Origin of the sequence: Klebsiella sp. X13 (assembly GCF_003323835.1) — a bacterium.
GTDB lineage: Bacteria > Pseudomonadota > Gammaproteobacteria > Enterobacterales > Enterobacteriaceae > Klebsiella > Klebsiella ornithinolytica.
On sequence record NZ_CP030874.1, the window covers coordinates 3,668,995 to 3,726,364 of the forward strand.

At 57.9% G+C, this 57,370-nt stretch carries 55 protein-coding genes and 1 riboswitch (2 of these 56 running past the window's edge); of the genes, 33 read left to right on the forward strand and 22 right to left on the reverse strand.

The window, feature by feature from the left end:
- From rhtA to ybiO, 6 genes are all read left to right on the forward strand, one after another.
- Positions 1 to 266, forward strand: partial view of a threonine/homoserine exporter RhtA gene (gene rhtA / locus DSD31_RS17410; protein WP_069476119.1) — the final stretch only. 622 nt of this gene lie to the left of the window's left edge; only the last 266 of its 888 coding nucleotides appear in the window; the start codon falls outside the window, past its left edge; the stop codon is at positions 264 to 266.
- A gap of 249 nt (positions 267 to 515) precedes the next feature.
- Positions 516 to 1,019, forward strand: coding sequence for a DNA starvation/stationary phase protection protein Dps (dps, locus tag DSD31_RS17415; RefSeq protein ID WP_004859819.1), 504 nt, complete (start codon positions 516 to 518; stop codon positions 1,017 to 1,019).
- Between the two features lie 405 nt (positions 1,020 to 1,424).
- Positions 1,425 to 2,171, forward strand: a complete 747-nt coding sequence (gene glnH / locus DSD31_RS17420; RefSeq protein WP_004859818.1) for a glutamine ABC transporter substrate-binding protein GlnH — start codon at positions 1,425 to 1,427, stop codon at positions 2,169 to 2,171.
- 150 nt (positions 2,172 to 2,321) lie between these two features.
- Positions 2,322 to 2,981 carry a glutamine ABC transporter permease GlnP gene (gene glnP, locus DSD31_RS17425; RefSeq protein WP_004859816.1) on the forward strand — a complete coding sequence of 220 codons (660 nt, stop codon included), beginning with the start codon at positions 2,322 to 2,324 and terminating at the stop codon, positions 2,979 to 2,981.
- Entirely contained in the window at positions 2,978 to 3,700 is a 723-nt protein-coding gene (gene glnQ, locus DSD31_RS17430) for a glutamine ABC transporter ATP-binding protein GlnQ (protein WP_004859814.1), read from the forward strand. Before glnP ends, glnQ begins: the two co-directional genes overlap by 4 nt.
- A 117-nt stretch (positions 3,701 to 3,817) precedes the next feature.
- The gene (gene ybiO, locus DSD31_RS17435) at positions 3,818 to 6,031 is read left to right on the forward strand and encodes a mechanosensitive channel protein (RefSeq protein WP_099144839.1); all 2,214 of its coding nucleotides are present in this window, start codon (positions 3,818 to 3,820) and stop codon (positions 6,029 to 6,031) included.
- Positions 6,032 to 6,083: 52 nt separating this feature from the next.
- Here ybiO and rlmF read toward each other — a convergent pair whose 3' ends face one another.
- Entirely contained in the window at positions 6,084 to 7,004 is a 921-nt protein-coding gene (gene rlmF, locus DSD31_RS17440) for a 23S rRNA (adenine(1618)-N(6))-methyltransferase RlmF (RefSeq protein WP_113991212.1), read from the reverse strand.
- Positions 7,005 to 7,099: 95 nt separating this feature from the next.
- Here rlmF and DSD31_RS17445 point away from each other — a divergent pair, with 95 nt between their 5' ends.
- From DSD31_RS17445 to ybiJ, 6 genes are all read left to right on the forward strand, one after another.
- The gene (locus DSD31_RS17445) at positions 7,100 to 7,714 is read left to right on the forward strand and encodes a flavin reductase family protein (protein WP_004859806.1); all 615 of its coding nucleotides are present in this window, start codon (positions 7,100 to 7,102) and stop codon (positions 7,712 to 7,714) included.
- 155 nt (positions 7,715 to 7,869) lie between these two features.
- A complete protein-coding gene (locus tag DSD31_RS17450; protein ID WP_065906048.1) occupies positions 7,870 to 8,136 on the forward strand; it encodes a YdgH/BhsA/McbA-like domain containing protein in 267 nt (88 codons plus the stop codon).
- A gap of 271 nt (positions 8,137 to 8,407) precedes the next feature.
- Entirely contained in the window at positions 8,408 to 10,696 is a 2,289-nt protein-coding gene (locus tag DSD31_RS17455) for a catecholate siderophore receptor Fiu (protein WP_004859802.1), read from the forward strand.
- A gap of 45 nt (positions 10,697 to 10,741) precedes the next feature.
- A complete protein-coding gene (gene ybiX / locus DSD31_RS17460) occupies positions 10,742 to 11,419 on the forward strand; it encodes a PKHD-type hydroxylase YbiX (protein WP_004859801.1) in 678 nt (225 codons plus the stop codon).
- A 266-nt stretch (positions 11,420 to 11,685) separates the two neighbouring features.
- Positions 11,686 to 11,952 (forward strand): DksA/TraR family C4-type zinc finger protein, encoded by a 267-nt coding sequence (locus tag DSD31_RS17470; protein ID WP_004859799.1) that lies wholly within the window; start codon positions 11,686 to 11,688, stop codon positions 11,950 to 11,952.
- A 285-nt stretch (positions 11,953 to 12,237) separates the two neighbouring features.
- On the forward strand, positions 12,238 to 12,498 hold the full coding sequence (gene ybiJ / locus DSD31_RS17475; protein WP_004859796.1) for a DUF1471 family protein YbiJ: 261 nt from the start codon (positions 12,238 to 12,240) through the stop codon (positions 12,496 to 12,498).
- A gap of 128 nt (positions 12,499 to 12,626) precedes the next feature.
- Here the strand turns inward: ybiJ and ybiB are convergent, their stop codons facing one another.
- From ybiB to rhlE, 3 genes are all read right to left on the reverse strand, one after another.
- The gene (gene ybiB, locus DSD31_RS17480; protein WP_004859793.1) at positions 12,627 to 13,595 is read right to left on the reverse strand and encodes a DNA-binding protein YbiB; all 969 of its coding nucleotides are present in this window, start codon (positions 13,593 to 13,595) and stop codon (positions 12,627 to 12,629) included.
- 42 nt (positions 13,596 to 13,637) lie between these two features.
- Positions 13,638 to 15,782 (reverse strand): ATP-dependent DNA helicase DinG, encoded by a 2,145-nt coding sequence (gene dinG, locus DSD31_RS17485; RefSeq protein ID WP_099842950.1) that lies wholly within the window; start codon positions 15,780 to 15,782, stop codon positions 13,638 to 13,640.
- A 233-nt stretch (positions 15,783 to 16,015) separates the two neighbouring features.
- A complete protein-coding gene (rhlE, locus tag DSD31_RS17490) occupies positions 16,016 to 17,416 on the reverse strand; it encodes an ATP-dependent RNA helicase RhlE (RefSeq protein ID WP_015584846.1) in 1,401 nt (466 codons plus the stop codon).
- A gap of 283 nt (positions 17,417 to 17,699) precedes the next feature.
- Here rhlE and cecR point away from each other — a divergent pair, with 283 nt between their 5' ends.
- From cecR to DSD31_RS17515, 5 genes are all read left to right on the forward strand, one after another.
- Entirely contained in the window at positions 17,700 to 18,377 is a 678-nt protein-coding gene (cecR, locus tag DSD31_RS17495) for a transcriptional regulator CecR (protein WP_113991213.1), read from the forward strand.
- Positions 18,374 to 19,369 (forward strand): secretion protein HlyD, encoded by a 996-nt coding sequence (gene hlyD / locus DSD31_RS17500; protein ID WP_004859785.1) that lies wholly within the window; start codon positions 18,374 to 18,376, stop codon positions 19,367 to 19,369. Before cecR ends, hlyD begins: the two co-directional genes overlap by 4 nt.
- On the forward strand, positions 19,362 to 21,101 hold the full coding sequence (locus DSD31_RS17505; RefSeq protein WP_069476121.1) for an ATP-binding cassette domain-containing protein: 1,740 nt from the start codon (positions 19,362 to 19,364) through the stop codon (positions 21,099 to 21,101). Before hlyD ends, DSD31_RS17505 begins: the two co-directional genes overlap by 8 nt.
- Positions 21,091 to 22,224, forward strand: coding sequence for an ABC transporter permease (locus DSD31_RS17510; RefSeq protein ID WP_004859782.1), 1,134 nt, complete (start codon positions 21,091 to 21,093; stop codon positions 22,222 to 22,224). The genes DSD31_RS17505 and DSD31_RS17510 overlap by 11 nt, the downstream gene beginning before the upstream one ends.
- A 99-nt stretch (positions 22,225 to 22,323) precedes the next feature.
- Positions 22,324 to 23,430: an ABC transporter permease gene (locus tag DSD31_RS17515; RefSeq protein ID WP_100663084.1), complete on the forward strand. Its 1,107-nt coding sequence runs from the start codon at positions 22,324 to 22,326 to the stop codon at positions 23,428 to 23,430.
- Between the two features lie 206 nt (positions 23,431 to 23,636).
- Here the strand turns inward: DSD31_RS17515 and DSD31_RS17520 are convergent, their stop codons facing one another.
- Complete coding sequence (locus tag DSD31_RS17520; RefSeq protein WP_015584848.1) at positions 23,637 to 24,074, reverse strand: YbhQ family protein; 438 nt, start codon at positions 24,072 to 24,074, stop codon at positions 23,637 to 23,639.
- A 131-nt stretch (positions 24,075 to 24,205) separates the two neighbouring features.
- Between DSD31_RS17520 and DSD31_RS17525 the strand changes: the two genes are divergently transcribed.
- Genes DSD31_RS17525 through DSD31_RS17535 form a run of 3 tightly spaced genes read left to right on the forward strand, consistent with a single transcriptional unit; the run spans position 24,206 to position 27,170 of the window.
- Positions 24,206 to 24,964: an endonuclease/exonuclease/phosphatase family protein gene (locus DSD31_RS17525; RefSeq protein ID WP_113991214.1), complete on the forward strand. Its 759-nt coding sequence runs from the start codon at positions 24,206 to 24,208 to the stop codon at positions 24,962 to 24,964.
- A complete protein-coding gene (gene clsB, locus DSD31_RS17530; protein WP_004859778.1) occupies positions 24,961 to 26,205 on the forward strand; it encodes a cardiolipin synthase ClsB in 1,245 nt (414 codons plus the stop codon). The genes DSD31_RS17525 and clsB overlap by 4 nt, the downstream gene beginning before the upstream one ends.
- Positions 26,205 to 27,170, forward strand: a complete 966-nt coding sequence (locus DSD31_RS17535; protein ID WP_004859777.1) for a lysylphosphatidylglycerol synthase domain-containing protein — start codon at positions 26,205 to 26,207, stop codon at positions 27,168 to 27,170. Before clsB ends, DSD31_RS17535 begins: the two co-directional genes overlap by 1 nt.
- A 59-nt stretch (positions 27,171 to 27,229) precedes the next feature.
- Here DSD31_RS17535 and DSD31_RS17540 read toward each other — a convergent pair whose 3' ends face one another.
- From DSD31_RS17540 to moaA, 6 genes are all read right to left on the reverse strand, one after another.
- Positions 27,230 to 27,934 carry a Bax inhibitor-1/YccA family protein gene (locus tag DSD31_RS17540; RefSeq protein WP_004859776.1) on the reverse strand — a complete coding sequence of 235 codons (705 nt, stop codon included), beginning with the start codon at positions 27,932 to 27,934 and terminating at the stop codon, positions 27,230 to 27,232.
- 45 nt (positions 27,935 to 27,979) lie between these two features.
- Positions 27,980 to 28,432, reverse strand: a complete 453-nt coding sequence (moaE, locus tag DSD31_RS17545; protein ID WP_004859775.1) for a molybdopterin synthase catalytic subunit MoaE — start codon at positions 28,430 to 28,432, stop codon at positions 27,980 to 27,982.
- Entirely contained in the window at positions 28,433 to 28,681 is a 249-nt protein-coding gene (moaD, locus tag DSD31_RS17550; RefSeq protein ID WP_044348188.1) for a molybdopterin synthase sulfur carrier subunit, read from the reverse strand. It lies immediately after the preceding gene.
- Entirely contained in the window at positions 28,674 to 29,162 is a 489-nt protein-coding gene (gene moaC, locus DSD31_RS17555) for a cyclic pyranopterin monophosphate synthase MoaC (protein WP_015584850.1), read from the reverse strand. The genes moaD and moaC overlap by 8 nt, the downstream gene beginning before the upstream one ends.
- A 3-nt stretch (positions 29,163 to 29,165) precedes the next feature.
- Complete coding sequence (moaB, locus tag DSD31_RS17560) at positions 29,166 to 29,678, reverse strand: molybdenum cofactor biosynthesis protein B (protein WP_004859772.1); 513 nt, start codon at positions 29,676 to 29,678, stop codon at positions 29,166 to 29,168.
- 22 nt (positions 29,679 to 29,700) lie between these two features.
- Positions 29,701 to 30,690, reverse strand: a complete 990-nt coding sequence (moaA, locus tag DSD31_RS17565) for a GTP 3',8-cyclase MoaA (protein ID WP_113991215.1) — start codon at positions 30,688 to 30,690, stop codon at positions 29,701 to 29,703.
- Positions 30,678 to 30,816, reverse strand: a riboswitch (molybdenum cofactor riboswitch). Its footprint overlaps the gene before it by 13 nt.
- A 209-nt stretch (positions 30,817 to 31,025) precedes the next feature.
- Between moaA and yvcK the strand changes: the two genes are divergently transcribed.
- The 4 genes from yvcK (at position 31,026) to pmrB (ending at position 35,460) form a co-directional block, all read left to right on the forward strand.
- A complete protein-coding gene (yvcK, locus tag DSD31_RS17575; protein WP_004859770.1) occupies positions 31,026 to 31,931 on the forward strand; it encodes a uridine diphosphate-N-acetylglucosamine-binding protein YvcK in 906 nt (301 codons plus the stop codon).
- Between the two features lie 118 nt (positions 31,932 to 32,049).
- The gene (gene eptA, locus DSD31_RS17580) at positions 32,050 to 33,696 is read left to right on the forward strand and encodes a phosphoethanolamine transferase EptA (RefSeq protein ID WP_113991216.1); all 1,647 of its coding nucleotides are present in this window, start codon (positions 32,050 to 32,052) and stop codon (positions 33,694 to 33,696) included.
- Positions 33,693 to 34,364 carry a two-component system response regulator PmrA gene (pmrA, locus tag DSD31_RS17585; RefSeq protein ID WP_004859768.1) on the forward strand — a complete coding sequence of 224 codons (672 nt, stop codon included), beginning with the start codon at positions 33,693 to 33,695 and terminating at the stop codon, positions 34,362 to 34,364. The genes eptA and pmrA overlap by 4 nt, the downstream gene beginning before the upstream one ends.
- Before the next feature lie 4 nt (positions 34,365 to 34,368).
- On the forward strand, positions 34,369 to 35,460 hold the full coding sequence (gene pmrB / locus DSD31_RS17590) for a two-component system sensor histidine kinase PmrB (protein ID WP_004859767.1): 1,092 nt from the start codon (positions 34,369 to 34,371) through the stop codon (positions 35,458 to 35,460).
- Between the two features lie 235 nt (positions 35,461 to 35,695).
- On the opposite strand, the gene uvrB is transcribed toward pmrB, so the two are convergent.
- Positions 35,696 to 37,717: an excinuclease ABC subunit UvrB gene (gene uvrB / locus DSD31_RS17600; protein ID WP_004859765.1), complete on the reverse strand. Its 2,022-nt coding sequence runs from the start codon at positions 37,715 to 37,717 to the stop codon at positions 35,696 to 35,698.
- A gap of 737 nt (positions 37,718 to 38,454) precedes the next feature.
- Between uvrB and DSD31_RS17605 the strand changes: the two genes are divergently transcribed.
- A complete protein-coding gene (locus DSD31_RS17605) occupies positions 38,455 to 39,177 on the forward strand; it encodes an ABC transporter ATP-binding protein (RefSeq protein ID WP_004859764.1) in 723 nt (240 codons plus the stop codon).
- Here DSD31_RS17605 and bioD read toward each other — a convergent pair.
- Genes bioD through bioB form a run of 4 tightly spaced genes read right to left on the reverse strand, consistent with a single transcriptional unit; the run spans position 39,119 to position 42,767 of the window.
- On the reverse strand, positions 39,119 to 39,841 hold the full coding sequence (gene bioD, locus DSD31_RS17610; protein WP_004859763.1) for a dethiobiotin synthase: 723 nt from the start codon (positions 39,839 to 39,841) through the stop codon (positions 39,119 to 39,121). The genes DSD31_RS17605 and bioD overlap by 59 nt on opposite strands.
- Positions 39,834 to 40,589 carry a malonyl-ACP O-methyltransferase BioC gene (bioC, locus tag DSD31_RS17615; protein ID WP_004859762.1) on the reverse strand — a complete coding sequence of 252 codons (756 nt, stop codon included), beginning with the start codon at positions 40,587 to 40,589 and terminating at the stop codon, positions 39,834 to 39,836. Before bioC ends, bioD begins: the two co-directional genes overlap by 8 nt.
- Positions 40,573 to 41,730: an 8-amino-7-oxononanoate synthase gene (gene bioF, locus DSD31_RS17620; RefSeq protein ID WP_015584852.1), complete on the reverse strand. Its 1,158-nt coding sequence runs from the start codon at positions 41,728 to 41,730 to the stop codon at positions 40,573 to 40,575. Before bioF ends, bioC begins: the two co-directional genes overlap by 17 nt.
- A complete protein-coding gene (bioB, locus tag DSD31_RS17625) occupies positions 41,727 to 42,767 on the reverse strand; it encodes a biotin synthase BioB (RefSeq protein WP_004859760.1) in 1,041 nt (346 codons plus the stop codon). Before bioB ends, bioF begins: the two co-directional genes overlap by 4 nt.
- 85 nt (positions 42,768 to 42,852) lie before the next feature.
- Here bioB and bioA point away from each other — a divergent pair, with 85 nt between their 5' ends.
- Entirely contained in the window at positions 42,853 to 44,142 is a 1,290-nt protein-coding gene (bioA, locus tag DSD31_RS17630; protein ID WP_004859759.1) for an adenosylmethionine--8-amino-7-oxononanoate transaminase, read from the forward strand.
- Positions 44,143 to 44,217: 75 nt separating this feature from the next.
- Positions 44,218 to 44,694 carry a kinase inhibitor gene (locus tag DSD31_RS17635; RefSeq protein ID WP_004859758.1) on the forward strand — a complete coding sequence of 159 codons (477 nt, stop codon included), beginning with the start codon at positions 44,218 to 44,220 and terminating at the stop codon, positions 44,692 to 44,694.
- 166 nt (positions 44,695 to 44,860) lie between these two features.
- On the opposite strand, the gene DSD31_RS17640 is transcribed toward DSD31_RS17635, so the two are convergent.
- The 6 genes from DSD31_RS17640 to hutI form a co-directional block, all read right to left on the reverse strand.
- The gene (locus DSD31_RS17640; protein WP_113991217.1) at positions 44,861 to 46,267 is read right to left on the reverse strand and encodes an amino acid permease; all 1,407 of its coding nucleotides are present in this window, start codon (positions 46,265 to 46,267) and stop codon (positions 44,861 to 44,863) included.
- A gap of 99 nt (positions 46,268 to 46,366) precedes the next feature.
- Entirely contained in the window at positions 46,367 to 47,899 is a 1,533-nt protein-coding gene (gene hutH / locus DSD31_RS17645) for a histidine ammonia-lyase (RefSeq protein WP_113991218.1), read from the reverse strand.
- Position 47,900: 1 nt separating this feature from the next.
- Entirely contained in the window at positions 47,901 to 49,586 is a 1,686-nt protein-coding gene (gene hutU / locus DSD31_RS17650) for a urocanate hydratase (protein WP_032716926.1), read from the reverse strand.
- A gap of 143 nt (positions 49,587 to 49,729) precedes the next feature.
- Entirely contained in the window at positions 49,730 to 50,455 is a 726-nt protein-coding gene (locus tag DSD31_RS17655) for a histidine utilization repressor (protein ID WP_004859754.1), read from the reverse strand.
- A gap of 56 nt (positions 50,456 to 50,511) precedes the next feature.
- Complete coding sequence (hutG, locus tag DSD31_RS17660; protein WP_044351686.1) at positions 50,512 to 51,468, reverse strand: formimidoylglutamase; 957 nt, start codon at positions 51,466 to 51,468, stop codon at positions 50,512 to 50,514.
- Positions 51,465 to 52,799 carry an imidazolonepropionase gene (gene hutI / locus DSD31_RS17665; RefSeq protein WP_164489297.1) on the reverse strand — a complete coding sequence of 445 codons (1,335 nt, stop codon included), beginning with the start codon at positions 52,797 to 52,799 and terminating at the stop codon, positions 51,465 to 51,467. The genes hutG and hutI overlap by 4 nt, the downstream gene beginning before the upstream one ends.
- Positions 52,800 to 53,049: 250 nt before the next feature.
- Here hutI and DSD31_RS17670 point away from each other — a divergent pair, with 250 nt between their 5' ends.
- From DSD31_RS17670 to DSD31_RS17695, 6 genes are all read left to right on the forward strand, one after another.
- A complete protein-coding gene (locus DSD31_RS17670; RefSeq protein WP_071359248.1) occupies positions 53,050 to 54,333 on the forward strand; it encodes a putative acyl-CoA thioester hydrolase in 1,284 nt (427 codons plus the stop codon).
- Between the two features lie 293 nt (positions 54,334 to 54,626).
- A complete protein-coding gene (locus DSD31_RS17675; RefSeq protein ID WP_048024136.1) occupies positions 54,627 to 55,178 on the forward strand; it encodes a tetratricopeptide repeat protein in 552 nt (183 codons plus the stop codon).
- Positions 55,165 to 55,716 carry a sigma-70 family RNA polymerase sigma factor gene (locus DSD31_RS17680; RefSeq protein WP_072071430.1) on the forward strand — a complete coding sequence of 184 codons (552 nt, stop codon included), beginning with the start codon at positions 55,165 to 55,167 and terminating at the stop codon, positions 55,714 to 55,716. The genes DSD31_RS17675 and DSD31_RS17680 overlap by 14 nt, the downstream gene beginning before the upstream one ends.
- Complete coding sequence (locus tag DSD31_RS17685) at positions 55,713 to 56,516, forward strand: anti-sigma factor family protein (protein ID WP_113991219.1); 804 nt, start codon at positions 55,713 to 55,715, stop codon at positions 56,514 to 56,516. Before DSD31_RS17680 ends, DSD31_RS17685 begins: the two co-directional genes overlap by 4 nt.
- Positions 56,517 to 56,686: 170 nt before the next feature.
- Complete coding sequence (locus tag DSD31_RS17690) at positions 56,687 to 57,259, forward strand: peroxiredoxin (RefSeq protein ID WP_032716916.1); 573 nt, start codon at positions 56,687 to 56,689, stop codon at positions 57,257 to 57,259.
- 15 nt (positions 57,260 to 57,274) lie between these two features.
- Positions 57,275 to 57,370: the 5' portion of a protein-disulfide reductase DsbD family protein gene (locus DSD31_RS17695; protein WP_113991220.1), read on the forward strand. Its footprint extends 1,143 nt past the window's final position; the window shows 96 of its 1,239 coding nt (coding positions 1-96); its start codon is at positions 57,275 to 57,277; its stop codon lies off the right edge, out of view.

Below are 57,370 nucleotides of genomic sequence, written 5' to 3' on the forward strand. Positions count from 1 at the left end.
TGCCGCTGGGACTGGCCATCGCCGTCCTCTCTACGGCGCTGCCGTACTCGCTGGAAATGATTGCCCTCACCCGTATGCCTACCCGCACATTCGGCACGCTGATGAGCATGGAGCCGGCGCTCGCCGCGCTATCGGGCATGATATTTCTGGGCGAGACGCTGACCTCTACGCAAACCCTGGCGCTCGGGGCGATTATCCTCGCCTCAATGGGCTCTACGCTGACGATGCGTCGGGAAAGTAAAATCGAAAAAGTGGATATCGGCTAGCCAACGTTACCCGTTCTGCACGAGGTTCTCGCATCGTGCAGAACCGCGCCACCCCGCTGACTTTTTACGCAATTTCACCCCTTTTTCAAAATAGCCAACCTCCCCGCACTATCGAACCGATAGGGACAACCGCCCTCCCCATATGGCAATCCGTTGCTATACTTAGTGCCATTAGTTACCGGGGACAAGCGCTCCATTTGATTCAAATTTGATGTATGACGAGTATAAATATCAAGAGGATATGAAACTATGAGTACCGCAAAACTGGTTAAAACGAAAGCATCCGATCTGCTCTATACCCGCAACGATGTTGCAGACAATGAGAAGAAAGCAACCGTCGAGCTGCTGAATCGTCAGGTGATCCAGTTCATTGACCTGTCGCTGATTACCAAGCAGGCTCACTGGAATATGCGCGGTGCCAATTTTATTGCCGTTCATGAAATGCTGGATGGCTTCCGCACCGCTCTGACCGACCACCTCGACACCATGGCTGAACGTGCCGTACAGCTGGGCGGCGTTGCGCTGGGCACCACTCAGGTGATCAACAGCAAAACCCCGCTGAAAAGCTACCCGCTGGATATTCACAACGTTCAGGATCACCTGAAAGAGCTGGCTGACCGCTACGCGATTGTGGCCAATGACGTGCGTAAAGCGATCGGCGAAGCAAAAGATGAAGACACCGCCGATATCTTTACCGCCGCCTCCCGCGACCTGGATAAATTCCTGTGGTTCATCGAAGCCAACATCGCATAAACCTGCACAATCACCGTCAGCCTCGCTGGCGGTTTTTTTTTCAGATTATCCTCACTTCTGCCACCTGATTTTTTCCTCGCGCCTCACTCGCACCATTTTAGTGCGCAACAATGGACAAAATACGTACAAAAGTAAAACAATTGTAATAATCACCTCACACAATCGTTACGGCGAGATTGTTTTACCATCAGTGTTTGCGTTAAAAATGCACTTGTTATGCGGCGTGTTTATGACGCACCAAAATGACGCCCCATTGCGGTGCATCTGCCGTGATCTATAACCGAAACCGTGCAACAGGATAGACTTCGTTTGTTATAAAACAACAAGTTGTAAAACTGGCACGATTTTTTCATATGGTTACGCGTTCTCGCAGGGGATCGTCCCGTGGATAAAAAAGGAAATGCTATGAAGTCTGTATTTAAAGTTTCACTGGCTGCACTGACCCTGGCTTTTGCGGTTTCTTCTCAGGCCGCTGAAAAACAACTGATTGTTGCGACCGATACGGCGTTTGTTCCGTTTGAATTTAAGCAAGGTGATAAGTATGTCGGTTTTGATGTCGACCTGTGGGACGCCATCGCGAAAGAGCTGAAACTGAACTATACCCTGAAGCCGATGGATTTCAGCGGCATCATTCCTGCGCTGCAAACCAAAAACATCGACCTCGCGCTGGCGGGGATTACCATTACTGAAGAACGCAAGAAAGCGATCGAGTTCTCCGATGGCTACTATAAGAGCGGTCTGCTGGTGATGGTGAAAGCCAATAACAACGACATCAAAGATGTGAAGGACCTGAACGGTAAAGTTGTGGCCGTGAAAGGCGGTACCGGCTCCGTTGACTACGCGAAAGCCAATATCAAAACCAAAGACCTGCGTCAGTTCCCGAATATCGATAACGCCTATATGGAGCTGGGTACCGGCCGCGCCGATGCCGTTCTGCACGACACGCCAAACATCCTGTACTTCATCAAAACGGCCGGCAACGGTCAGTTCAAAGCGGTAGGGGAATCGCTGGAAGCGCAAAACTACGGTATCGCCTTCCCGAAAGGCAGCGACGAGCTGCGCGAGAAAGTGAACGGCGCGCTGAAAACGCTGCGTGAAAACGGCACCTACAACGAAATTTATAAAAAATGGTTCGGTACTGAGCCAAAATAATAATCAGCATTGATCGCTTACAGGTCTGCTGAATTCCGATCACCCGGACAGGGCTACTGGCCACCGTCCGGGTATCGCTTTGCCGCAGGCCTGAGTCATTTTTTCTCAGAGGCACGCCTCTGTTTTTCGACACGGTAACAGGAACGAACTATGCAGTTTGACTGGAGTGCCATCTGGCCTGCCATTCCAATTTTGCTGGAAGGCGCCAAAATGACGCTGTGGATTTCCGTCCTCGGCCTGGCTGGCGGCCTGATAATCGGCCTCGTCGCCGGTTTCGCCCGCTGCTTTGGCGGCTGGATTGCTAACCACATTGCGTTAGTCTTTATCGAGATCATTCGCGGAACCCCGATTGTGGTTCAGGTCATGTTTATCTACTTCGCCCTACCGATGGCGTTCAATGATCTTCGCATTGACCCCTTCTCGGCGGCAGTCGTGACCATCATGATCAACTCCGGCGCCTATATCGCAGAAATTACCCGCGGGGCGGTACTCTCAATTCACAAGGGCTTCCGTGAAGCCGGCCTGGCGCTTGGCCTGTCCCGTCGCGAAACCATCCGCCACGTGATTCTGCCGCTGGCGCTGCGTCGCATGCTGCCGCCGCTGGGTAATCAGTGGATCATTAGCATCAAAGATACCTCGCTCTTTATCGTCATCGGCGTCGCCGAACTGACCCGTCAGGGTCAGGAGATTATTGCCGGTAACTTCCGCGCGCTGGAAATCTGGAGCGCCGTGGCCGTGATTTATCTGATCATCACCCTGGTGTTGAGCTTTGTTCTGCGTCGTCTTGAAAGAAGGATGAAAATCCTGTGATTGAATTTAAAAATGTTTCCAAGCACTTTGGCCCGACCAAGGTGCTGCACGATATCGATCTGAAGATCAATAAAGGCGAAGTTGTGGTGATTATCGGGCCGTCCGGCTCCGGGAAATCGACGTTGCTGCGCTGTATTAACAAACTGGAAGAGATCACCAGCGGCGAGCTGATCGTCGATGGCCTGAAGGTTAATGACCCGAAAGTCGACGAGCGCCTGATCCGTCAGGAAGCCGGGATGGTGTTCCAACAGTTCTATCTGTTCCCGCACCTGACGGCGCTGGAGAACGTCATGTTCGGGCCGCTACGCGTGCGTGGTGCTAAAAAAGAGGCTGCCGAAAAACTGGCTAAAGATCTGCTGGAAAAAGTGGGACTCGCCGAACGCGCGCACCACTACCCTTCCGAGCTCTCCGGCGGCCAGCAGCAGCGCGTCGCAATCGCTCGCGCCCTGGCGGTAAAACCCAAAATGATGCTGTTTGACGAACCGACCTCGGCACTGGATCCGGAACTGCGCCACGAAGTGCTGAAAGTGATGCAGGATCTGGCGGAAGAAGGGATGACGATGGTCATCGTTACTCACGAGATCGGCTTTGCTGAGAAAGTGGCATCGCGACTGATCTTTATCGATAAAGGGCGTATCGCCGAAGATGGCGATCCGCAGGTACTGGTGAAAAACCCACCGAGCCCGCGTCTGCGCGAATTCCTGCAGCACGTCGCCTGATATTCCCCTGGCTCCCCGTATGCGGGGAGCCGCTTTCGCTTTCCAGACACATCCCACGCCGCTTCTCCCGCTATCAACTTCTATACTTAATGGTTTTGGAATGAGATGGAGGCGCCCGTGCCGTGGATCCTGTTACTGCTTGCTACGCTGTTTACCGCCCCGCTTTCGGCAGCCACACTGCCCGGTGTCCCGGCCGCGAGCGCTGAACAACCCGCCAGCAGTGAACCAGACCTCGAGAAAAAAAAGGCCGCCTATGCGGCGCTGGCCGATGTGCTGGAAAACGATGCCGCCCGCAGAGAATTAATCGACCAGCTGCGCTCTGCCGCCGCCACGCCGCCGGCCAGCACGCCAAAGCTGACGCCGCCGGAAGAGAAAGATGAACGGACGGTACTGGAAAACGTCACCCAGGTGAGCCGCGAGTACGGTGAACGCTTTGCTTCACGTTTTTCTCAGCTGTGGCGCAATATCACTGCCTCTGCACATAAGCCGTTTCATGCCGAAACCTTTCGCAACGCCGCCGGCCATTTCCTGCTGCTGGCCGTGCTGGTATTCGCCTTCTGGTGGCTGGTCCGCCTCGCCGCGCTGCCGCTGTATCGCAAAATGGGTCAGTGGGGGCGACGCAAAAACCACGATCGCGGTAACTGGCTACAGCTCCCGGCCACCATCGCCGGCGCGTTTATCTTCGATCTCCTCCTGCTGGCGTTGACGCTGTTTGTTGGCCAGATGCTCAGCGATCGGTTTAATGGCGGCAACCGGACTATCGCCTTTCAGCAAAGCCTGTTTCTGAATGCCTTCGCCTTGATTGAGTTTTTTAAAGCGATTCTGCGGCTGATTTTCTGTCCGCGGGTGACGGAGCTGCGGCCGTTTAACCTCAGCGATGAGAGCGCGAAGTACTGGAACCTGCGCCTGAGCGCGCTGAGCAGCCTGATTGGCTACGGCCTGATCGTCGCGGTGCCGATTATCTCCAATCAGGTCAACGTTCAGGTCGGCGCGCTGGCGAATGTGGTCATTATGCTGTGTATCACCCTCTGGGCGCTGTATCTGATCTTCCGTAATAAAACGCGGATTACCCAGGGGCTGCTGCACCTGGCGGACCGCTCGCTGGCCTTCTTCAGTCTGTTTATCCGCGCCTTTGCGCTTATCTGGCACTGGCTGGCCTGCCTCTACTTTATCGTGCTGTTTTTCTTTTCACTTTTCGACCCCGGCAACAGCCTGAAATTTATGATGGGAGCCACGGTACGCAGCCTGGCGATTATCGGCGCCGCCGCGCTGCTCTCCGGCATCTTGTCACGCTGGATAGCGAAAACCATTACCCTGTCGCCGCAGACCCAGCGCAACTATCCCGAGCTGCAGAAGCGGCTGAACGGCTGGATCTCCGTCGCGCTCAAAGTGGCGCGAATTTTAGTGGTCTGCGTGGCGATTATGCTGCTGCTAAGCGCCTGGGGACTGTTTGATTTCTGGAACTGGATGCAACACGGCGCCGGGCAAAAAGCGGTGGATGTGCTGATTCGCATCGCGCTGATTCTGTTCTTCTCCGCCATCGGCTGGACGCTGCTCGCCAGCCTGATAGAAAACCGCCTGGCCTCAGATATTCACGGCCGCCCGCTACCGGGCGCTCGTGCCCGTACGCTGCTGACGTTATTCCGTAACGCGCTGGCGGTCATTATCAGCACCATCACGGCGATGATCCTGCTCTCCGAAGTGGGGGTGAATATCGCGCCGCTGCTGGCCGGCGCCGGTGCGCTGGGGCTGGCCATTTCGTTCGGTGCCCAGACGCTGGTAAAAGATATTATCACCGGCATTTTTATCCAGTTTGAGAACGGGATGAATACCGGTGACCTGGTAACCATCGGGCCGTTAACCGGCACAGTGGAACGGATGTCGATCCGTTCCGTCGGCGTGCGCCAGGATACCGGCGCTTACCATATTATCCCGTGGTCCTCGATTACCACCTTCGCGAACTTCGTGCGCGGCATCGGTTCAGTGGTTGCCAACTACGATGTCGACAGACAGGAAGATCTGGATAAAGCCGGCCAGGCGCTGAAAAACGCGGTTGCCGACGTGATGGATCAGGAGGAGATTCGCGGGCTGGTGATTGGCGAGCCGTCATTTGCCGGGCTTGTCGGCCTGAGCAATACGGCATTTACCCTGCGGGTCACCTTCACCACTCTGCCGCTGAAGCAGTGGACGGTACGCTTTGCGCTCGATACGCAGGTGAAGAAACATTTCGATCTCGCCGGAGTCCGGGCGCCTGTGCAAACCTACCAGGTTCTGCCGGCACCTGCGCCCATCTCCGCGCCACCTGCGGCGCCCGCAGAGCCGACGCTCTAGCCACGGAGCAGAGCACATTCCGGGCGAACCTGGCCGCCCGGAGGCATCATCCTTAACGTGCCAGCGGACGGCGGCGTTTAGCCTCATCCATGAAGGTCCAGGCGATAAAACGACTCTGCTTCTGCCCCTGAGCCATCTCTTTTTTCACCACCTTCACCGCGCCGGCTTCGGTCAGCGCACGGTAAAGCGGCGGCAGATTATCGCCGCGCGACACCAGCGAGGTGAACCATTTCACCTGGCGACTAAACTGCTGGCTTTCGCGGATCATCTGCGTAATGAACGCCACTTCACCGCCTTCGCACCACAGCTCCTGCTGTTGGCCGCCGAAGTTCATCACGCTGTCCGCCCCCAGCCCCAGATTGCGACGCTTACGCTCGCCGCCTGCCTGCGCGCTGGCAGCAGAATCGTGGAACGGCGGATTGCACAACGTCGCATCAAAACACTCATTTTTATGAATAATGCCGCTAAAGATAGCCCCGCTCTCTTTCTGTCGACGCAGACGAATCTGGCGACTGAGTCCCGGGTTAGCATTGATAATCGCCTGCGCGCTGGCGATCGCTTCCGCGCTAATTTCGCTGCCGGTAAAACGCCAGCCGTACTCATGCGCACCAATCAGCGGATAGATTAAGTTTGCCCCGGTGCCGACATCGAGGATGCTGGCATTTTCAGGAATGGTGCCGGTATCCAGCGCCAGCAGGTCGGCCAGGTGGTGAATATAATCCGCTCTTCCCGGTACCGGCGGGCATAAGAAGCCGTCTGGAATATCCCAGTGTTTCACCGCGTAAAAATGCGCCAGCAGCGCCTTATTCAGCGCCTTCACCGCCAGCGGGTTAGCAAAATCGATGGTCTGCTCGCCCACCGGATTAAGGGTGATAAAGCCTTGCAGCTCAGGGTGAGCCTGGCATAGCGCGGGCAAATCATAACGTTGATGATGACGGTTACGCGGGTGTAACCCCGGTTTCTGGGCTTTCATGGCAATCTCCTTTGAACAGCCGCGTAAGATACCCGTTGACGGCGGCGCGGTAAATAAGGGAGTCTGGATATCTCTTATTCGGTTACGGGTGCTCTATGTATTTCTATCAACCTTCACAGGGACATGGCCTGCCGCACGACCCGCTTAACGCGATTATCGGCCCACGCCCTATCGGCTGGATCGCCTCTCTGGACGCCGCAGGCCATCGCAATCTTGCCCCCTACAGCTTCTTTAACTGTTTTAACTATCGGCCCCCGATTATCGGTTTTGCCAGCAGCGGCTGGAAAGACAGTGTACAGAATATTGTCGAAACCAAAGAGTTTGTCTGGAATCTGGCCACCCGCCCTCTGGCTGAAGCGATGAACGAAACCTCCGCCAGCATTCCCCGCAACGAAGATGAATTTGCCCGTGCCGGGCTGACTCCCGCCGCCAGCCGTCTCGTTGCGGCCCCTCGGGTCGCGGAAAGCCCGGTGAACTTCGAGTGTCGGCTCTCCCAATGTATTCGCCTGACCCGTGCCGATGGTGAGCCTGTCGATAGCTGGCTGGTGCTCGGCGAAGTCGTCGCGGTACATATCGATGAGTCGTTACTGGAAAATGGCGTCTATCAGACCGCTAAGGCCAGGCCGATTCTCCGTGCCGGCGGGCCGAGCGCCTATTACACTATCGATGAAAATCTGCGTTTCGACCTGATCCGCCCGGACGCCCGTTAAGCCGTTTGTTCTTCCGCCCGACCCACGGCGCGCGCCCGGTCGGGCCGCCGTTTATGCAAAAAAGATGTTGTTTGTCTTCAATTTTTTACCCTGTCTATCCTGCCGTAAAGGCCTAAACTTATAGTATGTCCCATGCAGTTAATGAGGATATGCTCATGAAAAGAAATCTGCTGTTACTCACCGCAATCGCGATTGTCCTCACCTCTTTTATTGCCCAGGCCGGGATCTCACCTCCTCCGCCTACCGCCGAGAGCGGTCCGCTACGCCCTGCAGGCACCGTTTCTGCCTCCGGCGCCAGCAATCTGGATGATCTGCAGGCGAAACTGGCGGAAAAAGCCCATCAAAAAGGGGCAATCGCCTGGCGAATCAACTCCGCCAGCAGCGCGAATAAAATGTCCGGTACCGCCATTATCTATAAATAATCCGCCGGCCTGAACGGGTCTGAACCCATCGCGGTCCCGCCTCGCGTGGCCCGACCGCTGCCGTTTATGTAGAAAAAATGCAGTTCACGTAAAGAAATGTATTTATTTTTTTATCAACGAGTGATAAAAATTCGCCGTCATTTGATAATAGTTATCAAAATCATTATCAAACGCATTGCTATTTTAACAAATCACCTGCAGCGGTCGGGGCCGGCATCGCTGTGCCTGCGGTTGTGATGGCTTTAATTAAAACTATAAGTTGCTTATTGAAATGGACAAAAAACAAAACTTACCGTTCAGCAGTTTTAGCTCGCTGACGATCTTTACCGGCATGTGTCTGAGTCTGTCGCCGACAGGCCTGGCTCTGGCCGCAGACAACACCGAAAAAAATGGCGGTGAAACGCTGGTGGTGGAAGCGCAGGCTCCCTCTCTGTATGCCCCGACGCAATCCGCCGACCCCAAATTTTCCCGCCCGATTGCCGATACCACCCGTACGGTCACCGTGGTCTCCGAGCAGGTGATGAAAGATCAGGGCGTGACTAACCTGACCGATGCGCTGAAGAACGTTCCCGGCGTCGGAGCCTTCTACGCCGGTGAAAACGGCAGCTCGTCGACCGGCGACACCATTTATATGCGCGGAGCCGATACCTCTAACAGCATCTATGTCGATGGTGTCCGCGATATCGGTAGCGTGACCCGCGATACCTTTAACACCGAACAAGTGGAAGTGATTAAAGGCCCGTCTGGCTCTGACTACGGTCGTAGCGCTCCGACCGGCTCAATCAACATGATCAGCAAACAGCCGCGTCTGGATTCCGGTATCGATGCCTCCGTCAGTGCCGGCAGCGCCTGGTTCCGTCGCGGTACGCTCGATATCAATGAAGCCATCGGCGAAACCAGCGCCGTACGGCTGAACCTGATGGGCGAAAAAACCCATGATGCCGGCCGCGATAAGGTCAAAAATGAACGTTACGGCATCGCGCCATCGGCCGCGTTTGGTCTCGGCACTGAGAACCGTCTGTACCTGAATTATCTGCATGTCACCCAGCACAACACGCCGGACGGCGGTATTCCGACCATCGGTCTGCCGGGGTACTCCGCGCCAACCCCAGGCACCGCGGCGCTCAATCACTCGGGTAGGGTGGCTACCAGCAACTTCTACGGGACGGATTCCGACTACGACGACTCCACCACCGATACGGTGACCATGCGCTTCGAGCATGACCTGAGCGATAACACCACCATTCGCAACACCACCCGCTGGTCGCGCGTAAAACAGGATTATCTGCTAACTGCAGTCATGGGCGGCGCGACCAACATCACCCAGCCGGATCCGAACGATGTCGGCACCTGGACCTGGTCGCGTCTGGCGAACACCAAAGACGTCAGCAATAAAATTTTGACCAACCAGACCAACCTGACCTCAAAGTTCTATACCGGTTCGATCGGGCATGATATCAGCGCCGGTTTCGAGCTGACCCGGGAAACACAGACCAACTACGGCGTTTATCCCATTACGCCTCCGGCGGTCAATATTTACCATCCCAATAGCAACATCTCTATTGGCGGTCTGGACCGCAGCGGCGCCAACGCCAACGGGCAGACGGATACCTTCGGCGTTTATGCCTTCGATACCCTGCAGATTACCCGTGATTTCGAGCTGAACGGCGGCATCCGTCTGGATAACTACCAGACCAAATATGACAGCGCCAGCCTGTGCGGCGGCACCGGCCGCGGTGCGGTTGCCTGTCCGGCCGGCGTGGCGAAAAACAGCCCGGTCACCACGGTTGATACCTCCACCAGCGGCAATCTGGTGAACTGGAAAGCCGGTGCGCTGTACCACCTGACCGACAGCGGCAACATTTACGTCAACTATGCGATCTCCCAGCAGCCTCCGGGCGGCAATAACTTTGCCCTGGCCCAGAGCGGCACCGGGAACAGCGCCAACCGTACCGATTTTAAACCGCAGAAAGCGAAAACCAGCGAAGTCGGTACCAAGTGGGAGCTGATGGATAAACGTCTGCTGCTGACGGCAGCGCTTTTCCGTACCGATATTGAGAACGAAGTCGAGCAAAACGACGACGGCACCTATTCGCAGTACGGTAAAAAACGCGTTGAAGGTTATGAGCTGTCGTTGGCCGGGAATATCACCCCGGAGTGGCAGGTTATCGGCGGATATACCCAGCAGCACGCCAGCGTTCGTGAAGGCAACAACATCGCCCAGGACGGCACCAGCGCGCTGCCGTACACGCCGGAGCACGCCTTTACCCTCTGGAGCCAGTACCAGGCAACCGATGCCATCGCCCTTGGCGCAGGCGCTCGCTATATCGGCAGCATGCACCGCGGCAGCGACGGCGCCGTCGGTACGCCGTCCTACACCGAAGGCTACTGGGTGGCTGATGCGAAAGTGGGCTATCGTATCAACCGTAACGTCGATCTACAGCTGAACGTCTATAACCTGTTCGATACCCATTACGTCGCCTCAATCAACAAGAGCGGCTACCGTTATCATCCAGGCGAACCGCGTACTTTCCTGCTGACCGCCAACGTGCATTTCTAATCCACGACGGGGCGGCGACGCCCCGTTTCTTGAGGAGAAACAACGATGATGTACCATATCCCCGCCGTTCTCAGCCCACAGGAAGTTGATGATTTTCGCGCGCAGCTGCAGCAGGCCGACTGGGTTGACGGGCGAGCCACGACCGGCGATCAGGGCGCGCTGGTGAAAAAAAATCAGCAGGTCGATACCCGCAGCCCGCTGTACGGCGAACTGCAGAACCGGGTCCTCGCGGCGCTCAACCGCAGTTCGCTGTTCTTCGCCGCCGCCCTGCCCAAAACTCTCTCCAGCCCGCTGTTTAACCGCTATCAGCAGAGTGAAACCTACGGTTTTCACGTTGACGGCGCGGTGCGCAGTCAGGCTCAGGGCGGCTGGATGCGTACCGATCTTTCCGCCACCCTGTTCCTCAGCGCGCCGGAGAGTTATGACGGCGGTGAGCTGGTGGTAAACGACACCTATGGTCAGCATACGGTCAAGCTGCCGGCGGGCGACCTGGTGCTCTACCCGTCAAGCAGCCTGCACTGCGTGATGCCGGTGACCCAGGGCGTGCGCGTGGCTTCTTTTCTGTGGATCCAGTCGATGATCCGCGATGATAAACGCCGCAGCATGCTGTTCGAGCTGGATCGGAATATTCAGACTCTGAAGAGCCGCCACGGCGAGAGTGACGAGGTGCTATCGCTGCTTAATCTGTACCATAACCTGCTACGGGAGTGGTCGGAAATCTGAGCCCTTGCCTGACGCATTTTTGCCCCCATCTTCACGCTACCCGTCATACTCAAGTTGCCTGCACGTTGGCTTGGCTACTCGACTCCCAATGAGGCCTCACCCATACGGGCCGCCGCCGCGCAGCGTTCAAATCTGTTGCGCACAGATTGGCCGCTCCCCCCAGCCACTTACCGGAGTAAGCGCCCGGGGGGCCGGCGTCGTCGCCTTTCTGCAACGCGAATAAGTCAGGGTATATAATGACAGTAACAACAGTGAGGAGGTGCATCATGGCATCAGGTTGGGCAAATGATGGCGCAGTTCAGGATCAGATCGACAGCACCGTTGATGATGCGGTCGCACGGGCAAGAAACGCTTTACCCAGCGGAGAGAGCCACAAATTTTGTGATGAATGCGGAGAGCCGATTCCCGAGGCCCGGAGGAAGGCGATCCCGGGGGTCAGATACTGCGTGAAGTGCCAGCAGGAGAAAGATTTACATAACAATACATTTTCAGGATATAATCGCCGTGGCTCCAAGGACAGCCAGCTACGCTGACCTTCCTTTACCGTTCATTACCGCAGAAAGCATTATCTTTTCGCGCACGTTTTTTGGCTAAAAAAGTGGCAAAATGTGCCCTCAATGCGTTCTTCATCCCGCCGGCGTCTCTCCGGCCATCCCGCCACGAAATAATTTATTAATATTCAATAAATTAATAATCATTCAAAAAAATCGATGAAGACTGTTAATTTCCTTCGATTTTATCTCTCGCAAAAAAGCGTGATACTTATCACATCGACGGAACATCGTCCTCTTAACAAAATAACCTGCGAGAGATTAACTATGAAAACCATTAAATATGCTGCCGCTGCTATTGCCCTTACTACTCTGTCCTTTGGCGCTTTTGCCGCTCAGCCGGTTAGCCCGTCTCAGGCTGAAAGCATGAACAAAATTGGCGTAGTGTCTGCTGAAGGCGCAACGACTCTGGATGGTCTGGAAGCCAAACTGGCTGAAAAAGCGGAAGCCGCTGGCGCGACTGGTTACAGCATCACCTCCGCTAACACCAACAACAAAATTAGCGGTACCGCGGTTATCTATAAATAATCGCTGCCCGACCTGTATTAACCCTGAACGACCCTTTAATACCCTTGTTTTGCCCGTCCGTGCCACCGGACGGGCTTTTTTTTATGCGTTGCTTTCTGACGTGAGCTTTTTTCAGGGGAAACCGGCGGCTACCACTGTTCCGCCACCCGGCTCAGTCCCTGCTCGAGGGTCGCAACCTCGCCGGCTGCCACCAGGCAGCAGGCCAGCTGAATTCTCAATGAGGTCGGCAGCGGCTCACTTCCCACTACGCAGCGCTCAATCCAGCGAGCGGTGACCTGAGGATCTTTTGACTCCGGCAGTACAGCCCCCTCCTCCGGCAGCTCGCTCTGGCGTTCATGCACAACCCGCGTCCCTGAAGCATCAATCAGGCTAATTTGCGGGCATCGCTGTGGATTGGCATACACTTCACCTTCCGTCCCGTGCATTAACAGCGCCCGTCCGCCGATCTCAACAAAGAATTTCGCAACCTTGCCCACATATTCGGGGTGAGAAACGCTCGATAAACGTAGCGCCGCATCTTCAGCAAATGGCGTCGCCAGCTTTGCCAGCGTATGTGCGCTGTTGCGTACGCCCATACGCCAGCGCAGGGCAAGCTGTTTCTCCAGTGGCGGGCAGAGTACGCCAACCGGTATGTACACCGGCTCGTGGCCGTCGAGTCGCGCCTGAGCCTGGCCCGCATGTCGGGTGGCGGGGATCCCCATCAGCTCAAAAATCGTTTCCGTCAGCACCCGGGTCGGATCGTGGCTGACGCCATGCACCACCACCGGAAAGCCGAGCTTATGCAGCAAAACGGCCAGCAGAGGAGTCAAATTAGCCTGCTTGCGCGCGCCATTATAGCTAGGGATCACAATCGGCATTGGCCTGGCGACAGGCGGCGTCAGACGCAGGGTCTTCTGCTGCATGGCTTCATAGAAGCCTTTCATTTCCGCTTCACCTTCACCTTTAATACGCAGGGCAATTAAAATCCCGCCCAGCTCCAGCTCTGCCACCTCGCCGTCAAGCATCCGCGAGTAAAGCGCGCGGGCAGTATCCACATCCAGGTCACGCGCGTGATTTTTCCCGCGCCCGACTTCTTTAATGATCTTGCTGTAGTCCATCGAAGACTCCTGTTAGCTGCTCACATCGTCGACATTACACCGTTAACGCCGTTTGCGACGCGTCTGTTTTGCTTTTATTTTGACGATAACCTCTGGAACGGCAGGCTGTTCTATCGGAAAAACGGGCAATGCGTTCAGTAGACGCTTACCATAATTTTTGGTCAACAAACGCTTATCATAAATCACCACCTCGCCCCAGCAGCTGTGGCTGCGAATCAGGCGTCCGACCTGCTGAATCAGGTTAAAGGAGGCGCTTGGCAGACTCTGCACTTCAAACGGATAGCGGTTCAGGCTCTTCAGCCATTCGCCTTCGGTAATCACCACCGGACTGTCTATGGGTGGGAAGGCAATCTTATGAATATGTACCTGGCTGAGCAGCTCACCTTTGAGATCCAGCCCTTCGGCAAAGGACTGTAGCCCCACCAGCACGCTACGCTCCCCCCCTTCGACGCGCTTGCGGTGCAGTTCCACCAGCCGGTAGCGCGGCTTATCGCCCTGTACCAGCAAGAGCAGGCGCAGATCGGGGACATGTTCCAGGAAACGCTGCATCGCCCGCCCGCTGGCGAACAGCACCAGCATCCCGAGATGCTTTTTACTTTCAACCTGCTCGCGGAAATAAGCTGCCATTTCAGCAATATGCTGCTCTTCGTTATCGATCAGCGGTTCATAGCGCATCTGCGGAATAACGATTTTGCCCTGCTCAACATGGTTAAAAGGGGAATCCAGCGCCACAAAACGGTCGCCGGCCTTTTCTTTCAACCCGCTCATCTCCTGCAGGCGTGAAAAGCTGTTCAATGAGCGCAGAGTAGCGGAGGTGACAACAATATGCGGTACGCTGCGCCACAGCAGCCTTTCCAGCTGGTCGCTGACGCGAATGCCGACGCAGTGAAACCAGATATGCGTTTGACCGTCGCGCATATCGCGCGTCACCCATTTGGTGACCGGCGCGCCGGATGACTGCGCCAGCGACGCCAGCCGCCACAGCTTGCTCTGGCTTTCAAACATCCCCAGCGCACGGTTCATTTGCAGCAGAACCCGATGCAGGCGCACCACGTCGTGGCTACCGGTTTTTTCCCCGAGGTCGTTAAGAAAGAGTTCCGCCAGCCCGCGCAGCATCTCGGTCAGTTTCGCCAGACGCTGGCAGATATCCATCACCTCCTGCGGCAACTCGCCCATCGGGAAACGGTGCTCGGCTTCCTGCCCGGCCGGCATATAGAGATTAAGGATAGCGTTCAGCGAGGCGATCAGCTCATACAGCTCCTCACAGTGGCCGGTCAGGCGCTCGGGATTGGCCAGCGGCGGCGTGGTTTTCGGCCGAAACTGCTCCATACAGGTCGCCACCAGCTTACTGAACAGATCCAGCTGTAGCCGGTACCAGGGGGCGGTCATTTCCGCGCTCATTTCCAGCGCATCGCGAGCTACGTCCGGCAGATGATGGCCTTCATCGAGCACCAGCAGCAGGTTTTTCGGCTCCGGCAACACGGCTTCGCTCTCCATCGCCGCCATCACCAGCGCATGGTTCGCCACCACCACTTCCGCCTCCTGAATTTCTCGCCGGGCAACGAAGAACGGACATTCGCGATAGTAGTGGCAGTTGCGGTTGAGGCAGCTGGCTTTGTCGGTGCTCAGGCGACTCCATAGCGCATCATCGACAGGTTTGTCGGTGTGATCGCGCAGACCGTCCCAGCGGTAGCTGTCGAGATCGGTTTTCAGCGTCGCACACAGCTTCTGTTCAGCCTGATTATTCGGCGTGAGATCGTCATCGAGAAACGCCAGCAGGTCCTGCTGCGTCGGTTCGGTGCTGGCCAGCGCCGTAAGATTGCGTGGGCAAACGTAACGTCCGCGACCAAACGCGGCGGTAAAACGCAGGTCGGGAATAATTTTGCGCAGCAGCGGCAGATCTTTGCTGTAGATCTGATCCTGTAGCGCAACGTTGGCGGTACTCACCACCAGGGTTTTCTGCTGCTCACGGGCGATAGCGATGCCGGGAATCAGATATGACAGCGTCTTGCCGACGCCGGTGGGTGCCTCAATGGCCAGGTGTCGGCCTTCTTCCCCGGCCAGCGTTTTTGCCACGTCGGCAATCATCTGCCGCTGTGGCGGACGGGGAATAAAATCCGGGATCTGTTCCTGAAGCGCCTTATACCAGGCGGCGATTTGCGCTTTTAGCGCAGCGGTCAAAGCCATGAGAAAACCTGAATACTGTATAAACAGCCACTATTGTGACACTTTTTACCTGGCAGGAGGAATTTCTTTCTGAGCAATGTGGAATGATGCTCGGGATTTGTCAATGCACCGACCGGGAATCACAGGGCACGCGAGGGAAGAACCCGGAGACAGCATGCGCGCTGCTTCCGGGTGTCGTTGCGTCATCCGGGCAAAACCTGTTGCCCGGATAGCGACGATCTGGCGGGAGACGGTTACTCAGCTGCCGCTGGTTTACGCGGGCGACGACGGCGCTGTTGCTCGCCGGCCGGTTTCGCCTCGCCGATACGACGTGAAGGTTTTGCCCCGGCTTTCGGCGCTTCGCCATCGTTACGCCGCGGCGCAGACTGCTGGCTGCGACCCTGCCCCTGGGCGTTACGTCCTTGTCCCTGACCGCTGCGACCCTGGCTCTGGCCGCGACCGCCGCCACCGCTACGCTGCTGGCGACCGTTTTGAATCGGCTCCGCTCTGATAGACGGATCCGGCGCATAGCCATCAATAGCGATGCGGGGAATCTCTTTTTTCAGCAGGCGTTCGATATCATGCAGCAGTTTATGCTCGTCCACGCAGACCAGCGACAGCGCTTCACCGGTGGCGGCTGCGCGACCGGTACGGCCGATACGGTGAACGTAATCTTCCGGCACGTTAGGCAGCTCGTAGTTGACGACGTGCGGCAGCTCTTCGATATCCAGCCCACGCGCCGCGATATCCGTCGCCACCAGCACGCGAATACCACCGGATTTGAAGTCGGCTAATGCCCGGGTACGCGCCCCCTGGCTCTTGTTGCCATGAATAGCGGCGCTGCGGATGCCGTCTTTATTCAGCTGCTCGGCCAGGTGGTTGGCGCCATGTTTGGTGCGGGTAAAGACCAGCACCTGCTGCCAGTTACCTTCACCGATCATCTGCGACAGCAGTTCCCGCTTACGTTTCTTATCAACGAAATGGACGTGCTGCGTCACCTGCTCGGAAGCGGTATTACGGCGAGCCACTTCGATTTCCAGCGGGTTATGCAGCAGCTTTTCCGCCAGCGCCTTGATGTCGTCCGAGAAGGTCGCGGAGAACAGCAGGTTCTGGCGTTTCGCCGGGAGCTTCGCCAGCACGCGGCGAATATCATGAATAAAGCCCATATCCAGCATACGGTCGGCTTCATCAAGCACCAGGATTTCAACCTTGTCCAGGCTGACGGCATTCTGATGTTCAAGATCCAGCAGGCGCCCAGGGGTGGCCACCAGAACATCGACGCCGCTGCGCAGCTTCATCATCTGCGGGTTAATACTCACCCCGCCAAAAACCACCAGCGAGCGAATATTCAGGTATTTGCTGTAATCGCGAACGTTTTCACCGATCTGTGCCGCCAGTTCACGCGTTGGCGTGAGGATCAGCGCGCGCACCGGGCGACGGCCTTTAGCATGCGGCTCTTTCTGAATCAGATGCTGCAGGAGCGGCAGGGTAAAGCCCGCCGTTTTGCCGGTGCCGGTCTGGGCGCTGGCCATCAGATCGCGTCCCTGCAACACCGCAGGGATAGCCTGCTGCTGAATTGGGGTTGGCTCAAGGTAACCCTGCTCGGCGACAGCGCGCAGGATATCAGGGTTCAGGCCAAGGGAATCAAAAGACATAACAACTCCAAACCACCCCGGCCCGTAACAGGCGTAGTTTTCGGGGAGATTATTGCGAATAGAGATGGCAAAAACCACAATGCCATAAAGGGGCGCAGTCTAGCAGGTTTTGTGACGCAGCGCATAAATATCCCCTCGGGGCCGCTGCGGCGGATAATCCTCGTCACCCGCCGCTTGCAAAGAGTGATGCGAAATACGCAAAAGAGAGTATCCACTATTCTGGACAGTGACGCGAATTGGTCATACTCTTAATCAATCGATTGATTAATTTTTTTATAGCGCGATGACGACGACTCCTGTGACAACCAAAGGCGAACAAGCCAAAAGCCAGCTCATTGCCGCAGCCATCGCCCAGTTCGGCGAATACGGCCTGCACGCAACCACCCGCGATATTGCCGCGCAGGCCGGGCAAAATATCGCGGCGATCCCCTACTATTTTGGTTCCAAGGACGATCTCTATCTCGCCTGCGCCCAGTGGATTGCCGATTTTATCAGCCATAATTTTCGTCCGCATGCCGAAGCGGCGGAAACGCTGCTGGCGACACCTTCGCCGGATAAGGCGGCGATTCGGGTACTGATTCTGCGCGCCTGTCAGAATATGATTTTGCTGCTGACCCAGGATGACACGGTCAATTTGAGCAAATTCATCTCCCGCGAGCAGCTTTCCCCTACCCCGGCCTACCAGCTCATCCACGGTCAGGTAATTGCGCCGCTCCATCGCTACCTGACCCGTTTGATCGCCGCATTTACCGGCCTTGATGCCGATGACACGGCAATGATTCTGCACACCCACGCGCTGCTGGGAGAGATTCTCGCCTTCCGCCTTGGGCGGGAAACCATTTTGCTGCGCACCGGATGGACGCAGTTCGACGAAGAAAAAACTGAGCAAATTTATCAGGTTATCGCCTGCCATATTGATTTCGTTCTGCAAGGGTTATCGCAAAGGAGCCTGGGATCATGAAAAAACCCGTCATCATCGTTCTGTTCATACTGCTGCTGATTGCCGCATTCGGCGGCGGCTGGTGGTGGTATCAAAGCAGCCAGCAAAGGGAGCTGACCCTGTATGGCAACGTCGATATTCGCACCGTGAACATGAGCTTCCGCGTCGGCGGACGACTGGCCTCACTGAACGTTGATGAGGGCGATAAGATTCAGGCCGGGCAAATACTAGGCCAGCTGGATCGCGCCCCGTATGAGAACGCCTTACAACAGGCCCAGGCGAATGTCTCCACGGCTCAGGCGCAGTATGACCTGATGATGGCCGGCTACCGGGCGGAAGAGATAGCCCAGGCCGCCGCCGCCGTCAAACAGGCGCAGGCCGCGTACGATTACGCGCAGAACTTTTACCAGCGTCAGCTGGGGCTGCGTCAGAACAGCGCCATCTCGGTTAACGATTTGGAAAACGCGCGCTCCTCCCGCGACCAGGCTCAGGCGACGCTGAAGTCCGCGCAGGACAAGTTGCGCCAGTATCGCGCCGGCAACCGCCCGCAGGAAATCGCCCAGGCCAAAGCCAGCCTTGAACAGGCGCAGGCGGCCCTGGCGCAGGCTAAACTCGACCTGCACGATACCACGCTGATCGCCCCGTCCGACGGCACGCTGATGACCCGCGCCGTCGAACCGGGCAGCATGCTCAGCGCCGGCGGCACGGTTATGACGCTGTCGCTGACTCACCCGGTATGGGTCCGTGCCTACATTGATGAAAAAAATCTCGGCCAGGCGGTACCCGGACGCGAAGTGCTGCTCTATACCGATAGTCGCCCGAATCAACCCTGGCACGGCAAGATTGGCTTTGTGTCGCCGAGCGCCGAATTCACGCCGAAGACCGTAGAGACGCCAGATTTACGGACTGACCTCGTCTATCGCCTGCGTATTGTCGTCACCGATGCGGATGATTCGCTGCGCCAGGGGATGCCGGTAACCGTCACCTTCAGCAGCGGGAACGGACATGAGTGAGGACGTTATCACGCTCAACGGGCTCACCCGCCGCTTCGCCGGCATGGATCGGCCCGCCGTTGCGCCGCTCAACTGCACCATCCGCGCCGGCTATGTCACCGGTCTGGTCGGCCCTGACGGCGCCGGGAAAACCACCTTGATGCGCATGCTCGCCGGGCTACTGAAGGCCGATGACGGCACCGCCAGGGTGATCGGTTTCGACCCGATTACCGACGATAGCGCGCTGCACGCGGTGCTCGGCTATATGCCGCAAAAATTCGGCCTGTACGAAGACCTGACGGTCATGGAAAACCTTACGCTGTATGCCGACCTGCGCAGCGTTACCGGCGAGACGCGCAGGAAAACCTTCGCTCGTCTGCTGGAATTTACCTCCCTCGGCCCCTTTACCGAACGCCTGGCGGGGAAACTTTCCGGTGGGATGAAGCAGAAACTGGGCCTCGCCTGCACCCTGGTGGGCGAGCCAAAAGTCCTGCTGCTCGATGAGCCGGGGGTCGGGGTTGACCCTATATCCCGCCGTGAACTGTGGCAAATGGTGCACGAACTGGCCGGCGACGGGATGCTGATCCTCTGGAGCACCTCCTACCTTGATGAAGCCGAACAGTGCCGCGACGTCCTGCTGATGAATGAAGGCCAGCTGCTTTATCAGGGCGAGCCGAAAGCGTTGACCCAAACCATGGCCGGCCGCAGTTTCCTCGTCTCCAGCCGCGAGGAAAATAACCGTCGCCTCCTGCAACGAGCGCTGAAGCTGCCGCAGATCAGCGATGGCGTCATTCAGGGGAAATCGGTACGCCTGATCCTGAAAAAAGAGGCCACCATTGCGGAGGTGCAGCGCAGCGCTAACATGCCGACGCTGGAGATTGCCGAAACCGCACCGCGCTTTGAAGATGCATTCATCGATCTGCTGGGCGGCGCCGCGACCGCGGAATCGCCGCTGGGCGAAATTATCCACCGCGTAGAGGGCACGGCCGACGAGACGGTGATTGAAGCGCAGAGTCTGACCAAAAAATTCGGCGACTTCGCCGCCACCGACCACGTAGATTTCCGCGTCAAACGCGGGGAAATTTTCGGCCTGCTTGGCCCCAACGGCGCCGGTAAATCCACCACCTTTAAAATGATGTGCGGCCTGCTGGTGCCGACCTCCGGCAAGGCGCTGGTTCTGGGAATGGACCTGAAAGTCAGTTCCGGGAAAGCACGCCAGCATCTCGGCTACATGGCGCAGAAGTTTTCGCTGTACGGCAACCTGACCGTTGAACAAAACCTGCGCTTCTTCTCGGGCGTTTATGGCCTGCGTGGTCGGGTCCAGAACGAGAAAATCGCCCGGATGAGCGATGCTTTTGGTCTGAAAGGCATCGCCAGCCATGCGGCCGATGAGCTGCCGCTGGGGTACAAGCAGCGTCTGGCGCTGGCCTGCTCGCTGATGCATGAACCCGATATTCTGTTTCTCGATGAGCCGACATCCGGCGTCGACCCGATTACCCGCCGCGAGTTCTGGCTGCATATTAATAGCATGGTGGATAAAGGGGTGACGGTGATGGTGACGACCCACTTTATGGATGAGGCGGAATATTGCGATCGTATTGGTCTGGTGTATCACGGCAAGCTGATCGCCAGCGGCACGCCGGATGCGCTCAAAGCGCTGGCGGCAAATGATCAACAGCCCGATCCGACGATGGAGCAGGCCTTTATCACCCTGATTCACGACTGGGATAAGGAGAATGCCGGTGAGCGCTAAAATTCTCTCATGGCGTCGCGTGCGCGCCCTGTGCGTCAAAGAGACGCGGCAGATCGTCCGCGACCCCAGCAGCTGGCTGATTGCGGTGGTCATTCCGCTGCTGCTGCTGTTTATCTTCGGCTACGGGATCAATCTCGACTCCAGCAAGCTCAAAGTCGGCGTACTGCTGGAGCAACAAAGCGAAGAGGCGCTGGATTTCGTCCACGCCATGACCGGCTCACCCTATATTGACGCCACCGTCAGCGACAATCGCCAGCAGCTGATTGAGATGATGCAGGCCGGGCGCATTCGTGGGCTGGTGGTCATCCCGGTGGATTTCGACCAGAAGATGGCGCGCCCCGGCGATGATGCTCCCATCCAGCTGATTACCGACGGTAGCGAACCCAATACCGCCAACTTTGCCCAGGGCTACGTAGAGGGCATCTGGCAAATCTGGCAGCAGCAGCGCGCGGAAGATCGCGGGGAAACCTTCGAACCGCTGATTGATGTACAGATGCGCTACTGGTTTAACCCCGCGGCCATCAGCCAGCACTTTATTATTCCCGGCGCCATTACCATCATTATGACGGTGGTCGGCGCGATTCTGACCTCGCTGGTGGTGGCCCGCGAATGGGAGCGCGGGACCATGGAGGCGCTGCTGTCGACGGAAATCACCCGTGCGGAGCTGCTGCTGTGTAAGCTGATTCCCTACTATTTCCTCGGCATGCTGGCGATGCTGCTGTGCATGCTGGTGGCGGTGTTCATCCTCGGCGTGCCGTTTCGCGGTTCGCTGGTGGTTCTGTTCTTGATAACCAGCCTGTTTTTGCTCAGCACCCTCGGGATGGGGCTGCTCATTTCGACCATCACCCGCAATCAGTTTAACGCCGCGCAGGTCGCTCTGAACGCCGCCTTTCTGCCCTCCATTATGCTCTCCGGGTTTATTTTCCAGATCGACAGTATGCCGGCGGTGATCCGCGCGGTGACCTACGTCATCCCGGCGCGCTATTTCGTCAGCACGCTGCAAAGCCTGTTTCTCGCCGGTAATATTCCGGTGGTACTGCTGGTGAACACGCTGTTTTTAATTGCCTCGGCGGTGATGTTTATCGGCCTGACCTGGCTGAAAACCAAACGTCGGTTGGATTAAGCCTGGCGCTCGTATTTTGCCCGGTGGCGCTATGCTTACCGCGCCTGCGGACCCTGTTGGTCGGGTAAGCGCCGCGCCACCTGACATGAGGAAAGTACTATGTTTCATCGCTTATGGACCTTGATTCGTAAAGAGCTGCAATCGCTGCTGCGCGAACCGCAAACGCGCGCCATTTTGATTATGCCGGTTCTGATTCAGGTGCTGCTGTTTCCCTTCGCCGCAACGCTGGAAGTGACCAACGCGACCATCGCCATCTACAACGAAGACAATGGCCATCACGCGGTAGAACTGACTCAGCGTTTCGCCCGGGCTAAGGCCTTCACTCATGTGATGCTCCTCAAGAGCCCGCAGGAGATCCGCCCGACGATTGATGAACAAAAAGCGCTGTTGCTGATCCGCTTCCCGGCGGACTTCTCGCGCAATCTCGACACCAACCAGCCCGCGCCGCTCCAGCTCTTACTGGACGGACGCAACTCGAACAGCGCGCAAATCGCCGCCAACTACCTCCAGCAGATCGTCAAAAACTATCAGCAGGAGCTGCTGGAAGGGAAAGCGAAGCCGAACAACAGCGAGCTGATCGTGCGCAACTGGTATAACCCGAATCTCGATTACAAATGGTTTGTGGTTCCGTCGCTGATCGCGATGATCACCACCATCGGGGTGATGATCGTCACCTCTCTCTCGGTGGCCCGCGAGCGGGAGCAAGGCACGCTCGATCAGCTGCTGGTTTCGCCGCTGGCCACCTGGCAAATTTTCGTCGGCAAAGCGGTCCCGGCGCTGATTGTCGCCACGCTGCAGGCGAGCATCGTGCTGGCTATTGGCATCTGGGCGTATCAAATCCCCTTCGCCGGTTCGCTGCTGCTGTTTTACTTTACGATGGTCATTTACGGTCTGTCGCTGGTGGGATTTGGTCTGCTGATTTCGTCTTTATGCTCAACCCAGCAGCAGGCTTTCATCGGCGTTTTCGTCTTTATGATGCCGGCGATCCTGCTCTCCGGCTACGTCTCGCCGGTTGAGAATATGCCGCAGTGGCTGCAGGACGTGACATGGATAAACCCGATTCGTCACTTTACTGACATCACCAAGCAGATTTATTTGAAGGATGCGAGTCTGGAGATTGTTTGGGGAAGTTTGTGGCCGCTACTGGTCATAGCGGCCACAACGGGTTCAGCGGCATATGCGATGTTCCGCAGAAAGATCGCCTGATCCCCGTCATCGTTCAGGCTGCCTCGGCGTTGGCTTCCTTACTCACCCCGGTCACATAGCTATCTATGCTCCCGGGGATTCGTCGCGTCGCCGCCTTGATGCAGTCCGAACGCTTTAGGGGATCCTTGCTATCGTTCAGCCTGCCTCGGCGTTGACCTGATTACCCGGTCCGTCCTGGGCCTCGCCCCGTCGGCCCGTTCGCACAGCTATCTGTGCTTCTGGGGATTGGCAGCGTTACCGCCTTGCTGCAACCCGAAGGCTTTCGGGTAACGGTTCTTGTCTTTCGCCAGCAGTGACACCACTGCCGGACCCGCCAGAATCGCCACCCCGGCGACGGCCAGCAGCAGATTGTTATGCAGCACGCGTGACAGCAGCCACAGCACGATAACCGCTACGCCAAAGTACCAGGTGGTGGTGAGTTCCTCAAGGAAATCACCGACATCGCGCCAGCGTGCTTCGTGGTGACGCTGTAAAAACAGCATCGACAGTAACGTGACGCCGTACAGTACGCACAGCCCTAATCCGACACGAACCAGCGCGCCACTCATCCAACCCATCACTAGTACTGCCACGACCAGTAGATGCAACATAATCTGCCAGCAACTGAGGCCAGTTGCGACGCGTACACGTTGTTGCCACTTCATGGCTTCTCTCCTGAAGGATCTTTATCTGTAACTCAGAGTACCGCACTTTACGGAAAATTCCGGAACACCGCATCTTTTTGTGACACCTACTACACTATTTCATTCAGGAAAGTGACATTGACCGGGGAAATATGTCTGAGCAAACGTGCAGATTTTCGTTAAACGTGCTGACAATTAACATCCATAAAGGCTTTACGACGTTTAATCGACGCTTCATGTTGCCGGCACTGCGCGACGCCATTCGCAGCGTCAGCGCCGACATCGTCTGTCTGCAGGAGGTCACCGGGGCGCATGAGATTCATTCGCTGCAGATCGAAAACTGGCCGGACCGCAGCCATTATGAGTTTCTTGCCGATACCCTGTGGAGCGAATACGCCTATGGACGCAACGCAGTCTACCCGGAAGGCCATCACGGCAACGCCGTACTCTCTCGCTTTCCTATTGAATATAATGAAAATATCGATATCTCCGTTGGCAACAGCGAAAAGCGCGGTCTGCTCTACTGCCGAATCGTTCCGCCGCAAAGCGCGGCGCTACATCTGATTTGTGTGCACCTCGGCCTGAGCGCGCGGCAGCGATCGGCCCAGCTGGCGATGCTCGCCAGGCGGGTCAACGACCTGCCCGTCCAGCAGCCGGTGGTGGTGGCCGGCGATTTTAACGACTGGCGCCAGCAGGCCAACCGGGTGCTAAAGGCGCAGGCCGGGCTGGAGGAGATCTTTACCCGCGCCCATGGCCGCCCGGCGAGAACCTTTCCTGCGCGTCTTCCGCTCCTGCGCCTTGATCGGATCTACGTGAAAAATGCGCATGCCAGCCACCCAACGGCGTTGCCACTTCGACCCTGGCGTCACCTCTCTGATCATGCCCCGCTGAGCGTGGAGATTCATCTATGAAATGCAGCTGGCAGGAAGGAAACCGCATCCAGCTCCTGGAGAACGGCGATAACTACTATCCGGCACTGTTTGCCGCCATCGCCCGCGCGCAGCGGAAAGTGATCCTCGAAACGTTTATCTGGTTTGAAGATGACGTGGGCTGGCAGCTGCACGCCGTGCTGTTAAAAGCCGCACGCCGCGGGATACGGGTCGAAGTGCTGCTCGACGGCTACGGTTCCCCCGACCTGAGTGAGCGTTTCGTGAATGAGCTGAGTGCCGCCGGCGTGATTTTTCGCTACTACGATCCGCGCCCGCGTCTGTTCGGCATGCGAACCAATCTGTTTCGCCGCATGCACCGCAAAATTGTGGTGATCGATGAGACGACGGCCTTCGTCGGGGGCATCAATTACTCCGCCGAGCACATGACCGACTATGGCCCGGAGGCAAAACAGGATTATGCCGTTCAGGTGGAGGGGCCGGTGGTGCAGGATATCCTGCAGTTTGAGCTGGAAAATCTCCCGGCCAGCGAAGAGACGCGCCGCTGGTGGCTCAGGCGTCGCCACCAGCCGGCGATCAACCGCAACCCCGGGGAGGCGCAGGCGCTGTTTGTCTGGCGGGATAATCAAGAACATCGCGATGATATTGAACGCCATTATCTCAAGATGCTGGCTAACGCCCGCCGGGAAGTGATCATTGCCAACGCCTACTTTTTCCCCGGCTACCGGCTGCTGCATGCGATGCGTAACGCCGCCCGCCGCGGCGTGCGGGTTAAGCTGATCGTGCAGGGCGAGCCGGATATTCCTATTGTTAAAGTCGGCGCCCGCCTGCTGTATCGCTATCTGGTCAACGGCGGCGTACAGATTTTTGAGTATCGCCGCCGACCGCTGCACGGCAAAGTTGCTCTCGCCGACGACCATTGGGCCACCGTCGGATCGAGCAATCTTGACCCGCTGAGCCTGTCATTAAATCTGGAAGCTAACCTGATTATCCACGATCGCCAGTTTAATCAGACCTTGCGCGACAACCTTAACGGACTGATCGCCGAGGACTGTAAGCAAGTGGACAAGTCGATGCTGCCAAAGCGCAGCTGGTGGAATGTGGGTACCAGCGTGCTGGCCTTCCACTTTCTCCGTCACTTCCCGGCGTGGATAGGCTGGCTGCCTGCCCATACGCCGCATCTGGCGCGGGTCCGCCCGCCGGTGCAGCCAGAAATTGAAACTCAGGATCGGCTGGATGCGACGAATCAGGAGGTGAAACCCTGATGGCAAAATCACACCCTCGCAGGCGGATGGCGAAAAAGATCTTTACCGTCATTTTCTTCCTCGCCGTAACGGCCCTGCTGGTGGTTTATGCGCAAAAAGTGGACTGGCCGGCGGTGTGGAAGGTGATTCGCCACTATGATCGCACCGCCCTGCTCGGCGCGGTGGGGCTGACGATAGCGAGCTACCTGATTTATGGCTGCTACGATCTGCTGGGGCGCGCATGGTGCGGACATAAACTGGCTAAACGGCAGGTGATGCTGGTGTCGTTTATCTGCTACGCCTTTAATCTGACCCTCAGCACCTGGGTTGGCGGTATCGGTATGCGCTACCGCCTCTATTCGCGCCTCGGTTTGAGCGGCGGGACCATTACCCGTATTTTCTCGTTGAGCATCACCACCAACTGGCTGGGGTTTATTCTGCTGGGCGGCGTGATTTTCACCGCAAATCTGGTGGCGCTACCGGCGCACTGGTATATCAGTCAGGACACGCTGCGGCTCATCGGGGGCGGACTGCTGGCGATGAGCGCGCTTTATCTGTGGGCCTGCGCCTTTGCCCGTCGGCGCCATCTGACGATTAAAGGCCAACGGCTGGTGCTGCCTTCATGGCGGTTCGCTCTGCTGCAGATGGCGCTTTCGGTGGCAAACTGGATGGTGATGGGCGCGATTATCTGGCTGCTGATGGCGCAGCAGGTCGATTATTTCCTCGTCCTGGGCGTGCTGCTGGTCAGCAGTATTGCCGGCGTCATTGTGCATATTCCAGCCGGGATCGGCGTGCTGGAAGCCGTTTTTATCGCCATGCTTTCCGCCGAGTCGATTAGCCGCGGGGCGATTATTGCCGCCCTGCTGGCCTGGCGCGCGCTGTATTACTTTTTGCCGCTGCTTATCGCCACCGTCGGCTATCTGCTGCTGGAGAGTCGGGCGAAAACATTACGCGAAAGGAATCAGCGTAAGCTGGCGGACGGATAGGTGAGATGGCGGGGATAATCGGCGCTCCCCGGGCCAGGTGCAGTCCGGGGAGCAAGGCGTTAACGACGGTTGCCGAAAATACGCAGCAGCATCAGGAACAGGTTGATAAAGTCCAGATACAGCGTCAGCGCGCCAAGAATGGAGTACTTACGCAGCGTGGAGGTGTCTCGCGTATCGATCTGCTCGCCGATGTTTTTCAGTTTCTGCGTGTCATAAGCGGTCAGGCCGACGAACACAATCACCCCGATATAGGTAATCGCCCACATCAGCGCTTCACTCTTCAGCCAGAAGTTGACCAGCGAAGCCAGGACAATACCAATTAAGGCCATAAACAGCATGTTGCCGAAACCGCTGAGATCGCGCTTAGTGGTATAGCCATAAAGGCTCATTATCCCAAACATCCCGCCGCTGACCACAAAGGTACTGGCAATCGACGAATAGGTATAGACGAGGAAGATGCTGGATAGCGTCAGTCCGGTCAGCGCCGAATAGAGCATAAACAGCGTGGTCGCCATCCCAGCGCTCAGGCGCTGCACCATCCCGGAAAGCACGAATACCAGCGCCAGCTGGGCGATAATCAAACCAAAAAAGGTTATTTTGCTGGAAAAGACGAACATCATGACCGCCGGCGTATTGGCGGCAAACCAGGCAATGAATGCCGTCAACAGCAGCCCGACCGTCATCCAGCCGTAAACCTGGGCCATATAGGTTTGCAGGCCGCTGCGTGCCTGAATAATGGAATCTGAACGAGGGAATCTGTCCATGACTGTCTCCTGATTAACACGTTTTCTCTTACTAAGCGTACCACACTACCAGCGCTCTGCCGCCTGGCGATCGCTATCGCGTGCATCCACCCAACGTTCGCCTTCCGGTGTCGCTTCCCGCTTCCAGAACGGTGCGCGGGTTTTCAGGTAATCCATAATGAACTCCCCGGCGGCAAAAGCGCTGCTGCGGTGCGCGCTGGTCACGCCAACGAATACAATCTCTTCGCCTGGCCACATTTCGCCGATGCGGTGAATCACCGTCACCCGGCCGAGCGGCCAGCGTTCCCGCGCCAGCTCAACGATTTCCGCCAGCGATTTTTCCGTCATTCCCGGGTAGTGTTCGAGGGTCAGCGCCTTCACGCTATCCCCGAGATTGTGATTACGTACTTTTCCGGTAAAAGTGACCACCGCGCCGTCTTCATCGCGCTCGGCCAACCACGGATATTCGTCGCCGACGCAAAAACGATCGTGGCTGACGATAATACGAGTCTGCGTCATTTAACCTCCCGTAACCGGCGGAAAGAACGCCACTTCGTCGCCGGCCACCAGCGGATGGTCAAAGGGGGCCAGCGTCTGGTTTACCGCCGCCAGCAGCTTGCCCTCTTCCAGCGCCAGCGCCCAACGTTCGCTGCGGCCGGCGAGCTGACGCCGTACGGTTTCGACCGTCGACTGCGCATCGACCTCAAGGGTCAGGGATTCAGTGCCAACCAGTTCGCGCACCTGGGCAAAAAACAGAACCTTAATCATGAGTCTCGTCCGCCTTGAAATCCCCGGATTTGCCGCCGCTTTTCGCCAGCAGACGCAGCGGACCAATCACCATATCTTTTTGCACCGCTTTGCACATATCGTAAATCGTCAGCGCCGCCACGGAAGCAGCGGTCAGCGCTTCCATCTCCACGCCGGTTTTACCGGTCAGACGGCACAGCGACTCGATGCGCACCCGGTTGTGTTCCGGCTGGGCCTGCAAATTGACCTCGACTTTACTCAGCATCAGCGGATGACACAGCGGGATCAGCTCCCAGGTGCGTTTTGCCGCCTGGATACCGGCAATGCGGGCGGTGGCGAAGACATCGCCTTTATGGTGGCTGCCGTCGATGATCATCGCCAGCGTCTCCGGCCGCATTTCAACATAGGCTTCAGCCCGGGCTTCGCGTACCGTCTCGGCCTTGGCAGAAACGTCTACCATGTGCGCCTCGCCGGCGGCGTTAATATGGGTGAGTTGTGACATCGTTTATTTCTTAAGATGAGAGATAAAGTTACATGGGCGCGTACGGGCATCCAGCTGCGGAGCAATGATATTTTCCCACGCGGTGCGGCAGGCTTTGGTTGAGCCCGGCATGGCAAAAATCAGCGTGCGATTCGCCATGCCGGCAATGGCGCGGGATTGCAGCGTCGATGTGCCGATTTCTTCGAAGGAAAGCATGCGGAAAACTTCACCAAACCCTTCGACTTCACGGTCAAACAGCGGTCGCAGCGCCTCCGGCGCCTGATCCCCGTCGGTAAACCCGGTTCCACCGGTGATGAGCACCACCTGCACATCATCGCTGGCTATCCACGCCGAGACCCGGGCGCGGATGTCATAGCGGTTCTCTTTAACAATCGCCTTATCGACAATACGGTGGCCCGCCTCCTGCGCCGCGTCACGCAGCCAGTGGCCGGAGGTATCATCCTCTTCGCCACGTCGGCTGGAAACGGTGAGAATAGCAATACGGGTCGGGTTAAACTCAGCGCTGGCCTGACTCATCTGTTCGCTCCTTTAGAATGAATTATCCGCCAATATACGACAGGTTTTGCGTAATACCGGTGTTGCCCTGATGCAGGAAATGGGTTTGCTTTTTATGGGTTAATGCTTCGGAGATGCGCGCTTCCAGCGCCGCCTGCTGCTGGTCCTCGACAAGCAGGTCGCGCAGATCCACGCCGCCGTCGCCGAACAGACACAGATGCAGCTTGCCTAAGGAGGAGACGCGGAGACGGTTGCAGCTGGCGCAGAAATCTTTCTCGTACGGCATGATTAAGCCAATTTCCCCGGCGTAATCCGGGTGACAAAAGACCTGGGCCGGGCCGTCGCTGCGTTGGCTGATTTGGTGAATCCAGCCGCGACGCAGCAGCTCATCGCGCAGCACCATGCCGGAAATATGGTGACGTCGGAACAGGTCGCTGCCCTCGCCGGTCTCCATCAGCTCGATGAAACGCAGCTGAATGCGTCGGGGTTGGATCCACGCGAGGAAGGTGTCGAGCTGATGATGGTTCACATCGCGCATCAGCACGGTATTGACCTTGACCTTCTCAAAACCGGCGGCAAAGGCGGCATCAATGCCGTCCATGACCTGGTGAAATTTATCCTGCCCGGTAATGGCGTGAAACTGGCGCGCGTCGAGGCTGTCAACGCTGACGTTAATCGCCGTCAGTCCGGCATCACGCCACCGGCTGACGTCGCGCGCAAGACGATAGCCATTGGTGGTGACCGCAATCTGGCGAATCGCGCTGTTTTCACGTACGGCGGCGATGATATCGGCAAAGTCGCGGCGCAAAGAGGGTTCGCCGCCGGTCAGCCGCACCTTCTCGGTGCCGAGCGCAGAGAAAGCGCGCGTGACGCGACGTACTTCATCAACGCTGAGAAAGCCTTTGTTGGTGACCGCGCCGGGTTTGTAACCATCCGGCAGGCAGTAGGTGCAACGAAAGTTACACACATCGGTAATTGACAGGCGCAAGTAATAAAACTTACGCGCAAATGCATCGGTAAGCTGTGAAGCCATATACACCTTTCCAAGTACGGGAGACGCGGTCATTTCTTCCCACGCCCTGGTGACAAGCGAGGCTGTCACGGCCAAAGCACCATATCTTGCGACACAGGCACAGAGGCTAGAGTGTTAACTGGTTTATGCCGATAGTAGCGCGGAAACGGCAGTTTCGCCATTCTCACTTTCGTTATATAATTATGTATATATCGACACGATCGTGCATTTTCGATACAGAATAGCTAAAAACCAGGCTTTTGCATTGATATCGGTCATTTTGTCAGGATCCGGGCATCGTCTTTTAGGGGTAGATCGGTTACTGTGAGCCCGTTTAATTGAGATAAGGAATGTGTATGCGCACTCGTACGTTCGCCGATCTGGATCGCGTCGTGGCACTTGGCGGAGGGCACGGTCTGGGCCGGGTGATGTCATCACTCTCATCGCTCGGATCACGTCTTACCGGGATCGTCACGACTACCGATAACGGCGGCTCCACGGGGCGGATTCGCCGTTCCGAAGGCGGCATTGCCTGGGGCGATATGCGCAACTGCCTTAACCAGCTGATCGCTGAACCCAGCATTGCTTCGGCGATGTTTGAGTACCGTTTCTCCGGTAATGGCGAACTTTCCGGGCATAACCTCGGAAATCTGATGTTAAAGGCCCTGGATCACCTGAGCGTGCGGCCTTTAGAGGCGATCAATTTAATCAGAAATCTGCTAAAAGTGGACGCATTCCTGATCCCGATGTCGGAACAACCGGTAGATCTGATGGCCATTGACCATGAAGGCCATGAAGTCTACGGCGAAGTCAATATCGACCAGCTGCCCCGCGTGCCGAAGGAGCTGATGCTCTCCCCGCCGGTGCCGGCGACCCGCGAAGCGGTAGAGGCTATCGCAGAAGCCGATTTAATCCTGATTGGCCCCGGAAGTTTCTATACCAGCCTGCTGCCGATTCTGCTGCTCGATGAGATGGCGCAGGCGCTGCGCCGAACGCCGGCGACAATGGTCTTTATCGACAATCTCGGCAAAGAACACAGCCCGGCGGCGAATCTGACGCTGGCGGACAGGGTCGGGATTATGGAGCACTATATTGGCAAGCGGGTGATCGATGCCATCGTTGTTGGGCCGAAAACCGATACGACCGGTCTGGAAAACCGGGCGATCGTGCAGACGCCGCTGGATGCCGCGGATGTTCCCTATCGCCACGACCGGGTGCTGTTACGTAACGCGCTGGAAAAAGCGATCCAGACCTTAGGTTAGCCCGCTGGAGGCGAGAAGGCGCGGGTAACGACGCGCCAGACCTTTATATTAAAATATTAAGGTTGTCTTAAAATAAAGGTGGCACCATGGCAACTATCTTAGTCCCAGGATTGTTGCTATGTCGTTATTCACTTTACGTCGGCCGGTCATGAGCCGTACGGTTTATCTGATTATTTTTGCCCTCTATGTCGGGCTGCTGCTCAATCTCGCGTTCTATCGTCAGGTGTTCACTCTGCTGCCGGTAAACAGCCTGCACAACTGGCTGGTGTTCCTCAGCATGCCGGTGGTTGCCTTCAGCGTGATGAATATTCTCACCACGCTCGCCTCCTTCCTCAAGCTCGACCGCCTCGTTATTAGCCTGTTTATTCTGCTGAGCGCCTCGGCCCAGTATTTTATCTGGACCTTCGGCGTCGTCATTGACCGCGCCATGATTACCAACATTCTGGATACCACGCCGGCGGAAAGCTTCGCCCTGATGTCCGGTAAGATGGTGCTGACGCTGGGACTGTCCGGTGTTCTGATGGTCGCCCTCGCCTGGTGGATAAAAATCAGTAAAGCCAAAACAGTGTGGCGCAGCATCGCGGTACGTCTGCTGAATATCCTCGTATCGGCCCTGCTGATCGTTCTGGTCGCTGCGCTGTTTTATAAAGATTACGCCTCGGTCTTTCGCAACAATAAAGAGCTGGTGAAATCCCTGAGTCCCTCCAATAGCATCGTTGCCATCAACTCGTGGTATGCGCACAACAAGATGGACAACCTGCCGCTGGTAAACATTGGCGAAGATGCCGTGCAAAAACCCGAAATGCACAGCGGCCCGCGCAAAAACCTGACCATTCTGGTGCTGGGAGAGACGTCGCGCGCGCAGAATTTCTCACTGGGCGGCTACGAACGCGAGACCAACCCGCGACTCAAACAAGACGATGTCATCTACTTTGCGAATACCACCTCCTGCGGCACGGCGACCGCGGTGTCGGTACCCTGCATGTTCTCCAATATGCCGCGGGCGCATTACGATGAAGAGCTGGCCCATCATCAGGAAGGCGTTCTCGACATCCTGCAACGCGCCGGCATTCGGGTGCTGTGGAACGACAACGATGGCGGCTGTAAGGGCGCCTGCGATCGCGTCCCGCATCAGAACGTGACCGACCTGAACCTGACCGGCCAGTGCATCGATGGCGAATGTTACGATGAAGTGTTGTTCCATAATCTGGAGAGCTATATCGATAATCTGCAGCAGGACGGGATTATCGTGCTGCACACCATCGGTAGCCACGGTCCGACGTATTACAATCGCTACCCTACTGAATTCAAAAAATTCACCCCAACCTGCGATACCAACGAAATCCAGAGCTGCACCCAGCAGCAGCTGACGAATACCTACGATAATACAATTCTGTATATCGACTATATAGTTGATAAAGCGATAAAATTATTGCAGTCAAAGCAGGATAAATTCACCACCAGCCTCGTTTACCTCTCCGATCACGGTGAGTCGCTGGGGGAAAATGGCGTCTATTTACACGGCCTGCCGTGGTCAATCGCCCCGGAAACGCAAAAACATGTGCCGATGCTGCTCTGGTTATCCGAGGATTACCAACAGCGCTATGGCGTTTCCAGCCAGTGTCTGCAACAAAGAGCTAAAACAGACCCTTATTCTCAGGATAATCTGTTTTCTACCCTGCTCGGACTCCTTGGGGTCGATACCCGCGAGTACCAGGCAACCGATGATATTTTAACGCCGTGCAGAAGCGAGACCGCCAGATGAAAATCTTAGTCATTGAAGACGACGCACTCCTGTTACAAGGCCTGATCCTGGCAATGCAAAGCGAGGGATACGTCTGTGATGGCGTCGCCACTGCTCACGAGGCCGCCCTGTCCCTCGCCAGCAACCATTACAGCCTGATCGTACTCGATCTCGGCCTGCCGGATGAAGATGGCCTGCACTTCCTGATGCGCATGCGTCGGGAAAAATTCAGCCAGCCGGTGCTGATCCTGACCGCCCGCGATACCGTTGAAGATCGCATCAGCGGTCTCGACACCGGCGCAGATGACTATCTGGTGAAACCTTTCGCGCTGGAAGAGCTGAACGCCCGCATCCGCGCGCTGCTCCGCCGCCATAATAACCAGGGCGACAACGAAATGGCCGTGGGCAACCTGCGGCTGAACATGACTCGTCGCCTGGTGTGGCTGGGCGGCGAGGCGCTGGACCTGACGCCGAAAGAGTACGCCCTGCTCTCTCGCCTGATGATGAAAGCGGGCAGCCCGGTACACCGTGAAATTCTCTACAACGATATCTACAGCTGGGACAATGAACCCGCCACCAATACGCTGGAGGTTCATATCCATAACCTGCGCGAAAAAGTGGGTAAAGCCCGTATTCGTACCGTCAGGGGGTTTGGCTATATGCTGGTGAACAATTCAGGAACGGAATAACGCCATGGCACTGTTCGCAAGTGAAACCTGGACCATGCGTCACCGTCTGCTGCTGACGATCGGCACTATTCTGGTGGTCTGTCAGCTGATCAGCGTTTTCTGGTTATGGCACGAAAGCAAAGAGCAGATTCAGCTGCTGGTGGCGAGCGCCATCGAAGGGCATAACAACCAAAAGCACGTTGAACACGAAGTGCGCGAGGCGGTCGCGAGTCTGTTAATACCCAGCCTGCTGATCGTCGGTCTGGCGCTGTATATCAGTCTGGTGGCGGTGAGAAAAATCACCCGACCGCTGTCGAATCTGCAAACTGAGCTGGAGAGCCGTACGCCGGATAACCTGCAGCCGATTACGCTGACGGAGTCGGTTCCGGAAGTGACGGCGGTGACGACAGCGATTAACCAGCTGGTTTCTCGCCTTAACTTAACCCTCGATCGCGAACGTCTGTTCACCGCTGACGTCGCGCACGAGCTGCGTACCCCGCTGGCGGGACTGCGTCTGCATCTCGAACTGATGGCGAAAGTACACCACGTGGAGGTGGGTCAGCTGATCCAGCGTCTGGATCAGATGACCAACAGCATCTCACAGCTGCTGCAGCTGGCGCGCGTCGGGCAGTCATTTTCCGCCGGGAGCTACCAGCGCGTGCTGCTGAAAGAGGATGTGGTCGAACCGATTCGCGGTGAGCTGGAGAGCATGCTGGAACAGCGCCAGCAGACGCTGGCGCTCGCCCTCCCCGAGGGGGATGATGCCAAAGATGTTGTTGTCTCCGGTGATGCCACGCTGCTGCGCGTTGTGCTGCGCAATCTGGTGGAGAATGCGCATCGCTATAGCCCGGCAGGGTCGAAGATAAAAATCGCCATACAGGCCGGTACAACGCCGGTTATGGCCGTGGAAGATGAAGGTCCGGGGATTGATGAAGCGAAAAGCGGCGAGCTGAGTAAAGCATTTGTCCGTATGGACAGCCGCTACGGGGGAATTGGCCTGGGATTAAGTATTGTGACGCGCATCGTTCAGCTGCACGATGCCCAGTTTTTCTTACATAACCGCCAGCCTGGCCCCGGCGTTCGAGGCTGGATTCAGTTTCCTAAGCCTTCGCGTTAGAACGTCAGCACCCACTGATGGACAAAAGCGACAACCACAACAAACGCACAGGTAAGGGCCAGAGACTCACGGAAGGTTAATTTTTGCATGACACTATCCTCATCAGAATGAGGATAGTGTCGCCTGGCAAGATTAAGCAGACATTAAGCCAGCCAGAAAACGCCGCGGAATAGCAAAAAATCGGCGTCCCGTCACACTGCCTGGCTCCACGCGCAGCGCATCGCGTCCTGCGGGATCAGGACGCCGCAATAAACAGCTCGCGGAGCTGATGCAGCTGGTCACGAATTTGCGCGGCTTCTTCGAACTCCAGATTCTGCGCATGTTGCATCATCTGCCCTTCCAGCTCGTGAATTCTCTGCTGCAGCGCTTTTGGCGTCAGCAGCACCTCAGGCGTATCCGCCTCAACCGGCGAACGTGATTTTCCGCGGCCCTTGGCTTTCGTCTTCGCCAGATTGCTGCCCAGTTGCAGAATATCGACCACTTTTTTATTCAGCCCCTGCGGGGTGATACCGTGCTCTTCGTTATAGCGCTGCTGCTTCTCACGGCGACGCTCGGTCTCGCTGATGGCTTTGGCCATCGAAGCGGTAATTTTATCGCCATACAGAATCGCTTTACCGTTGATATTACGCGCGGCGCGACCGATGGTCTGAATCAGCGAGCGTTCCGAACGCAGGAAGCCCTCTTTATCGGCATCCAGAATTGCCACCAGCGACACTTCCGGCATATCCAGCCCCTCACGCAGCAGGTTGATACCCACCAGAACATCGAACTCGCCCAGCCGCAGGTCGCGGATGATCTCCATACGCTCCACGGTATCAATATCGGAGTGCAGGTAGCGCACGCGCTCGCCGTGCTCTTCGAGATACTCCGTTAAATCTTCCGCCATCCGTTTGGTCAAAGTGGTGACCAGCACGCGCTCGTTGATGGCGACGCGGATGCGAATCTCCGACAGCAGGTCATCGACCTGAGTCGCCACTGGCCGCACTTCAATCAGCGGGTCAAGCAGCCCGGTCGGACGTACCACCTGATCGACCACCTCATCGCCAGATTTATCCAGCTCATAAGGCCCCGGCGTCGCCGAGACGTAAATGGTCTGCGGCGCCAGCGCCTCAAACTCTTCGAACTTCAGCGGACGGTTATCCAGCGCCGACGGCAGACGGAAGCCGTACTCCACCAGCGTCTCTTTGCGCGCCCGATCGCCGCGGTACATGCCGCCGATTTGCGGAATAGTGACGTGGGATTCGTCAATCACCAGCAAACCGTCTGCCGGCAGGTAATCAAACAGCGTCGGCGGCGGTTCGCCCGGCCCGCGCCCGGAAAGATAGCGCGAGTAGTTTTCGATGCCCGAGCAGTAGCCCAGCTCGTTCATCATTTCGAGGTCGAACTGGGTACGCTGGCTCAGGCGCTGCTCTTCCAGCAGCTTGTTGTTTTCCAGCAGCACTTTACGCCGCTCCGCCAGCTCGACTTTTATCTCTTCCATCGCCTGAACGATTCGCTCGCGTGGCGTCACGTAGTGCGTTTTCGGGTAGATGGTATAGCGTGGAATCGTCGATTCCACCTGACCGGTGAGCGGATCGAACAGCGACAGCCGCTCAACCTCTTCATCGAACAGCTCGATACGCAGCGCAATATCGTCGGATTCCGCCGGGAAGACGTCGATCACTTCGCCGCGCACGCGGAAGGTGCCGCGCTGGAAGGCCTGATCGTTACGGGTATACTGCAGCTCCGCCAGGCGGCGTAAAATCGCCCGCTGGTCGATCAGCATGCCGGTGGTCAGGTGCAGCATCATCTTCAGGTAGAGATCCGGGTCGCCCAGACCGTAGATAGCCGATACCGAAGCCACTACCACCACATCGCGCCGCTCAAGCAGCGCTTTGGTCGCCGACAGACGCATCTGCTCGATATGCTCGTTCACCGACGCGTCTTTCTCGATGAAGGTGTCCGAGCTCGGCACGTAGGCTTCAGGCTGATAGTAATCGTAGTAGGAGACGAAATATTCCACCGCATTGTCCGGGAAGAACTCTTTCATTTCGCCGTACAGCTGTGCTGCCAGGGTCTTATTCGGCGCCAGCACCATCGTCGGACGCTGAAGATCGGCGATAACGTTAGCAATGGTGAACGTCTTGCCCGACCCGGTCACCCCCAGCAGCGTTTGGTGCGCCAGGCCATCTTCCAGCCCCTCTTCCAGGCGGCGGATAGCCTCCGGCTGGTCGCCAGAAGGACGGAATGCGGAATGCAGCGTGAACGTTTTACTCATATGTCTGGCCCTGAAGAAGGATGAAGCGCCTGGTGATATACGGCAGGTGTTTAATTCTACCCTTCACGCTCACTTTTGCCAATAAATAATACTGGATATAAAAACAGTATTCTATTATTGTTTGTGCCTGAAATCGCCCGCGCGCGCGTCGTTTTGGGGTAAAAAAAGACCATCCTGCAGAATAATCCGCCAGAGAGTAGGGTTATCCCCAAAAAAATTTATCATTTAACATTTGTCAAGCAAGGTGGTGAATCTTTTGTGGCATCAGGTGACACTTTCCTTACAGCCATTGCTTTTATTCAACTAATTGATATTTAATGATATTAAACAAAAGATGGGTTTCGCGCCAATTCAGCCGCAGGCCGCGTAATCTCTAGCTTACCGCAAGTTCTCTAACTCTAATACACAAGGTTATCCACAGGAATAGTGGATAAGTGTCTGCAGGCCATGCCTTCTGCCACCCCGCAGAAATCGACCGCCGGTGAAAATCGACCGCCTAAAAAAAATTATCGAATTATTTTTGATATTTATCAGCTAAGGGTGCCTGCTTTTTTGTTGCTTTCTGCACCATTTTTCATACCCCTTAGCACCGGGAGAGTGCAACCGCCTCGCTGACCCGCCTTCGCCCCGCCCCGCGGCAGCTGCCCGTACGGGAAAAAACCGAAACATCTTTTTCCTGGCAAGAGATTTGCAGAATCTTCATGTCGCCCGCTATCCCCAAACAGGAGAAAACGTCTATGTTGAGTCTACGCGCAGTCAATCAGTACTACGGAAATCAGCACACGCTATGGAATGTCGACCTTGAACTTCAGCCGGGGGAGTGCACCTGTGTGATGGGACTCCAGGGGATGGGGAAAACCACGCTGGTGAACTGCATTACCGGACATCTTCCGGTCGCCAGCGGCAGTATGACCTGGCATGACATCGGCTCGCCGCCCTGCGATATCACGCCGCTCTCCGCCCATTCCCGCTCGATTATTGGCATCGGCTATGTCCCGCAGGACAGGCGGATCTTTTCTCAGCTGAGCGTGGAGGAGAATCTGCATATTGCGCTGGCCGCCGGAGGGAACCCGGGCGGCGCCGTAAAGGGGGAGATTTACGATTTTTTCCCGGAGCTCTACGCACGACGTCAGCATAAAGCCGCGATGTTGTCAGAAGATGACCAGTACCAGCTGGCGCTGGCGAGAGCGCTGGTTGTCCGGCCGCGTCTGCTGATTCTTGATGAACCTTCGCGTGGCAGCGGACAACACTTCGTGCATAAGCTGGGTGACCTGCTGGTGCGCCTGAACCGCGACATCGGTTTAACGGTGCTGCTGGCGGAACAGCACCTGCCGTTTATTCGCCGGGTGGCGGACCGTTTTTGCCTGCTGCATCGCGGGCGTAACGTGGCGCAAGGCCGCGTTATCCAGCTGGATGAACCGCTGCTGGCACAGTGGATGACGCCCGATCCAGCGCGCTGAGATCCAGATACTGGCCGAGATCCTCACGTCGCGACGCGTCCGCCAGCCATGGGATCTCGCCCAGCAACGGGGCCGCAAGTCGATCGTTGAGGGTCGCCAGATATTCCGCATGGCGTTTACCCGGCGGCTGGATGTCGTTTGCAATCCAGCCCACCAGCGGCAGCCCGGCCTGACGTACCGCCTGGGCCGTCAGCAGCGCGTGGTTGATGCAGCCGAGTTTAATGCCGACCACCAGAATGACCGGCAGCCGTTCGTCGCGTACCCAGTCGGCAAAACTCAGCGTCGCGGATAGCGGCGTAAACCAGCCTCCCGCTCCCTCCACCAGCACCCATTCCGCCAGCGTCTCCAGTTCACGCAGCCCGGCAGAAAGCGCATCGCCGGTAATCGGCCGCCCCTCTTCCGCGCTCACGATATGCGGTGAGGTCGGTTCGGCAAAGGTAAAGGGGTTGACCTGCGCATAGTTCAGCGCCACACCGCTATTGCGCTGGAGTGCCAGCGCATCATCGTTACGCAGCCCGTGCGCCGTCAACTCACTCCCGGAGGCGACCGGTTTATAGCCCGCGCACTTCAGACCTGACAGCTTCGCCGCCTGCAACAGGGCGCAGCTGGTGACCGTTTTACCGACTTCTGTGTCGGTTCCGGTGACGAAAAAACGTTTAGTCACGTTCAATGACTCCTGTAAAAAGATGGTACGTCAGCGGGCACTGGCCCTGCTGTTTTGGCCAGGCCAGCTGCAGCTGACGCAGTTTTCCCCGGCTCAACGGCGCCGCGCTGCGCCCCTGATGCAAGTGTGTTGCCCCAATCCCTTTGAGCGAACGCATCGCGCTCAGAGCATCGGCAAACGGCAGGCTGACGGCGTGAACCTCGCCAACGGCTCGCCGCCCGGCCAGCGCCTCGCGCACCGCCCGTTCGCTGAGAAAGCGGTTGGCATGGGGATGGGTGTCAATGGCGCGCCAGGCCTGATTCAGCTCGGGAAGCGAATCGGCCAGCAAGGTGGTGAACGCGACCCGACCGCCGGGGCGCACCACCCGGCACAGCTCATCGAGCGCGCCGGACAGACTCTCGCACCACTGAACCGCCAGATTGCTCCACGCCAGATCGACGCAGGCATCGGCCAGCGGCAGCGACTCAATATCCCCGGCAAGATAACGATGCGCGCACGCGTTGCGCTGGGCCTGCGCCAGCATCTCAACCGAGAGATCGAGCGCCGTCACATGACTGCCGACCTCGCGCCAGTAGCGACTCATGCTGCCGGGGCCGCAGCCGGCGTCGAGGACCGCTGAAAAAGGGCGGCCATGAAGCTGACGCAGCAGCAGTTCAGCGCTGTAACGCTGCAGCGCGTCATGTTGCGAATAGTGGGTGGCCGCCCGGCCAAAGGCCGCAGCCACCGCCCGTTTATTCACCGCCGCCATGCAGCACCTCCAGCAGACGGGTAATATCAGTCGGCTCATGGGCCGCGGTCAGCGTCAGGCGCAGCCGCGCGCTGCCTGCCGGCACCGTCGGCGGACGAATGGCCGTCGCCCAGCAGCCCTGCTCACGCAGGCGCGCCGCCAGCTGCAACGCCCGCGTATTGTCACCCACGATCAGCGGCTGAATCGCGCTGGTCGAGGCGCTCAGCTCCCCCGGAAAATCCGCCATACCGTCGCGAAATTGCGCCACGCGGCTGGCCAGTTTTTCCCGCCGCTGCCGGCCATCATCGCTGCGGATCACCGCCAGCGCGGCGCTCAGCGCAACCGCCTGGGCCGGCGGCATGGCGGTGCTGTAAATCAGATGTCGGGCAAACTGCAGCAGATAGTCCGCCAGCGCCTCGTCGCACAGGATCGCCGCGCCGCTGACGCCAAAGGCTTTACCGAAGGTCACGACCAGCAGTTCCGGGCGGACGTTTTGCGCGTGACAGCTGCCGCGCCCTTCATCGCCCACGACGCCAATACCATGCGCATCGTCCACCAGCAGCCAGCCGCCGGCCGCCCGGGTCGTTGGGGCAATATCGCGAAGCGGTGCACTATCGCCATCCATGCTGAACACCCCTTCCGTCACCACCAGCTGTTGCCCCGTCAGCGGCTTACCGAGAAGTTCACTCAACTGCTGCACGTCGTTGTGCGCAAAGCGTCTGAGCTGCGCCGGGCTCAGGCTGGCCGCTTCGAGTAAAGAGGCGTGGCTCAGGCGATCCGCAACGATGCGATCGTCCCTGGCGAGCAGCGCGGTAATCAGCGCCTGGTTGGCGGCAAACCCGGAAATAAACAGCAGCGCGCGCGGATATCCCAGCCAGTCCGCCAGGCTCTCTTCCAGTTCACGATGCGCCTCGCTGTAACCGCTGACGTGGCCGGATCCGCCGGAACCCACGCCATAACGCGCCGCCCCCTGCTGCCAGGCGGCGATAATCTGCGGATGCTGGCTCAGTCCGAGATAATCATTGCTGGAGAAATTCAGCCAGCGCCGATCTTCACGGATAAGCCAACGCCCGGCACCCTGCGCCACCGGCTGGCGGCGACGGAATGCATCCGCCTGCCGCCGCTCGCTCAGCGCCTGGTCGATGCGTTGCTGCCAGCTCATAGCACCGCCGCGTTGTAGTATTCCTCGGTATCGGGGTTATTCAGCGCATGTTCCAGACGCTGCTGTTGCTCGTTATCGCCTTCCAGCACCGCCGTCTGCTGCGGGTTAAGCCCCAGTTTGCGGAACAGCTGCAGGTCTTTGTCCTCTTCCGGGTTCGGCGTGGTCAGCAGCTTGCAGCCGTAGAAAATCGAGTTCGCCCCGGCCATAAAGCACATCGCCTGGGTCTGTTCGTTCATCTGCTCGCGGCCGGCGGAAAGACGCACGTACGAGGTCGGCATCATGATGCGCGCCACCGCAATGGTGCGGATAAAATCGAAAGCATCGACATCGTCGTTATCGGCCAGCGGCGTGCCCTTCACCTTAACCAGCATGTTGATCGGCACGCTTTCCGGCGGCGTTGGCAAATTAGCCAGCTGTAACAGCAGGCCAGCGCGATCTTTCTCGGTTTCGCCTAAGCCGACGATCCCGCCGGAACACACCTTAATCCCGGCGTCACGCACTTTGTCGAGGGTGTCCAGGCGCTCCTGATAGGTGCGGGTGGTAATGATGTTGCCGTAAAATTCCGGCGAGGTATCGAGGTTGTGATTGTAGTAGTCCAGCCCGGCTCCCGCGAGGCGCTGCGCCTGGGTGTCGGTCAAGGTGCCGAGCGTCATGCAGGATTCGAGCCCCAACGCTTTGACGCCTTTGACCATTTGCTCCAGATACGGCATATCGCGATCGTTGGGGTTCTTCCAGGCGGCCCCCATGCAGAAGCGCGTTGATCCGGCATTTTTTGCCTGGCGCGCGGACTCCAGCACCTGCTCAACTTCCATCAGACGCTCCGATTCGAGACCGGTTTTGTAGCGCGCGCTTTGCGGGCAATATTTACAATCTTCCGGACAGGCGCCGGTTTTGATCGACAGCAGCGTGCTGACCTGGACCTGACGCGGATCGAAGTGCTGGCGATGGGTCTGCTGCGCTTCAAACAGCAGATCTAACAATGGTTTATTAAACAACTCAGTAACTTGCGACATTGTCCAGCGTGCGTGGTGAGCCATTGGCCTCTCCAAAGGGTTTTGTTAATTGTCGGTTCGGTTTATACTCGTAAACCTAAATGTTTTCAAAATGGTTTACAAGTCACTTATGACAACGGACGATCTCGCCTTCGATCGGCGCCACATTTGGCACCCCTACACCTCCATGACTTCTCCTCTGCCGGTCTATCCGGTGGTTTCCGCCCACGGCTGCGAGCTGTCCCTCGCCGGCGGAGAGCAGCTGATTGACGGGATGTCATCCTGGTGGGCGGCAATCCACGGCTACAATCACCCTCGTTTAAACGCCGCGATGAAAGCGCAGATTGACCAGATGTCGCACGTGATGTTTGGCGGTATCACCCACCCTTCGGCGGTGGCGCTGTGCCGCCAGCTGGTGGCGATGACTCCGGAGTCGCTGGAGTGCGTATTCCTCGCCGACTCCGGCTCGGTCGCGGTGGAAGTGGCCATGAAGATGGCCCTGCAGTACTGGCAGGCAAAAGGCGCAGCGCGGCGGCGCTTTCTCACCTTCCGCAACGGCTACCACGGCGATACCTTTGGCGCGATGTCGGTCTGCGATCCGGATAACTCCATGCACAGTTTGTGGCAGGGCTATTTGCCGGATAACCTGTTCGCCCCGGCGCCGCAAAGCCGCTTTGGCGGCGAGTGGGATGAACGGGATATGGTGCCGTTTGCCCGCCTGATGGCGGCCCATCGGGATGAGATCGCGGCGGTCATTCTCGAACCGGTCGTACAGGGTGCCGGCGGCATGAGGATGTATCATCCTGAGTGGCTGAAGCGCATCCGCAAGATGTGCGATCGTGAGGGCATTCTGCTGATTGCCGATGAGATTGCCACCGGATTTGGCCGGACCGGCAAGCTGTTTGCCTGCGAACACGCGGATATCGCCCCGGATATTCTGTGTCTCGGCAAAGCGCTGACCGGCGGAACCATGACGCTGTCGGCTACCCTCACCACCCGTTCGGTGGCCGAGACCATCAGCGACGGCGAAGCCGGCTGCTTTATGCACGGCCCGACCTTTATGGGCAATCCGCTGGCCTGCGCGGTGGCGACAGAAAGTTTGCGTCTGCTGGAAAGCGGCGAATGGCAAGGCCAGGTCGCCGCGATTGAAGCGCAGCTTAATGTCGAGCTGGCTCCGGCACGGGAATCCCCGCTGGTCGCCGATGTCCGCGTGCTGGGCGCCATCGGCGTGGTGGAAACTTGCCGCCCGGTCAATATGGCCGCGCTGCAGCGCTTCTTCGTCGAACAAGGCGTATGGATTCGCCCGTTCGGCCGCCTGATTTACCTGATGCCACCGTACGTGATTACCCCGCGGCAGCTGACGCGCCTGACCCAGGCGGTTAACGCGGCGGTGCTCAACGAAACATTTTTTCGCGAATAAGTAGCAGAAACTGGCCGTCAACAGGACTACACTTCTTTGTTAATCAGTTGATTATCCCAGAGGAGACGAGACGGCATGAACCTAATCAGTCACGATCTGCAGGATGGCGGGAAATTGCCCCACCGCCATGTATTTAACGGCATGGGCTACGATGGCGATAATATCTCGCCGCATCTGGCGTGGGACGAGGTGCCTGACGGAACTAAAAGCTTTGTGGTGACCTGTTACGATCCCGATGCGCCCACCGGCTCCGGCTGGTGGCACTGGCTGGTCGCCAATCTACCGGCGGAAACGCGCGAACTACCGCAGGGAGCCGGCTCCGGTCTGGCCCCGCTGCCGGCCAGCGCAATCCAGACCCGCACCGATTTCGGCCTCCCCGGCTACGGCGGCGCGGCGCCGCCAAAAGGGGAAAGCCATCGCTACATCTTTACGGTGCATGCGCTGGATGTCGAGAAGATCGAGGTCGATGAAGGGGCAAGCGGTGCGATGGTAGGCTTTAACGTCCATTTTCATTCGTTGGGCAGCGCATCCATCACCGCACTGTTTATCTGACTTTCTCCCGTCAGTCCCTCCCCGGATAGCGGCTGACGCCTTATCCGGGCGACCTGACACCCCCTTTGTGGCCCGGTAAACCTGGCCCGGGGCGCGAATTACGCCACCCGGGATACCTGACAGCCCCTTTGTAGCCCCGGTAAGCGCAGCGCCACCGGGGACTCATTCAGCTCGAAGATGACTGCTCAGCCACCGGCATCCGCACGGTTTTTTTGACTTTCGCATACCAGATAATCGTCAGCAGCCCAAGCCAGACCAGACCGGCGATCAGCGCAATCCGCGTCTCCTCCACCATCCCGAGCACCGCAATCACCAGTCCCATAAACAGCAGGGTCAGCAGCGGCGCAACCGGCCAGAACGGCACCGGGAACGCAATCTGGCGACGTTCTTCTGCCGACAAACCGCGACGCATGGCGAAATGAGCCAGCAGGATCATCAGCCAGACCCATACCGTTGCAAATGCCGCCAGGGAGGCAATCAGCACAAAGACCTGTTCCGGCATCAGATAGTTCAGCACTACCGCCACCAGCAGCGCCACGCCCATCACCACTACCGTCATCCACGGCACGCCGTTGCTGGCGATTCGCTGGAAGCTTTTCGGCGCCATCCCCTCTTTTGCCATGCCGTACATCATGCGACCGGCGCCAAAAATATCGCTATTGATGGCTGAAATACTGGCGCTGATCACGATGATATTGAGGATTGTCGCCACCGCCGGAATCCCCAGGCCGCTAAAAATAAGCACGAACGGGCTGCCCTGCTCGCCAAAGCTGTTCCACGGGAAAATGGCCATCAGGATCGCCAGCGTGCAGACATAGAACAGCACGATACGCAGCGGGATGGTATTAATTGCCTGCGGAATCACTTTCTTCGGGTTCTGCGCTTCCGCCGCGGTCACGCCGATAATTTCGACGCCGCCAAAGGCAAACATCACAATACCCAGCGACGCAACAATTCCCTGCCAGCCGTTCGGCGCGAACCCGCCGTGGCTCCACAGGTTTTCCAGCCCCGTCGCCGGGAAGGCATGACCAAAGCCGAAGAAAATAATGCTGCCGCCGGCGACGATCATCGCAATAATCGCCACCACTTTAATCAGCGACAGCCAGAACTCCATCTCGCCGAAAATGCGCACGTGGCACAAGTTCATCGCGCCGATGAAGAAGATAATACTCAGTACCCAAATCCAGCGCGGCACATCCGGGTACCAGAGCCCCATATAGATACCAAACGCGGTGACATCCGCCAGGGCGACAATCACCATCTCAAAGGTATAGGTCCAGCCGGTAATAAACCCGGCCAGCGGCCCGAGATACTGGCGGGCATAGCTGCCGAAGGAGCCGGAAACGGGGTTGCGTACCGCCATTTCGCCCAGCGCACGCATGACGATAAATACCGCCGCGCCGCCGATCAGATAGGCCAGCAGAACCGCCGGTCCCGCGGCCTTAATGGCGGCGGCAGAACCATAAAACAGCCCGGTACCAATGGCGGAACCGAGCGCGATGAAGCGAATATGTCGGGCATTCAGCCCGCGCAGCAGGTGGGGCTTTTGTGGCGATTGTGGTTGTTGTTGCATATGCAAGTGTCCTGATAATTTTTGTATGACGACAAATATGCGTGTAGGACGGCCGGGGGGAGCTTATCCCCCCGACACGGGTACAGAAAACAACGAGGGTCAGATCTGACCAGGCAAGACGGCAGGGAGCAGTCGCGTCAGGTGGCGCGCAGCCAGAAGCTCAATAGCGTTATCGATATCCGGGGCGAAGAAGCGATCCTGGGTGTAATGCGAAACCCGCTCGCGCAGCAGATGACGCGCCTCTTCCAGCAGCGGACTGCTGGCCAGCCCTTCGCGCATATCCAGCCCCTGGACGGCGGCCAGCCACTCCACGGCCAGCACGCCGCGAGTGTTTTCCGCCATCGCCCACAGACGACGACCGGCAGCCGGCGCCATCGAGACGTGATCTTCCTGGTTTGCCGACGTCGGCAGGCTATCAACGCTGTGCGGGTGCGCCAGCGCTTTGTTCTCACTGGCTAACGCCGCAGCGGTCACCTGCGCAATCATAAAGCCGGAGTTGACGCCGCCATTTTTCACAAGGAAAGGCGGCAGCTGCGACATATGACTGTCCATCATCAGCGCAATACGACGCTCGGACAGCGAACCGATTTCGGCAATCGCCAGCGCAATGTTATCCGCCGCCATCGCTACCGGTTCGGCGTGGAAGTTACCGCCGGAGATTACGTCATTCTCGGCGGCGAAGACCAGCGGGTTATCCGACACCGCATTGGCCTCAATCAGCAGGACTTCCGAGGCCTGGCGAATCTGGGTCAGACAGGCGCCCATCACCTGCGGCTGACAGCGCAGAGAGTACGGGTCCTGCACTTTGCTACAGTTGTGATGCGACTGCGAAATCTCGCTGCTGTCGGTCAGCACATGGCGATACAGCGCCGCAGCGTCAATCTGCCCGCGCTGGCCGCGCGCTTCGTGAATACGCGAATCAAACGGACGACGCGATCCCAGCGCCGCTTCGGTGGTGAGCGCGCCGCATACCACCGCGGAAGCAAACAGATCTTCCGCTTCAAACAGGCCGCGCAGCGCAAACGCCGTCGATGCCTGAGTACCGTTCAGCAGCGCCAGCCCCTCTTTCGCCGCCAGGGTAATCGGCTCGAGACCCACTTTTTTCAACGCCTGCAGCGCCGGCATCCACTCGCCGTCGACGCGGGCTTTCCCCTCACCCAGCAACGTCAGGGACATGTGCGCCAGCGGCGCCAGGTCACCGGATGCGCCGACGGAACCTTTAGCCGGGATCCACGGCGTGACGCCTTTATTCACCAGTTGAATCAGCGCCTGAATGACGCTCAGACGAATCCCGGAGAAGCCGCGGGAAAGGCTGTTAATCTTCAGCACCATAATCAGACGTGCCATGGCATCATCCAGCGGCTCACCAATGCCCGCCGCATGAGACAGCACCAGAGAACGCTGCAGGTTTTCCAGATCGTCCGTGGAGATCCGCGTTGACGCCAGCAGGCCAAAACCGGTGTTAATGCCGTAAGCGGTGCGTCCTTCGGCCAGAATGGCGTTGACGCAGGCGACGCTCTCGTTAATAGCGGCAAAAGCCTGCTCGTCGAGAGTGATGGTCAGCGGATGCTGGAACACCTCGCGTAGCTGCGCCAGACTCAGTTGACCTGGAATCAGAGTTAAGTTTTTCATCTCAGCGTTGCCCCTGCGTTGCTGCCACCATAGGAAGATTCAGTCCTTGTTCCGCCGCGCACTCAATCGCGATGTCGTAACCCGCATCGGCGTGACGCATCACCCCGGTCGCCGGATCGTTATGCAGCACGCGGGCAATACGCGCGGCCGCTTCGTCGGTACCGTCACAGACGATAACCATCCCGGAGTGCTGCGAGAAGCCCATCCCGACGCCACCACCGTGATGCAGCGACACCCAGGTCGCGCCGCTGGCGGTATTGAGTAAGGCGTTCAGCAGCGGCCAGTCGGAGACGGCATCGGAGCCATCACGCATGGATTCAGTTTCGCGGTTCGGGCTGGCAACCGAGCCAGAGTCAAGGTGGTCACGACCAATGACGATCGGCGCAGACACTTCACCGCTGCGGACCATTTCGTTAAAGGCCAGCCCCAGCTTCTGGCGCCACTCCAGCCCCACCCAGCAAATACGCGCCGGCAGTCCCTGGAAGCTAATACGCTCACGCGCCATATCCAGCCAGTGGTGCAGATGCTGATCATCTTTGATGATCTCTTTCACTTTGGCGTCGGTTTTGTAGATATCCTGCGGATCGCCGGAGAGGGCCACCCAGCGGAACGGACCGATGCCGCGGCAGAACAGCGGGCGAATATAGGCCGGGACAAAACCCGGGAAGTCGAACGCATTGTCGACGCCCATCTCCTGCGCCATCTGGCGGATATTGTTGCCGTAGTCGAAGGTCGGTACGCCCATTTCGTTGAAGGCCAGCATCGCCTGAACGTGGTCGGCCATCGAACGCTTGGCCGCCAGAATCGTCCCCTGCGGGTCGGATTCAGCTTTCGCCTGATACTCTTCCCAGGTCCAGCCTTTCGGCAGATAGCCATGCAGCGGATCGTGGGCGCTGGTCTGGTCGGTGACCATATCCGGGCGCACGCCGCGCTTCACCATCTCCGGCACGATATCGGCGGCATTGCCGCACAGGGCGATAGAGATAGCCCGGCCTTCGGCGGTGTATTTCTTGATGCGGGCCAGCGCGTCATCCAGCGACGTCGCCTGCTCGTCAACGTAGCGGGTACGCAGACGGAAATCGATCCGGCTCTGCTGACATTCGATATTCAGCGAGCAGGCGCCTGCCAGCGTCGCCGCCAGCGGCTGTGCGCCGCCCATACCGCCCAGACCGGCGGTGAGGACCCAGCGCCCCTTCAGGCTGCCCTGATAGTGCTGACGTCCGGCTTCGACGAACGTTTCGTAGGTGCCCTGCACGATGCCCTGGCTACCGATATAGATCCAGCTGCCCGCGGTCATCTGGCCGTACATCGCCAGACCTTTTGCATCCAGCTCATTGAAATGTTCCCAGGTCGCCCAGTGCGGGACCAGGTTGGAGTTGGCAATCAGTACGCGCGGTGAATTTTCATGGGTTTTAAATACGCCAACCGGCTTACCGGACTGCACCAGCAGCGTCTCATCGCTTTCCAGGTTTTTCAGCGCCTTCACGATAGCGTCATAGCATTCCCAGTTACGCGCCGCGCGACCAATACCGCCGTAGACCACCAGCTCATGTGGGTTCTCGGCAACATCGGGATCGAGGTTGTTCATTAACATACGCAGCGGTGCTTCGGTCAACCAGCTCCTGGCATTCAACGTCGTGCCTCGCGGTGCACGTACGTCTTGCTGGCGATATTTGCTTTGCGACATCGGGGTTTCTCCTGACAATTAACGTTGTTTACGTAGATACATATACTTGTCTATACAACTCTACGCAAGCCAGGATTTAACAGAAATGATACAATTTTGTTATATTGCGTCAGCAATCACGCTTTTGCCGACGCAGACGATTGTCAGGAAGTGAAGTGGCCCTGCAGCCGGTAGCGGCTACCCGGGAACAGAAGACGGGCGTGGGAAACAATATGCGTGGTAGACCAGGTACGGCGCCGGATCAGCAGGCAAGGATCGTGGGCATGGATATGCAGCAGTTCGCACTCTTTGGCGCTGGCCTGTACCGCTTCGACGATGTGCTCGCCTTCGGTTAACGGCGCAATCAGCGACAGGTAATCATGCGGTGTGGTGACGGTATAGTCCTGATGTAAATACGCCGGCACCACCGCCGCATTGACGCAGCGGTCTTCAATCTGTACCGGAATGTCGTTTTCAAAATGCACCATCAGAGAGTGAAAAATCCGCGTTCCTTCGGCGACATTCAGCGCAGCCGACTGGATAAGATCGGCTTCGGTCTCTTCCAGCAGCAGCACCTCGCAGCGGTGCTGATGGCGACGGGAGATAATCTCGTCGGCGATGCTCCGCACTTCAAACAGCGCCGACTGCCCTTTCGGCTCCGCGACAAAAGTACCGACACCCTGCAAACGTACCAGTAAACCTTCATCCGTGAGTTCACGCAGCGCCCGATTGATCGTCATGCGACTGAAACCAAACTGGGCCACCAGTTCCGCCTCGGAAGGAATGCGGTCGTGGGGACGCCAGACGCCGCGCTGAATCTTTTCGCTGATCGCCTGCTTCACCTTTTCATAAAACGGGGCAGGCGCGGTTCGAGGTTGCTGTGAAAACATAGCCTGACTTTCCTTATACTCAATGGGCGGCGAAACGGTCAGAATATACTGAATCGTCAGCGCCACCAATGGGCGATTTGCCATGCCAGCCGGGCCGCCGCACGGGCCCCCTGGCTGTCAATGTCAAACTGCGGATTAAACTCCACCAGATCCACCGCCTGCAGTTTTCCGCTGCGGCATAACGGTTCAACGATGCGCAGCAGGATCGCCAGCGGAATGCCCAGCGCCGCAGGCGCCGAGACCGCCGGCATTTCGCGCGCCGGCAGCACATCCAGATCGATGGTCAAATAGAGCCTGTCGTAGAGGGCAATATTACGCGCGATTTCCGGCGCAACCTGCTGATCATAGGCCTGCAGAACGTCCAAATCCTCCACGATCCGCACCTCGCGACGCGCCGCTTCATCCCACAGCGCCTGGGTGTTCGCCGCACGGCTGGCGCCGATACAGGTATAGTGAAACCCGCGCTGCTGCGCGTCGCACTCCAGTGCCAGCTGGCGGAACGGCGTACCGGAGCTGGCCTGCTCAGCGATGCGCAAATCCAGGTGCGCATCGAGGTTAATGATCCCGACCTTCTCTCCGGGGAAAGCGTCGAGCACTCCCGCGCCATGACCGAATGCCGTCTCATGCCCGCCGCCGAGAACCAGCGTGCGTTTGCCTGCGCGCAGGCAGGCGGCCACCGCTTCGCGCAGCGCCTGCTGGGCGGTCTCCAGCCCTTCACCAGCGACGCCGATGGTACCCATATCGACACAGCGCTCGTGGCCGCTGTGGCTGGCCATATTCGCCAGCGCCCGGCGTAGCGTTTCCGGCCCCTTTTCGGCCCCGGTACGTCCGCGGTTGCGGCGAACGCCTTCATCGCAGGCAAACCCCAGCAGGGCAATATCCCCCGGTAACGTCTGTGGTGCAAAACGTTCGGCCCGCACGATAGTCTGAAACAGGCGCAGCGCATTGGCGGCTTCCGCGCTGTCGTCACGCCCTTGCCAGATATCGGCGGGGGTCGGTTGCCACAATGTCATTGCATTTCTCCTCGCACAACGCGATGCCAGAGCGGGCTCCGCCCCGGTTCATAGACCATTTCAACCGGATGTTCAGCATCCCAGATAGCAAAATCGGCAACAAACCCCGCCGCCAGCTGGCCGTGGCTATTCTGGCGCCCCAGCGCCTGCGCGGCATGACGCGTCACGCCCGCCCACGCCTCTTGCGGAGTTAAGCCAAATTTGACGCAGGCCATGTTCATCGCCAGATGCAGGCTGGCAAAGGGGCTGGTACCCGGATTGTAATCCGTCGCCACCGCCATCGGCACCTGATACTGACGCAGCAGCTCGACCGGGGGTTTGCGGGTTTCATTGAGGAAATAGAACGCGCCGGGCAGCAGCACCGCTACCGTCGCGCTGCGGCTCATCGCCGCAACCCCCTCTTCCGTTAAATATTCGATATGATCGGCCGAGAGCCCCTGATAACGGCTCACCAGCTGCGCGCCGCCCAGCGAAGAGAGCTGTTCAACATGCCCTCTGACCGGAATACCGCGGGCCTGCGCGGCCTGGAATACGCGTTCGGTCTGCTGCGGGCTGAAGCCGACGTTTTCGCAGAAAACATCAACGCTTTCAAACAGCCCCTCCTCCCACAGCGTCGGCAGCAGGGTTTCACACACCAGCGTAATATAGGCGTCCGGGCGGTCTTTATATTCCGGTGGCGTGGCGTGAGCGGAGAGCAGCGTCGGCGACAGCTCGACCGCATTGTTCTGCGCAAGCTGGCGCGCCACGCGCAGCATTTTGCGCTCGTTTTCCAGATCCAGCCCGTAGCCGGATTTAATTTCAAGCGTGGTCACCCCCTCGCGAAGCAGTCGCTCCAGCCGCTGCTGAGCCAGCGCTAACAGCTGCGCTTCGCTGCTTTCACGGGTGGCGCGCACCGTTGAGTTAATGCCGCCGCCGTTGGCACTGATCGTCTGGTAGGAGACGCCGTTCAGACGCTGCTCCCACTCCTGCGCCCGACTACCGCCGAAGACCAGATGGGTGTGGCAATCAATCAGTCCCGGCGTCAGCAGCCTACCGCCAAGATCAATACTCGGCCCGGCCGGGGCCTCATTTTCAGGCACAATGGCTTCAATCCGGCCATTGCGCACCAGCAGCGCATGACCATCCCGCAGGCCGTAAGGCTGCGAATCATCAGGGTTGAGAGTGGCGAGGCGGGCATTTCGCCAGATAACGCGATCGGAGGTGGCTTCAGTCATACCAGTCAGCTTGTCATGGGTTGTATAGACATTTATTTTCATTCCACGCGGAATGTCAATAAAAGCAGAGGGAATTGTTATTTTTTTGTGACCGGACGCGGGCGAAGCTCCGGCCATCTGCCCGGTTCAGGCGAACTTTTTCGCGCAGCGTCTTCCCGTTTCGCTCGACTTAGTATAAAAAGCAGGTTTTAAAGGACGTTATACGCGTAATTCATTCCTTGCCGGCCTGACGCCGCTTGCATGTTTTTTGTATAATGCCCTCCCCAAATCATTCGGGTTGCTTTGCGGCGGAAATCAACAAATACGCCAACAGAGAGGCAGCCTGAAGAATGACAGGTCTTGTTAATTGATTCTTGCCCGGAGCAACATGAACACATTCTCAGTTTCCCGCCTGACGCTGGCACTGGCTTTTGGCGTGACGTTATCCGCCTGTAGCTCAACCCCTGCCGATCAACAGCCCTCGACGCAGACTGCGCCGGGCACCGCCTCTCGCCCTGTGTTGACCGCTGATGAAGCGAAAAACTTCACGCCGGCAAGCTATTTCCAGTCCCTGGATCCAAACGCCGCGGCGTGGACCCCGGCGGCCATCAGCATACCGTCTCAGCCTGACTTCGTCGTCGGCCCGGCGGGCGCTCAGGGCGTGACCCATACCACCATTCAGGCTGCGGTTGATGCGGCTATCGCCCGCCACTCCGATCGTCGTCAGTTTATTGCGATTATGCCGGGTGAATATACGGGTACCGTTTATGTCCCTGCGGCACCCGGTGCGCTGACGCTGTACGGTACCGGCGAGAAGCCGCTGGATGTGAAAATCAGCCAGGCTATTGACTCGGAGATGGACGTGAACACCTGGCGCCACCTGGTCAACCCGGCCGGTAAATATATGCCAGGTAAACCGGCGTGGTATATGTTTGACAGCTGCCAGAGCAAACGCGCCGCCACCGTCGGCGTGATGTGTTCAGCGGTATTCTGGTCGCAGAACAATGGTCTGCAGCTGCAAAACCTGACCATCGCCAACAACCTCGGCGACAGCGTGGATGCCGGGACTCACCAGGCCGTTGCGCTGCGCAGCGATGGCGACCAGGTCCAGATTAACAACGTCAACATTCTGGGTCGCCAGAACACCTTCTTCGTCACCAACAGCGGCGTGCAGAACCGTCTGCAAAACGATCGCCAGACCCGTACCCTGGTGAGCAACAGCTACATTGAAGGCGATGTTGATATCGTTTCCGGCCGCGGTGCCGTCGTGTTTGATAACACCGATTTCCGCGTCGTGAATTCACGCACCCAGAAAGAAGCCTACGTCTTTGCACCGGCAACGCTGAAAAGCGTCACCTACGGCTTCCTGGCCGTGAACAGCCGCTTTACCGCCTCCGGCGACGGCGTGGCGCAACTGGGACGCTCTCTCGATGTCGACAGCGCCACCAGTGGCCAGGTGGTAATCCGCGACAGCGCCATCAATGAAGGCTTTAACGTGGCGAAACCGTGGGCCGACGCGGCAATCTCCAACCGCCCGTTCAGCGGTAACACCGGCGCCGTAGATGCGAAGGGCGTGCCGCAGCGTAATCTCAACGACAGCAGCTTCAACCGCATGTGGGAATACAATAACCGCGGCGTGGGCAGCGTGGTTGTCGCCGAACCGAAGCAGTAAATCTTCACGAGGGGGAGCGCGTCTCCCCCTTTTTTACTCTCTTTTTCCCTCTCTTTTTCTGAGCGACGTTCTCTTTCGCGACTTACCCCTCTGCATTTTTCCTCCGCTCCGCCTCCTCAATTCATCGCTAGCGCAGCCGCTTCTCTTGCGCGTGCAAAAAATAGCGTTTTCTGGCGAATAAATATCCCCGCTGATGCGTTTACTCTCTGTAAGAACACAACGGCCATCCGGCACGGTTCCCCCCGACAGGGAGGCCGCCGGGTTATCCGCATCGTTGCTCCTGGAGACGAAAAATGAACACCCTTATCTCATCAATTCTGCCGGCTTCGCGCCGCTTAATGGTCCCGGCACTGCTATGTTTGTTCTATGCATCGTCGTCATTCGCCATGGGCGATAACAGCACCCAGAGCAAAACGCCGGACTGCCCCAGCGGGCAGGTATATGACAGCGTCAGCAAGCAGTGCGTCCCGGATAAAACCAGCAGTCTTAGCGATCAGGATAAAACCAACTACGCCTATCATCTGGCGAAAAAAGGGCAATATCAGGCGGCACTGAACCTGCTGGATTCGCTGAAAAACGGCAATACCGCCGAAGCCTGGAACTACCGCGGCTATGCCACCCGTAAGCTCGGACGGACGGATGAAGGGATTGGCTATTATCAGCGCGCGCTGGCGCTTGAGCCCAACTACGCCAAAGCGCGTGAATATCTTGGCGAAGCGTGGATGGTAAAAGGCCGCCGGGATCTGGCGCAGGAACAGCTGAAAGTGATTTCCGGGATTTGCGGTCAAAGCTGCGAGGAGTATCGCGATTTGCAGGCCGCCATTAACGGACATCCGGAATCCTGAAGCCCACCGCGAGGGTAAAAAAATTACTACCAGCGACGTTCGCTCACAGCTTGCCGCACATCTGGCCCGTCTTTGGCGCTACGGGCTGATTCTGTCGCACAATCGCGATATTGCCGAAGAGCTGGTTCAGTCAACCTGTGTTCGCGCGCTCGAACGGAGCGCGCAGTTTACGCCGGGCACCCGCATCGACCGGTGGCTGTTCACCATTCTCCACTCCATCTGGATTTCCGAGCTGCGGGCGCGTCACGTCCGAATGGGGCAAGGCTTCGTCGAAAATGACCCGCAGCTTGCCACCGACGACCGCGAAATGAATGAAGATCATCGCCAGTATCAGCAACTTATGCGCCGAGTCAGCGCCCTGCCGGAAGCCCAGCGCAACGCGGTGTTTTTAGTTTATGTTGAAGGTTTTACCTATCAGGAGGCGGCCGATACGCTATCGGTCCCCATCGGTACGGTGATGAGCCGGCTGGCGGCGGCGCGATCGACGCTGGCAAAAACGCCCGCTACCTCCGCTGCAGCCAGGGAGAAACGCCTGTGAAATCATCCTTTTTTACTCCGCCCTATGGCGATGAGGCCATTATTGCCTGGCTGGATGGCGAAATGAGCGCTCCCGACGCTCTCCGCTTTGAAGCCGCCTTCAGAGAGGATCGGCAGCTGGCCGCGCGCACCGCCGAACTGAAGAGCATCCCGCGGAATTATCAGCAGGCGTTTGCCCCGCTGCTGGAACAGGCCCCCGTCGCGCGCATGCAGAACCGACTTGATGCCCATCTGGCGGCAATGCCCGCGCCGGACAGCGCTGCACCTCCCCCGGCCTTTAGCCGCCGCGCCATGATTGCCGCCTCGCTCGCGTTTTTACTGATCGGCAGCGGCTTAGGCTATCTGGCTCGTCCCGCTCCCGGCGAACCTGATGAGAGCGAAAACATTCGCGATCTCGAGGCCCGTTACATGTCGCTGTATAGCGCGGAAACCCTGCTCGATATGGACAGTTCACCGGCGATATTACAGCGCGGCCTGACGCGCACCGCCGAAGATATCGGTTTAGCGCTCAACCCGCAGCAGCTTGCGCTGCCGGGCGCCGAGCTAAAAATGGTGCGCATTCTGCGTTACGAGCGCACCACCATTGCGCAGATCGCCTGGATTCACGCGGCGTATGGGCCGATGGCGCTGTGCATCTCTGCGGCCAGCCCGCAAAACGAGACCAGGATAGTCGCGGAACGGCGGCACGACATGAACCTCGCCTGGTGGCGCGCTAACGGATATCAGTTCGTGCTGATTGGCCGCAATCCTCGCGCACAATTGCACGATAACGCCCGCAAACTGCAGGACTTACTGTCATAGGCAATGTCGCCCTTCGGGGCGATGATTCGCTCAACATCGCTGAGAACTGCCGTCGGCCATCGCATCCGGCCGCTAAATATTTTTCACCCGGCGAAACTTTCTTTCTCACTCCGGCGAACTGTATAGCAGAGTCACCTGACCAGAACGCCCTGACATCGCTGGAGCTAATAATGAAACTGATGAAAAACCTTGCTCGTTCTTTGACCCTGACCGTCGCGCTTGGCCTGTCCGCCACCGCGTTTAACGCCGGCGCGGCGCTGCCCGTCGGCGCAAAAGCCCCTGCTTTCGAACTGCAGGGCGCCTTAGCCGGTAAACCGATCGCCTTCTCCCTGCAGCAGGCTTTGCAAAAGGGGCCGGTGGTGCTCTATTTCTTCCCGGCGGCATTTACCGCCGGCTGCACCATTGAGGCCCACGCTTTCGCCGAAGCCACCGATGAATTCAACAAAATGGGCGCTACCGTCATCGGCGTCACCGCCGGTAACACCGATCAGGTCAGCGATTTCTCTAAACTGGAGTGCCGCGATAAGTTCGCCGTCGCCGCGGATCCGGGGGCAAAAGTCGCCGCGCAGTATCAAACGCTGATGGAGATGAAAGGTAAGACCGTTTCTGACCGGACTTCATTTGTCATTGCGCCGGACAACACGATTCTGCTCAGCTACACCGATCGAAATCCGGATGCTCATATTGAGAAGACCCTGGCCGCCGTCAAGCAGTACGACGCCGCCCACCCGCAAACCCACTAAGCGAAGAGGCCAGCGATGCTCACCGCCATGCTGGCCGCCTTTATTGGCGGCATCATACTCAACTTTATGCCCTGCGTTTTTCCGGTCATCTCCCTGAAAGCGCTCGGGCTT

Bases quoted from the DNA above. Each gene is read 5' to 3' on its own strand.
- dps (WP_004859819.1), top strand. From the start codon at position 516: ATGAGTACCGCAAAACTGGTTAAAACGAAAGCATCCGATCTGCTCTAT.
- glnH (WP_004859818.1), top strand. From the start codon at position 1,425: ATGAAGTCTGTATTTAAAGTTTCACTGGCTGCACTGACCCTGGCTTTT.
- glnP (WP_004859816.1), top strand. From the start codon at position 2,322: ATGCAGTTTGACTGGAGTGCCATCTGGCCTGCCATTCCAATTTTGCTG.
- rlmF (WP_113991212.1), bottom strand. From the start codon at position 7,004: ATGAAAGCCCAGAAACCGGGGTTACACCCGCGTAACCGTCATCATCAA.
- DSD31_RS17445 (WP_004859806.1), top strand. From the start codon at position 7,100: ATGTATTTCTATCAACCTTCACAGGGACATGGCCTGCCGCACGACCCG.
- DSD31_RS17450 (WP_065906048.1), top strand. From the start codon at position 7,870: ATGAAAAGAAATCTGCTGTTACTCACCGCAATCGCGATTGTCCTCACC.
- DSD31_RS17455 (WP_004859802.1), top strand. From the start codon at position 8,408: ATGGACAAAAAACAAAACTTACCGTTCAGCAGTTTTAGCTCGCTGACG.
- ybiX (WP_004859801.1), top strand. From the start codon at position 10,742: ATGATGTACCATATCCCCGCCGTTCTCAGCCCACAGGAAGTTGATGAT.
- DSD31_RS17470 (WP_004859799.1), top strand. From the start codon at position 11,686: ATGGCATCAGGTTGGGCAAATGATGGCGCAGTTCAGGATCAGATCGAC.
- ybiJ (WP_004859796.1), top strand. From the start codon at position 12,238: ATGAAAACCATTAAATATGCTGCCGCTGCTATTGCCCTTACTACTCTG.
- ybiB (WP_004859793.1), bottom strand. From the start codon at position 13,595: ATGGACTACAGCAAGATCATTAAAGAAGTCGGGCGCGGGAAAAATCAC.
- dinG (WP_099842950.1), bottom strand. From the start codon at position 15,782: ATGGCTTTGACCGCTGCGCTAAAAGCGCAAATCGCCGCCTGGTATAAG.
- rhlE (WP_015584846.1), bottom strand. From the start codon at position 17,416: ATGTCTTTTGATTCCCTTGGCCTGAACCCTGATATCCTGCGCGCTGTC.
- cecR (WP_113991213.1), top strand. From the start codon at position 17,700: ATGACGACGACTCCTGTGACAACCAAAGGCGAACAAGCCAAAAGCCAG.
- hlyD (WP_004859785.1), top strand. From the start codon at position 18,374: ATGAAAAAACCCGTCATCATCGTTCTGTTCATACTGCTGCTGATTGCC.
- DSD31_RS17505 (WP_069476121.1), top strand. From the start codon at position 19,362: ATGAGTGAGGACGTTATCACGCTCAACGGGCTCACCCGCCGCTTCGCC.
- DSD31_RS17515 (WP_100663084.1), top strand. From the start codon at position 22,324: ATGTTTCATCGCTTATGGACCTTGATTCGTAAAGAGCTGCAATCGCTG.
- DSD31_RS17520 (WP_015584848.1), bottom strand. From the start codon at position 24,074: ATGAAGTGGCAACAACGTGTACGCGTCGCAACTGGCCTCAGTTGCTGG.
- DSD31_RS17525 (WP_113991214.1), top strand. From the start codon at position 24,206: ATGTCTGAGCAAACGTGCAGATTTTCGTTAAACGTGCTGACAATTAAC.
- clsB (WP_004859778.1), top strand. From the start codon at position 24,961: ATGAAATGCAGCTGGCAGGAAGGAAACCGCATCCAGCTCCTGGAGAAC.
- DSD31_RS17535 (WP_004859777.1), top strand. From the start codon at position 26,205: ATGGCAAAATCACACCCTCGCAGGCGGATGGCGAAAAAGATCTTTACC.
- DSD31_RS17540 (WP_004859776.1), bottom strand. From the start codon at position 27,934: ATGGACAGATTCCCTCGTTCAGATTCCATTATTCAGGCACGCAGCGGC.
- moaE (WP_004859775.1), bottom strand. From the start codon at position 28,432: ATGACGCAGACTCGTATTATCGTCAGCCACGATCGTTTTTGCGTCGGC.
- moaD (WP_044348188.1), bottom strand. From the start codon at position 28,681: ATGATTAAGGTTCTGTTTTTTGCCCAGGTGCGCGAACTGGTTGGCACT.
- moaC (WP_015584850.1), bottom strand. From the start codon at position 29,162: ATGTCACAACTCACCCATATTAACGCCGCCGGCGAGGCGCACATGGTA.
- moaB (WP_004859772.1), bottom strand. From the start codon at position 29,678: ATGAGTCAGGCCAGCGCTGAGTTTAACCCGACCCGTATTGCTATTCTC.
- moaA (WP_113991215.1), bottom strand. From the start codon at position 30,690: ATGGCTTCACAGCTTACCGATGCATTTGCGCGTAAGTTTTATTACTTG.
- yvcK (WP_004859770.1), top strand. From the start codon at position 31,026: ATGCGCACTCGTACGTTCGCCGATCTGGATCGCGTCGTGGCACTTGGC.
- eptA (WP_113991216.1), top strand. From the start codon at position 32,050: ATGTCGTTATTCACTTTACGTCGGCCGGTCATGAGCCGTACGGTTTAT.
- pmrA (WP_004859768.1), top strand. From the start codon at position 33,693: ATGAAAATCTTAGTCATTGAAGACGACGCACTCCTGTTACAAGGCCTG.
- pmrB (WP_004859767.1), top strand. From the start codon at position 34,369: ATGGCACTGTTCGCAAGTGAAACCTGGACCATGCGTCACCGTCTGCTG.
- uvrB (WP_004859765.1), bottom strand. From the start codon at position 37,717: ATGAGTAAAACGTTCACGCTGCATTCCGCATTCCGTCCTTCTGGCGAC.
- DSD31_RS17605 (WP_004859764.1), top strand. From the start codon at position 38,455: ATGTTGAGTCTACGCGCAGTCAATCAGTACTACGGAAATCAGCACACG.
- bioC (WP_004859762.1), bottom strand. From the start codon at position 40,589: ATGGCGGCGGTGAATAAACGGGCGGTGGCTGCGGCCTTTGGCCGGGCG.
- bioF (WP_015584852.1), bottom strand. From the start codon at position 41,730: ATGAGCTGGCAGCAACGCATCGACCAGGCGCTGAGCGAGCGGCGGCAG.
- bioB (WP_004859760.1), bottom strand. From the start codon at position 42,767: ATGGCTCACCACGCACGCTGGACAATGTCGCAAGTTACTGAGTTGTTT.
- bioA (WP_004859759.1), top strand. From the start codon at position 42,853: ATGACAACGGACGATCTCGCCTTCGATCGGCGCCACATTTGGCACCCC.
- DSD31_RS17635 (WP_004859758.1), top strand. From the start codon at position 44,218: ATGAACCTAATCAGTCACGATCTGCAGGATGGCGGGAAATTGCCCCAC.
- DSD31_RS17640 (WP_113991217.1), bottom strand. From the start codon at position 46,267: ATGCAACAACAACCACAATCGCCACAAAAGCCCCACCTGCTGCGCGGG.
- hutH (WP_113991218.1), bottom strand. From the start codon at position 47,899: ATGAAAAACTTAACTCTGATTCCAGGTCAACTGAGTCTGGCGCAGCTA.
- hutU (WP_032716926.1), bottom strand. From the start codon at position 49,586: ATGTCGCAAAGCAAATATCGCCAGCAAGACGTACGTGCACCGCGAGGC.
- DSD31_RS17655 (WP_004859754.1), bottom strand. From the start codon at position 50,455: ATGTTTTCACAGCAACCTCGAACCGCGCCTGCCCCGTTTTATGAAAAG.
- hutG (WP_044351686.1), bottom strand. From the start codon at position 51,468: ATGACATTGTGGCAACCGACCCCCGCCGATATCTGGCAAGGGCGTGAC.
- hutI (WP_164489297.1), bottom strand. From the start codon at position 52,799: ATGGCCGGAGCTTCGCCCGCGTCCGGTCACAAAAAAATAACAATTCCC.
- DSD31_RS17670 (WP_071359248.1), top strand. From the start codon at position 53,050: ATGAACACATTCTCAGTTTCCCGCCTGACGCTGGCACTGGCTTTTGGC.
- DSD31_RS17675 (WP_048024136.1), top strand. From the start codon at position 54,627: ATGAACACCCTTATCTCATCAATTCTGCCGGCTTCGCGCCGCTTAATG.
- DSD31_RS17690 (WP_032716916.1), top strand. From the start codon at position 56,687: ATGAAACTGATGAAAAACCTTGCTCGTTCTTTGACCCTGACCGTCGCG.